The sequence below is a fragment of the Trueperella bonasi genome, from assembly GCF_030811535.1.
GTDB classification, from domain to species: Bacteria; Actinomycetota; Actinomycetes; order Actinomycetales; family Actinomycetaceae; genus Trueperella; species Trueperella bonasi.
In genome coordinates, this window is sequence record NZ_JAUSQX010000001.1 from 1,785,283 (window position 1) to 1,841,063 (window position 55,781).

Here is a 55,781-nt window from a genome sequence, read left to right on the forward strand (position 1 = left end):
GACTGCTGTAGCCGAAGGGCTCCACTTATGTTCGTGGAAATTCTCACCAGTTGTTTGTTCGATGCGTGGCTGGACAAGTTGAAGGATAAGCATGCCCAGCGTCGTATTTCGTATGCTCTAGCGAGGTGCGAAGCCATGGGAGAATGATCGGAGATATTAAACCGCTTGGCGGCAAAATAGTGAACTGAGATTTGATTTCCGTCCCGGTTACCGGATTTATTTCACATAAGTGGGGACTGTTACCGTTTTTCTGCTCGCTGGAGGAGATAAGAGTAGCCAAAGTAAGGACATTCGAGTTGCCCGTGAACTGGCTAAGGAGTTGTGCAAGGAAAGAGAATGAGTGACGTAACGTTTTCTAAATTCGATGCAAGTAAATACTTGGACAGTGAAGAGGCGGTAAATGACTACCTAGCAATAGCTCTCGAAGACGGTGATCCCAAAACGATCCAAGTTGTACTGCGCGATATTGCGCGAGCACGTGGGATGAGCCAGCTCGCGAAAGAAACTGGGCTTAACCGTGAATCTCTCTACAAGACCTTATCTAGGGGTGGTAATCCGTCATTTGCCACCATCACGAAAATCATGAACGCGCTGGAGATTAAATTTACTCTTGCATCCGAAACTCCGGGAGTAATGCGCCTCTAGATCTAGTCGGTTTTCTATAGGTGAGTCGCCAACCACGTCAGTGCCTCCGAGGTTCCCGCGTGTACCTTCACGTTCGCGAGCTCGTCGCCTTTCGTGGCCCCACGGTTGATAATTACGATCGGGATCTGCCACTTATGTGCGCGGCGCACGAGCCGCAAAGCCGAACCAACCGGTAACGAGGATCCGGCGACGAGCAGCGCTTCGGCGTCGTCGATCAATTCCGTTGCCGCCACTAAGTCCTCCGGCCGCACGGAACCTCCGAAGAACACCACGTTTGTCCGCAAAATCCCGCCACAACGCTCGCAGTCAGCCACGCGGAAATCTTGGGTGTTGGCAACGGTGGCATCGGCGTCGGGAGCAATCGCATCCCCGCCCTCAAAATCGGGCATCCAGTTCGGATTCAGCGCCTCGAGCCGCCCGTGAAGCGCCTCCCGCGGGCTGACCTCGCCGCAACTCGTACACACGACCTCATCAAAGCGCCCATGTAAATCCACCGTGGTAGACCCCGCGCGGCTATGCAACCGATCCACATTCTGCGTAATCACGCCACTGACCACGCCAAGCTCCTCCATGAACGCCAGCGCCCGGTGGCCCGCATTCGGCTCGGCCCTGCTCGGCCCGCGCCAACCCACGTGATTGCGCGCCCAATAGTGCCTGCGCCAGCGTTCTTCGGCCATGAACTGCTGGATCGTCATCGGTTTGCGCTCGCGCGAACCGGGGGAGCGGTAATCCGGCAGTCCCGAATCCGTTGACAGACCGGCACCCGTTAGTGCCGCAATACGCCTGTGTTGGAGAGCGGCGAGGGCGGGTTGGAGAGCGGCTTCGAGGTCGGCCGGGTCGGGGAGCGCGGCACTCGCCGGTGGGACTTCGACGTTCTTGACGCGTAGATTTGGCGCTTGCGAGCTGGGGAAATAATCGTTGATATCGTGCGCCATGCGTCTAGTCTACTTCGCCTGTGGAAAACGACGACGACGGGGTTGCGTTTCGGCCTAGGATCTAGGCATGGATACCCGTCGATTTCCGAAACTCCGCCGGATTGTCATCGCCGTGCCAAGCTTCTTGGCGCTTGCGCTGTGCGTTGGCCTGCTCGTTTCGTGTAATAGTGGTTCGGATCCCGAGCCGAGCGCGAGTTCCTCGAATGTGCCGGACGATTCGGGATTGAATGAGCCGACCGACGACTACACGATCCCTCCGCGGCCCGAAAACGTGCCCAAGCCTGAGGAACCCGAACTCACCGCCATCGACATCGACAATGCCTACGAGCTTGCACGTTACTATCTTGATCTTTACCCGTATGTGAAAGCCACTGGCGACACCACGGAATGGGAGAAGTACGCGCACCCGGAGTGTGAGTACTGCCAGACGGTTGTGGATTCTGCGGTTGTCGCGAACGAAGCGGGCGCTTGGTCTGACTTCAATTTAGGAGTTGTTGAGGAAGCGACTTTCCTTTCCACAGGAGGCTTAGATTTCCGAGTGGATTTCCTGGTAGATCGTGACGAAATTGTGTACTACGGGCCCGAAGAAGAAGTTCGAACGGATGCTGGACAGCACACTGTGGTTATAGGACTCAAGGAAGTAGATGGTGAGCTTAAAGTACGATCATTTGATATCTTGGTGCCCGAGGTCTTCGGAGTTGAAGACCTTTGATAGTTTCGGTCCTCATGACGATCATTCTGGCTATCAGCCAGCATGACGATGAAATGAATACCAGCTGGGAAACCTCTGTTAGCGGAGCCTCGGTGACAGTTGGAGCTGAACATAGAGGTGCGGAGCGATCACGTGCACCGGCTCCGCAAGTCAATAGCGGCGGATCTCGTGCGCCGTCTACGAGCAACATCCGCCCAGCGCCGCTCGCACCAGTCGCGTATCCACCAGCGCTTTCCACCCGAACGCCCAGCCAAGACATTTGCGATCTGTATTTCAATGAGCGCGCGGGTGGGCTTTACGGTAACCATCGGGTTTTCACTCCATCCGATGCTCTGATTGCGCATTGTTTCGGCGATCGGTCTTCGCCTGATGAGGCAGCGGCACCAGCGGCCCCAACCCCGGCAGAGCTCGGCACCTATATTCGCGATAACTCGCAGACCATCATCAACGCGGGCACTCTCACCTTCGAACCGATGTCCGGCGACGTTTTGATCAACAAAGACGTCTACCTATCCTCAAGCGCCCGCCCATACTCGGCCACCCTCAACCTGCTAAATACGCCCGTCGAAGTGCAGCTTACACCCACCTCCTACACGTGGGATCTCGGCAACGGCACGGCCTTCACCACGTTCACACCCGGCGGCCCATACCCACACGGCGAAGCCCGCGGTCAATACTCGCAACCGGGCATCTACGCGCCCTCCGTACACATCCGCTGGCACGTCACCATCAAAATCGGCGGCAGCCCAAACTGGTACACCGTGCCCGGAAACGCCTACACCACCACCTTCGGCCCGCCACTAACCGCCGTTGAAGCAGAAGCCGTACTCACCACCAACCGTTAGCTAGGTACGCGCCAGCCATCCACGTTCCAGCTGTCCACGTACTAACTAACCACCCGGCGTCGGATCAGATAAAATAAACGCGTTTGTTAACGCAATGAAAGGCGCCACCCATGGCCACCGAAGAAGATCCAGAAACTCGCGATCATCCCAGCAAGCCGAGCAAAATGGACCACTTCACCCCCGAAGAACGCGAACAAATCAAACGCTCACAACGCCGCATCATGGCCGGCGGCCTCGTTTTCGGCATCCTCCTCGCCATCCTCGGATTCTTCGCCGCCCAAAACCTCACCTCAAACGACGACAGCCAGCCCCCAGCAACACCCCCAGCAATAGAAAAGATCACACATGTTCGGACGTAAAAAACTACCCACCCACCTCTCCAACGAAAACGGCAAGATGCCCATTGCAGCCACACCAGCCGAACCCGAAGGCACCTGGCTCGCAGGCTGGGAAGGGCACTTCGCCGTCGTACCAGAAACGGGGGAGCGGCAAACCTACACCTGGGCCGACTTCGAAGCCGCCACCTGGAACGACGACACGGACACGCTCACCCTCACCTTCGTCGACCCCCGCCACGAACCCATGAGCTTCACCATCCCACGCGAAGCCGACCCCACCGCCATCACCATGATCCACGAACGCATCGAACGCTCCATCGTCCACCGCCAAGTCGAAGAGCTACCCTCCGGCGCTATCGCCCGCGGGCAAGTCCGCCGCAATGCGGACGAAACCCTGTTCACCCAAATCATCGTCGACGCCAACATCACCGACGCCGACCGCGAAGCCCTCGACACCCTCGAAAACCAGCTACGCGAGAGCGTCGGGCTCGACTAGCGCAAGCCACCCGACAAGCCACCTGTGGAACCACCCACACTGCCCGAAAAACCGGCCCGCAAAATTCGCTTTTGCAGATCTGTTTGCTAAAGTGATCAAGTCGCAATCCCGCGTAGCTCAATGGCAGAGCATTCGACTGTTAATCGAAGGGTTGTTGGTTCGAGTCCAACCGCGGGAGCCACTAGCCCTAGCGCTCTTCGCAAGAAAAACTCGCCGATTTTCAAGGTACGCATTTCCAAGGCGTTTAGCTGACCGCGTTCGGTAATCTGAGCTTATGAAGAAAACTCTCACCCCCGTCGTCGCTACCTTGGCCTTGACCGGAGCTTTGACCTTGGCCGGATGCGTAGATCACGCCGAAACCTCGCCGTCGCCGAGTGGTACCGCACCGACGGGCACCGAACCGACGGGCACGGGACCAACTGGTACAGCACCGACGCACACCAGCCCCACGCAGCAAGCCGCGGGTAGCGAAACGTGCGTGGGTAAATTCGGCTGGGGCGCAGGGTCGGTGCACCCGGATTACTACTACGCGTGGTCTGCCACCGTGAACGCCGATCACACGCTCGATTTCACCTATTCCACAGAGTACTTCGGGGTAGCAGACCCGCTGGTCGAAGAAAAAGGCATTAAAATCTCGGCCGACGAGCACGCCGCACTGTGCGAAGCGATCACGAACCTTGAAGAACCCGACATGAAGAAAGATGGCGGGCAGCCCTTTTGGTGGGATCTCACCGCCGGCGGCCGCCAGTTCAAAGGCTCGACTGACGAAAGCAGCGATTACTGGTACGCCGAGAAACTGGCGGTACAACTCATCGGCCAGGACATGTTCGACGACGTGCGTAAACAGCACGAAACTTTAATTGAACAAGAAGGAAATTAGCGCCGGCGCCACAGACACTCACGTTGGGATCAGGGTATGAAAAAGATTTTCGCACTCACCACCGCCGCCGCTTTAGCTTTTGGCCCGTCCGCATGCTCGTCAGATTCCGCAGAAACTACCGAAACGTCAGGATCGTCGGAGGCTACTAAGGAAACGGGAACGGCCGAAACCGCTGAAACATCAGAAGCATCCGAACCGTCAGCTGAGTCCGATGCCCCCGATGTTAGCGGCAAAACCTGCACGGGCCTCCTCTTCCTTGAGGCGCGCCAGAACCCGTAGACACCTACTTTCATTGGGCAGTGAGCATCGACATTCTGGATTACTTGAATTTTCACTACACCGTTGACGGCTCACTATACGAAAATCACTTAACAAAAGCAGAATTTATTGACATCACGCCCGAACAACGCGCCGAGCTCTGCCAGGCAGTCATGAAACTCGAAGACAACGGGGCCACAAACGCGGACGGCGAAGTATTCTCGTGGACGTTGAGTACCGACGACGGCGGCATGGGAGGCTCCACCGACGACGCCGACGCCTACCGCGAAGTCGTCGAGCTTGCCGAACAGCTAGTGGGGCCCGAGCTCTTTGAGGAGACGCGTCGAAAGCACGAAGAGCTTATTCAGTAGCGAAGGTTTGGCGCGTGGGCGAGAAAATGAACCACGTGTATCCGATTCTGCCGATTCCGGAGGCGGTCAAAGCGCACAAGCAGGTTGCTGAAATCATTCGTGACTAGTCACAGTCCAACTTGCCCGAATGCCAAAGTGCTGGGGCAAACCACTCACAGATGCGAAGGCTTTTGTCCGGGCCGCCCACAGATGCGAGGAGTTGTGCCTAAACGCGAGGGGTAGTTCCCCTCGCAGGTGGGTAGGACCCCTCGCGTTTGGGATGAGGTCCCAGACGAGCACAGTGTGAGAGCAGTGCGGGCTAGAGCCAGATGGGCAGAACCCCTCGCGTTTGCGGAATAAGGGCAACCACCCCACAGCCAACCGGCTTTGGCCACACGCCCATCGAGTGAAACAATAGGCCCATGGCTAAACGAGACATCCGCATAATCGGCGACCCCGTCCTGCGCACACCCTGCGATCCGATCAAAGAAATCACGCCCGGCGTGCGCCAACTGGTCCAAGATCTTCTTGACACCGTCGACGAACCCGGCCGCGCCGGCCTTGCCGCCAACCAAATCGGGGTCTCCTTGCGCGCTTTCTCGTGGAATATCGAGGGCAACATGGGCTACATCCTCAACCCCGTGATCACCGATATGTCCACGGATGAATTTCAAAACGACGACGAGGGCTGCCTCTCCGTTCCCGACCTGTGGTTTCCCTGCAAACGCGCGGTTTACGCACGCGCCGAAGGAACTGACCTCGATGGCAAGCCCGTCGTCGTGGAAGGTGACGGCATTTGGGGCCAGCTCGTCCAACACGAAGTTGACCACCTCGATGGCTACCTCTACATCGACCGCCTCGAACGTTCACTTAAAAAAGAAGCCTTCCGCCAACTCAGGGAAAAACAAGCATGAAACCGATCCTCCTGCTCGCCGGCGCATCCGGATTCATTGGCACGCGCCTGATCGAAGCGTCAGTGTCGGCAGGTTACGACGTGCGGCGGCTCGTACGCAGCGACGACGCCGAGCCGGTCGCCTGGGTGGAGAACTTCCTGTGGGACCCGGCTCGCGGCCAAATCGACGAGGCCGCCCTTGACGGCGCTCACGCCGTGATCTGCCTGAACGGCGCGGGCCTGTTCAGCAAGCCCTGGACGGATTCCTACAAGCAGATCCTGTGGGATTCGCGGATCGACTCCGTCCGCACAATCACCGACGCGCTCATCGCCCGCGACGACCGGCCCCACGTGTTCATCAGCGGCTCGGCGATCGGCTACTACGGGCCAGATAACGGAGATACCGTGCTCACGGAAGACAGCCCCAATGGCGGAGGCTTCCTCGGCGAACTTTGCGAAGCGTGGGAAGGCGAGGCCAATCGGGCGGCCGATGCCGGCATCAGAACCGTCACCGCACGCACCGGGCTCGTAATGGGCGCAAGCGGCGGAATGCTCGGCATCCTGCAACACCTGTACCGCATTGGGTTCGGCACACAATTGGGGGATGGCACGAACTGGATGGCCACGATCGCGCGCGATGATTACGTGCGTGCGCTGCTTTATATTCTGCTGACGGATAGCATCGAAGGCCCGGTCAACATGACCAGCCCGGACCCGGTGCCGAATAAAATCTGGCACCGCGCACTGGCCGAGCACGTCAACCGGCCCGCTTTCCTGCGCGCCCCCGAATTTGCGATGCGCCTGGCGCTTCAAGACTTCGCGGATGAAGCTGTGCTTGCCTCCCAGCGGGTCATGCCGCAAAAGCTTCTCGAACACGGATACACGTTTATTGCGCCCACGGTTCCCGCTATTTTCAATCACGAGGTCCCCATGGCGTGACTTTCGCCCGCCCGTGTGGCATTCTTGAGATATCGGACCTTCCCGGGTGTTACGGGGAATTTCACCCAATAGGAGGTCACGGTGAACAACAAAGCCACACGAGGCGTCATATTTATTCATTCGGTAACACCGGCCGTTCAACCACACGTTGAATGGGCGGTAACAAGCGTGCTTGGCTATCCCGCCCATTTTGAGTGGACGAAGCAACCAGCCGCACCCACCATGAACCGCGGCGAAATTTCTTGGACAGGCGAGGCCGGCACCGGCGCGCAGATCGCATCCGCGCTCGGCGGCTGGGAACACTTGCGCTTCGAAGTCACGGAAGAACCCACCAGCACCACCGACGGCGGCCGCTGGTCATGCACCCCCGGGCTCGGAATTTTCTACGCGCAAACCGACCAGCTCGGCAACGTCGTCGTACCCGAGAATCGGATCCGCGCGGCGATCGAAGATTCGAACGGGGATGCCCAAGAACTTCGGCGCCTGCTCGACGTGGCGTTAGGCCAAGCCTGGGACGACGAACTTGAAGCGTTCCGCTACGCCGGCGCGGGGGCTCCCGTGCGCTGGCTACACCGCGTGGGTTAAATCTGCCGGGCCAAAGGGCAACGTCAAGACTTAAACAGGTCCGCTAAATCCTCCAGCGCGGATTGCAAATCCTCCGGCTCCTCCGCGCCCGGTTCGCCCTGCGCCGCACTTGCTTCGCCCTGCGCCATGCCCGCATCGGTGGCGTGCCCGTTCGTACCTTTCGCCTCAGCTGGCGTGTCGGCCTCGCCACCAGTCGATTCCAGAAATTCCAGCGGCACATCAGAAAGCGCATGCTCCAACAAACTGGCCACTGTGGTGGAAGCCGTGATATCGGCGTCGTTGATCTCTACCTTCGCCATTTTCTCCAAACCCGCAGCTAGCGCCCAAATCGACACCGCATCAAGCCCGAGATCGTCAACCAAGTGCGCCTGCGGAACGATCTCTTTTTCCGGAATTTCGGGCGCAATCTGGGCAAGAAGCACGCGGGCGCGGGCAAGTGCAAGATCGTGGCGGTCGGCCATTTCACTCCTAGAATAGGTTTCCAAGCCATGCAGGAAAACTGAATCGGTTAGGATCAGGTTATGGCATTTATAGAACTCATGCGGCAACTGTTCGATGCGTCTCACCACGGCGAGGACACCCCGCACATCCAGCGAGCTGTTCAACTGCGCGACACGCTTTCGGACGATCCGAATGATATCGCGGCGTTTGAGGAGCTCGCCTCGATTATCAAGAATGCCGAAACCGATCGTAATCCGGCCGACCCGCTCACCGGTGAGAGGGTGACCCCGGATACCGACGAGCCTGCCACCGACCCCGAGTTGGTGCTGTATGCGCTCGCCGAGGAGATCGGTTCGGATTCGCGGGCGTGGTATCCGCTCGTCCAGCTCGCCCGCCTTTCGGGAACCAACGACGCCGAATCGGCGCGGCGTTTCCTTGAGACCGCGGCGGATCGCGACGAAACGGGGCTCGCGCTTGCAGAAGGGGTGAAGCTGCTGCGAGAAACAGGGCAACACGAAGCGGCAATTCAGCTCGGGCTTGGCCGCTGGCAACCCGAGACGCAGATTGTCGCAGTGGGCGAGGAGCTTGCGAACGCGGCGCTCGAAGCGAAAAAGATTGACGAGGCCCGCGGATACGTGGAGATCCTCAAGGAAGCCGGCGCGCCGGAGGACGTCATCGATGACCTCTCCCTGGCAATCGCCACCACGGACGAGGCAAATTAATGGCAACCTTCGTTGAAATCCACCCGGACAATCCGCAAACGCGGCTCGTGCGAAAAGTGGTGGACCGCCTGCGCGCGGGCGAAGTGATCGCACTTCCCACCGATTCCGGATACGCGATCGCGTGCACGCTTGCAAACAAAGACGGCTTGGAGAGGATCCGAACCATCCGCCAAGTGGGGGAGAAGCACCATTTCACGTTGCTGTGCCACGATTTTGCGCAGCTGGGATCGCTGGTCATTGTGAATAATGCGTTCTTCCGGCTGATCAAATCGCTCACGCCCGGGCCCTACACGTTCATTATGAAAGGCACTAAGGAAGTGCCGCGCATGATGCTCAACCCGAAGAAAGCCACCGTGGGAGCGCGGATTCCCGAGCACAATATCACCCAGGCGATCGTGGGCGAACTGGGCGAGCCGCTCATGTCGTCCACGCTGATCTTGCCGGGCGAAGAGGAGCCGATGTCGGAAGGCTGGGTTGTGAACGAACGGCTCGGTAACGCGCTGGACGTGGTTGTTGACGGGCCTGTTGGCGTTGATGGCCCGACCACCGTGATCGACCTATCGAGCGGAGAGGCGATGATCGAGAGAGTCGGTGCGGGCGATATCTCGATGTTTGATGTGTAATGCTTAAAGCAGTTCTTTTTGATTTGGACGGCACGCTGGCCAATTCCGGCCCGATCATCACAAGCATGATTTCGCAGACCATGCGCGAGCTGGCCGGCGTGGATCAGCCCGACGCCGCCTACCGGCGATACGTGGGCCCGCCGCTGAATGAGAGTTTTGCCCACATGGGCGTAGCCGAGGCGGAGATTGAAAGCTACATCGATCACTACCGGGCGGCCTATGCACAAGTTCACCACATGACGCCTGCCTTCGACGGAATGGAAGAGCTTTTGGCCGCCGTTCGTGAACGTGGGCTTGCGGTTGGGCTTGCGACGTCGAAACTGCAGGCACTCGCCGAAGAGGTGGTCGGCAACCTTGGGCTCACCGACTACTTTGATACGCTGTGCGGCTGCCACCCGGAGGAAGTGCACCTGGGTAAAGCGGCCGTCGTGGCAACGGCTTTGGATCAGCTGGCGCAGGCCGGGCACCTGGGCGAAGGCGCGGGCGAGCCGAGCGTAGGTGAACCGAGTGCAGGTGAGCCGAGCTCTGGCGTTCAGTGGCGCGACGACGTCGTGATGGTGGGCGACCGCATCTACGATATCGAAGGCGCACAGCAATATGGCGTACGGACGATCCTCGTGACCTGGGGCGATACTTGGCCCGACGAGGTGGCGCTCGCATGGAAAACTGCGGCCACCCCCGCCGAGCTGCTCGACATCCTTGGCAATCTGTCCAACTCGTAAGGTGAGCGCCAAAGGTTAGCGCCACCTGCGAGGACTCTTGCCCAGCAACTAAACGATGCAATGACCACCTGAACCTACGCCCCCTCGCAGGTCACCAAAACCCCTCACGTTTGCGGATTAAAGATTGCTGAACTGCGACTGATACAGGTCATGGTAGGCACCCCGGTGGGCAAGCAGAGTCTCATGCGTGCCTTGTTCCACGACGTCGCCATCGACCATCACGATGATCAGATCGGCGTCACGAATCGTGGAGAGCCGGTGTGCGATCACGAACGACGTGCGGCCCTCGCGCAACTCACCCATCGCGCGCTGCACCAACATTTCGGTGCGTGTATCAACCGACGACGTCGCCTCATCCAAAATCAGCACGGCCGGATCCGATAGATATGCTCGTGCGATCGTCAGCAGCTGCTTGCCGCCGGCAGAGATATTGCCGCCCTCGTCGTCGATCATCGTGTGATAACCATCGGGAAGCTGACGGATCAGCCGATCGACGCCCGTCGCTTTTGCTGCCGCGACCACCTCGTCAAAGGTCGCTCCCTCTTTGCCAAGCGCAATGTTTTCCTCGATCGTGCCCTCGAACAACCACGTGTCCTGCAAAACCATGCCGATCTGCGAACGCAGTGAATCCTTGGAAAAATCGCGAGTGGAAACGCCATCGAGGGCGATGCGCCCGCCGTCGATCTCATAGAAACGCATGAGTAGATTGACCAGGGTGGTTTTACCGGCGCCGGTTGGCCCGACAATCGCGATCTGATCCCCGCGCCGCACGTTTAAGTTCAACCCGTTAATCACCGGGATGCCTTCTTCGTAGGCGAACTCGACGTTTTCGAACGTGATCGTGCCGCTGCGGTCAGTTTCCGAAATCAGGTTCTCATAGTTCGCGCTCGCATCCGGGGCCATTTCAGGCGCATCCAAAAACTCGAAGATCCGCTCGGCAGACGCCGCCGAAGACTGCAGCAAACTCGCCATCGAGGCAAGCGTGGAAACCGGCTGGTTCAGCTGGCGCGAATACTGAATGAATGCCTGCATGCCGCCAATCGTGAGCTGCCCGTTAATCACCTGCAGGCCGCCCATCACAGCCACAATCACGAACCCGAGATTGGAGACAAAACCCATGGTCGGCTGCGAAAGCTGCGAAATGAACTGACCCTTATAGCCCGCCACAAAAAGCTCGTGATTGGCCTCGTCGAAAATCTCCTCGAAATCCTCCTCCAGGCCGTAGGCCGTGACAACATCCAGGCCCGTAAATGACTCTTCCACGATTGAGGAAACCTCGCCAGTTTTCGCCCACTGCGTGCGAAACTGCGGGCGCGACTTACGTAAAATCACGACGACGGCCGCGATCCCGAGCGGGGTGACGGCCAGGGTGGCAAGCGAAAGTGAGGGCGAGATCCAGACCATCAGCGCTACCGTGCCGATCACGGTGTACACCGAGATAACCACTTGATTAAAGGCCTGCATCAGCGTTTGAGTAACATTATCGATGTCGTTAGTAACGCGCGAAAGGATATCGCCGCGCGGTTGGCGATCCAGCCAAGATAGAGCCAGTTGGTCGATCTTGTTTTGTGCTGAGCGGCGCAGGCGGTAACCCAGATTTTGGACCAGCTGGCGGATAAAAATTCCAGCCACAAAATTTGTGATCGCCGCAATTGCATACAAGCCGATCACCACGCCAAGCACCCGTGCCAGATCGCCGAAGTCAGCGCCGTCGGCGCGTATGCCATCCACAATCACGTTCGTCGCATCGCCCAAGAACTTCGGGCCAAGCGCCGCGCCAACCGCCGAGACCAGCATGAGGAACAGAGCAAGAAAGACGCGTAGGCGATCCTCGGAAAGCCGGTTCCATAACTGGCGAAGGGCAGCGCGGGCATCACGTGCCTCAGTGGCGGCTTGGCTTTGGTTCATCCGGCTCATCGTGCCTCCTCCACACTCACCTGCGAAGCCACGATCTCCTGATAGGTCACGCAAGTGTGGAGAAGATCCTCGTGGCGGCCACGGCCAACGATCCGGCCGGCGTCGAGCACATGGATCTCGTCCGCCTGCTGAATCGTGGAAATACGCTGGGCCACGATGAATATCGCAATATCGCCGACGAAGGCGCGCAAACCCACGCGCAGCCGCGCGTCGGTGACGTAATCCAAGGCGGAGAAGGAGTCGTCAAAGATCAGCAGGTCGGCCTGGCGGTGGCCGGTGGCGTCAGGCAAGCAGCGGTAAATTGCCCGGGCGATCGTTAGCCGCTGACGCTGGCCACCGGAGAAGTTCTTGCCCCCCGCCTCCACGTCAGAATCGATGCCGTTCTCGAGCTTCTCGACGAAGTTCCATGCCTGTGCGGCTTGCAGAGCTCGCTTGACGCGCTCGGGATCTATCGGTGCATTCGGCTTGGGTGAACCCGAAACATTCGAGGCTATCGTTCCGGAAAAGAGGAAGGCGCGCTGAGGAACAAGCGCGATCCGTGAACGCAGTTCTTTGGGATCCAGCTCGGTGACGGGAATGCCACCGGCACGAACCTGCCCGCCCGATGCGTCAATCAGCCGGGGGAGTAGCCGAACAACGGAAGACTTGCCTGCGCCGGTCGATCCGATCAGAGCCGTAACCTTTCCCGGCTCGAAACGCATGTCAATATCGCTGAGAACCGGCTCTTCGGCACCCGGATACTGCAAACATGCGCGATCCAACTCGAAGTCGATGGGACCGGCGGGCAGCGGTATAGGCGAAGTTGGCGCGGAAATCGAGGGATCGACGTCGTAAATCTCCTGCAAGCGCTTAGCGGAAACCTCGCCGCGCGGAAGGAACATGACCATCATGCCCGCCATAATCACTGCCATCATGATCATCATCAGGTAGGTGATATAGGCGGTGAGCGCTCCGACTTCCATCGCGCCACCGACGATCAGGTGGCCAGCAAACCAGACCACACCAGCAGATGCCGCGCCAATAATCAGATTCGCCGCCGGCATCATAAACGCCCACAAAAGGCCGATCTCAAGCCACACCCTCCGGAGCTTTTTGTTCGCCACATCGAATTTTTCGCGAGCTGCGCGCTGGCGGACGAACGCGCGGATCACTCGAACGCCAGTTAACTGTTCACGCAGAAGGGTGTTGATGCGGTCGATGCGCTTTTGTTGCATTTGATAGCGGGGGAGGAGCGCCCGCATAACCAACAAAATGAGGGCGGCAAGCACGGGCACCACGATGACGAGCAGTAGCGATAACTGGGCATTTTGCTGGATCGCCATGAAAACGCCCCCGAAACCCATGAGCGGCGCCGTGACCATGATCGTGAAGGTTAAGAGGGTGACGGTCTGAACCTGAGTGACGTCGTTGGTTGTGCGAGTGATGAGCGTTGGGGCGCCGAACTGGCGCTGATCGGAGGTTGAAAAGGATTGGACCTGGCGGAATGTGCGGGCACGTAGCTCTCGGCCAAATTCCATGGCCGTTTTCGAGCCGAGGTAAATTGCGCCAACCATCGCGAAGATCTGCACGATTGCGATAGCAAGCATCATGGCGCCAAGCCGCCATATCACCTGGGTGTTTTCGGGGAGCACGCCGTCGTCAATAATCTGGGCGTTGATTGCCGGAAGAACGAGACTAAGGAGGACTTGGAGGGTTTGAAGGATGATAATCCCGCCCAATGCGGCTTTCTTCCGTTTAAGGAAGTGCCAGCCCAGCCGTAAAATAGTCAACTAAACCCTCCGTCACACGTGTAGCTCGCCTAGTCTACGCCTAGGTGGGTGTGTACGTGACATTTGCGGGACGATTCCGGACCGATCTTAGGAAAAATCGGAGAAAAGGGCCCGAGAGATCCCTCAAATGTCCGCTGGTTGTTTACTTGATAAATCAACTAGGATCGCGACATGAGTATTAGCTATGCTAATGTGGTTCCAGCCGGTGACGATGTGCGCAATCTGTACAATTCAGTTGGTTGGAGCGCATACACTAACGACCTTCCTTCGTTGATGAGTGGCCTCGAGAACTCGACACGTGTGGTCACCGCGTGGGATGATGAACAACTCGTTGGTTTGGCGCGCGTCATCTCTGACCGAGCTACCATTGCCTACCTCCAGGACATTCTCGTGGATCCGGAATATCAGCGCAGGGGTGTTGGCCGCGAGTTGCTTCATCAAGCGCTTGAACCATTCAACGTCCGTCAAACTGTGCTACTCACCGATGCCGAACCTGGCCAGCGAGCGTTTTACGAATCGGTTGGCTTTACGGAGGTTCGTGATGTTGAACCCGACGGGCTTCGTGCCTTCGTTTTGCTGGCAAGTTAAGAACAAGGGAAAGTGGGCCACCAAGATAGTGATTTCGTTGCGTAATCGCGCGCGGACGACGATATTGAATGTGAGCCTGTGAATCTGGGCTTAAGGGTCCAGCTATCATTTCGATATGACTCTTTTAGCCGACCTTGACCGCGTGGCAATCGCCGATGCTGCGCGAAAGACGGCGTCATGGAGCTGAGCGTCTTTGGGTCAGCTTTGACGGGCGCGCATAACGAGTCCAGTGACTTTGACTTTCTCGTCGATTTTTCCCAAACCGTAATGATATTTTCGCGGACTATGTATCAGTCCGAGATGAGCATATGACTATAACGCGTCGCAATGTCGACCTCGTTGTGAAGCGCGCGATTCAGAATCCATACTTCCGTAAGGAAGCACTAGCTCAGGCGGAGCGACTGTATGTTGCCGAGGTCTAAAGCGCAGGTCCGTCGTATCTTCCCGGATTCTGTCTATGGAGGATCCAGTTATGCCCACGAGTTTCCACTTCCGCGTGCCCTTCGAACGGCCTCGATGAGCTGACGTTCCATGGCGGATCAGACGCAAAATGCGTTATTGAGGAGAAGAACGGCTTTGGGATTCAGTTCGTTGTCGGGACTGGGGTCGTAATTTTCGAAGTGGGCGGCAAGTTCGTTCGCGTGGGTTAGAACGTCATCTTTGGTCAAGCCTTTTTGAAATCTGACGCGGTAAGCACCGGTTCATCCATGATGAAAAATTCCCTTGTTAAGCGTCTTGAGTTTATACCTTGAGTTCTGTTGAATTAGATTCATGGTTAAGCTTATCCACGTTCAAGGGAGAAGCGCTATGCCTCTTAAGCCATCGTCCATGATGACGCACGGACTTACCGAACCACAGCATCTCGAGCAATGGATCATAGCTAATATCGAGGTTATCGACGACTCCCTTAAAATTGTTACCACTCAATACAACAAATGGGAATCTGAAGAGGAGAGAGCTCAAGACCGTCTTGACATCCTCGCTATTTCGACGAGCGGGGAACTCGTCGTTATTGAGCTAAAGCGCAGTCAAGACAAGAAAGTACTATTGCAAGGGCTTAATTATGCAGCGATGACGTCGACCTTTACAAAGGAAAAGCTCGCAGAAGCGCATGCGGATTGGCAGAACAAAACTCGATTTTCAGACGAAAGTCAATCCAACACGACCAGTCCTGATGAAGCTCTCAAAGAACTCGAGGATCACGTTGAAGAGGAATGGACGGAAGAACTGTTCAAACTTCCGCGCATTATTCTTGTCGCCGAAACGTTTCCGGCACAAGTTTTGACAACCGCAATGTGGCTCGCTGATGTGGCACCAGATATCGTTATTGAATGTCATGAATACACCATTTTCGAAGCGTTCGCCGAACCTGGAACCAACAGCCTGCCTAGCCCTCAAATGTTTGAGAGAACAAACGCGCATCAACCTCTTGTTGCGGCTTTCCGCAGGCTATATCCTGTGGTGGACCCAGAAAGGCACCGGCTTCGCGCTACCGGCTCAGAATCGGTCGGGAATGCGCGGCGAGAGATTGATGACCGAAAACGCAGAGCTAAATCTGTCCAAATCATTAGCGACAATGAGCTGATTCCGCTGGGGGCATCAATTGAGTTGGACCTCTCCGTGCGGCTTAAGCCTGAGATGTCCGAGAAAGTGAAAAAATGGCTTGAAACCAAGCCGGAACGAAACAAATTTACTTGGAAGCAAAACACCAACAAGCCATTATATTGGGAATGGGAACCCGAGAACGAGTGGACTCCAACAAGTCTCCGTAACGCTGTATTCGAGCAGGCAGGCGTTGAGCCGCCGTCGGGTTCCGCGCTCGACATGTGGAAATATGACGGAACAACTCTTTACTGGGTGGCTGAAAATTTTTTGTCTCATGGTTCAGACGCGGGGGCGTAGTATGTTCAACGCTGGTGTCGTTATTCTTCAGTATTTCTAATATGTTGAATGTGTTGCTGAATTGTTATTTTAGCGAGTGAGCTATTGGATATCGTGAAACCTCATGCCTCGACACAGTCCAAGACAAATGCGAGATTCCGGTGACTTCCGTTAGCTCGCCGTTTGCGCGGGCATTATACTGAACCGCGGCAACCGTCGTCGTTCAAAGGAACCCACGCATGGCGAACACAATTTAAACCACACACGTCGGCTCTCTGCCGCGCCCTGCAGAACTCATCAAGGACAACATCGCCCTGCAAAAGGGAGAGATGGGCCGAGCGGAGTTCGACGAGCATCTCCAAGAACACATCGACGGCGTGGTTTCGCGCCAGTTCGATGCGGGTATCGACATCGTCAACGACGGCGAATTCGGCAAGCCCGTCACCGAAGAAATTGAGCCGACTGCGTGGGTGTACTACGCGTGGCACCGTTTCGACGGTCTTGGATTTGCCGAGCACGAGAACGGCATTATGCCCAACCCCAATGAGGTACCCGGGAAATACGACGAACCGGAGCTCACCACTTATGCCAACCGTCGCGACTATTCGGCTTTCAAAGACGCCATACTTAGCTGATCCTTATCATGCGGGCATCATGGCTGCACTCGACAATCCCACCGCGCCGGCGATCATTAAGGAAGTCACCTACACCGGCCAAGATGCGGTGAAGGCCGACGTCGAAGAGCTGGCTAAGGCTCTGAAACGTGCAGGTGCGCGTCTCGCTGAGGAGTACATGGGCCTGTAATTTTACAACGGCCCGCCGCCGGGCATAAAAATGGGGGTGCCCGCAGGCACCCCCATTTGCACTAGTCAGCCAACTGGCTCGCAGTCGCTACACGGCAGGCTCATTCGGATTGGCAACGCCATCCTCGCCCTGTTCGCGATCCAGAAGGCCATACTTCGCAATCGCCTCGCCAACCTTCGAACGGTCGATCTCACCGCGATCAGCCAAAGCCTGCAAGGCACGCACAACCATCGACGCGGAATCGATCCTGAAGTAGCGGCGTGCGGAAGCGCGCGTATCCGCGATACCCCAGCCATTGGCACCGAGCACGTAGTAGTCGGTCGGAACCCATGGGCGGATCGCGTCCTGGACCTGCTTTTCAAAGTCCGAAGTCGCAATCACAGGGCCGGCTTCACCTTCGAGCTTCTGCGTCAAGTAAGTCTTACGCGGCTCCTTATCCGGGTTGAGGTAGTTGAACTCGTCAACCTCGAGCCCGTCCTTACGTAGCTCATGCCACGAGGTCACCGACCACACGCCAGCGGAAACGCCCCAGTCATCACGCAACATCTCGCGAGCCTCGCGTGCCCACGGCACACCAACACCGGAAGCAAACAGCTGAACCGTCGGGCCATCACCCTCCGGATGCTCTACTCGGTAGATGCCCTTCAAGATGCCATCCACATCCACGTTCTCCGGCTCGGCCGGCTGGTGGATCGGCTCGTTGTAGATCGTGATGTAGTACATGACGTTCTGGTCACGCCCATCCGAACCATCGCCGTACATCCGCACAATGCCATCGCGGATAATATGGCGAAGTTCGTACGCATAGGCCGGATCGTACTGCACAATCGCCGGGTTCGTCGAGGCAAGCACGTGGCTGTGACCGTCCATGTGCTGTAGGCCTTCACCCGTCAGCGTGGTGCGCCCCGCCGTCGCGCCCATAATGAACCCACGCGCTAACTGATCACCCGCATGCCAGAACTGATCGCCCGTACGCTGGAATCCGAACATCGAGTAGAAAATGTAGACCGGAACCATCGGCAAACCGTGCGTCGCATACGAAGTTCCGACGGCGGTGAACGCAGCGTTCGAACCCGCCTCGGTAATACCCGTGTGCATGATCTGGCCCTTCTCCGACTCCTTGTAGTTCAGGAGAAGATCCGAATCCACCGCCGTGTAATTCTGGCCGTGAACATTGAAAATCTTGGCCGTCGGGAAAATCGAATCAAGACCAAAGGTACGCGCCTCATCAGGAATAATCGGCACAATGCGGTAGCCAAAGTCCTTATCGCGCAACAGATCCTTGAGCAGGCGCACGAACGCCATCGTGGTCGCGACCTTCTGCTTGCCGGAGCCACCCTTAAGCACATCCCAATTCTTCTCAGCCGGCAAGGCCACGCCCTGCTCAACGACGCGTCGCTCGGGCAGGTAACCGCCGAGCTTACGCCGCTGCTCGTGCATGTACTCAAGCGCCGGATTCTTCGGCGACGGCTTAAAGTAAGGAGCCTCATACGGATCTTCAAGCTGGTCATCAGAAATGTCCAACTCGAGCGTATCGCGGAGCAGCTTCAAATCATCCGAATTCAGTTTCTTCATCTGATGGGTTGAATTGCGGCCGGCAAAATTTGAACCAAGCGCATAACCCTTAATCGTGTGGGCAATAATCACAGTGGGCTGGCCCTTGTGCTCGGTTGCAGCCTTGTAAGCCGCATACACCTTGCGGTAATCGTGGCCACCACGCTTCAGGCTCCAAATCTTCTCATCCGACCAATCGGCAACCATCGCCTTGGTGCGCGGATCGCGGCCGAAGAAGTGCTCGCGCACGTATGCGCCGTCGTTAGCCTTGAACGTCTGGTAATCACCATCGACCGTCTCGTTCATCAGGTTCACAAGAGCGCGATCCTTATCGGCCTGTAACAGCTCATCCCATTCGCGGCCCCACACGACCTTGATCACATTCCAGCCGGCACCCTTGAACGAGGCCTCCAGCTCTTGAATGATCTTGCCGTTACCGCGAACCGGACCATCCAAACGCTGCAGGTTCGCGTTGATCACGAACGTCAGGTTGTCCAGATTCTGGCCGGCCGCAAGATGCAAAACGCCGCGCGACTCAACCTCGTCCATCTCGCCGTCGCCAATAAACGCCCACACGCGCTGTTGCGAGGTATCCTTCAAACCACGCTCGTGCAGGTAGCGGTTGTACCACGCCTGGTAGATCGCCGAAATTGGGCCAAGACCAAGCGAAACCGTCGGGAACTCCCAAAAATCAGGCATCTGACGCGGATGCGGATACGAGGGCAGACCACGCCCACCCGAGCGGCGCGAAGCCTGCTGACGGAATGAATCAAGATCTGCCTCGGTCAAGCGACCCTCAAGGAAAGCACGCGCATAGTTACCGGGGGAGGAGTGCCCCTGGAACAGCACTTGATCGCCACCGCCCGGCGCATTCTTGCCCCGAAAGAAATGATTGAAACCAACCTCGTACAACGTGGCCTGCGCGGCATACGAAGAAATATGACCGCCCACCGCAATATCCGGATCCTGCTGACGAGTCACCATCACCGCTGCATTCCAGCGGGTCCACCGGCGAATCTCTTTCTCGAGATTCTCATCGCCCGGATAGTAGGGCTCATCGTCGATGCCGATTGTGTTCACATAGGGCGTGACGATATTCGGCGGGATCGTAATCCCGCGCCGCCGAGCATGATTTTGCATCGCCTGAAGAAGATAACGAGTGCGTGGAGCACCCTGGCTTTCGATGAGACCTTCAATCGATTCAATCCATTCCTCGGTTTCTTCCGGGTTGATGTCAGGAACCTGGCTAAGCAAGCCGTTGATAAGCGGCCTAATTGGCTGTTGACTCACGATTACTCCTCTGTAAGTTCGTCTGCGCGATGGTTGCACATCACGCGATGGTATCTAGATTACCGGTTTAGGCCCTAAGACCCCACTGGTATTTAGCAAGCGAGATGGGATAACTCTCACGAAGCGTAATTTAGGCCGCTTAAGCCCCGGCATCTCGCGCCGTACCGCGAAGTTACGTATTATCGTGAAAGTAGCCAAAACCGGCTGCTATATGATCACGCGAAAGGTGGCGGATGTGTCCCGGCAAACGGGTAAAGATTTCGGCTTCGAAACTGGCCAACTGATACAGGAGTTTGGTTACGACGACGACGTCGATATGGAACTGCGCTCGCAGATAGAACAAATCACGGGCGAGCAGCTCGAAGACGAGGATTACCGAGGCGCCGCCGATGGGGCGATTGCGTGGTGGCGGAGCGACGATGGCGATACCGATGATCTCGCTGATTTCCTCGTGGACTGCCGGGCGGGATTCTCGGATGACGAGGCCTATATTTGGCTGATGGTTCCAGATCCGCGCCAGGAGTTCGCCGTCCCCATGGAAGATGTTAATGAGGCAGCGAGCACTGCTGGCCTCGTGGTAACCACCACCCGTTTTCTGCCAATTGGATGGACGGCCTTTCAGGTCATGAGCTAACGGCTACCCTCGGCTAGGTGCTTTGGGTGCTTGCTGAGTGTGGTCCAGCGCCCATTACACTCCGTAAATTTTCCATCTGAGCATTTCGCGGTTATGATATTCCGCGGACCCTTAGCTCAGTTGGTAGAGCAACGCGTTTACACCGCGTGTGTCATCGGTTCGAGTCCGGTAGGGTCCACTCTTTTGCTCTCACCCTCGAGAATCCCTCAATTCCGTAAAATCTCCCAGTTTTGCGTTGGTGTATCAGGCAAGGCGTGAAAAAACTATGACAATTAGGCCCTCACATCGACGCTCGCATGAAAATCCCGGGATTTTGCAGGAGAAATTCACGCTAATCCTGATGCCTTCGGACAAACCAGTCAGAAACTAGGCTAGGTGTTCGGGCCTTAGCGAGAAAGCACAGTCCCGATCGCCATCCCAACCGCAGCGCTGAGCAAACATCCGGCGAGCATCGCAAGCGAGTAGGTTCCGCCATTCAAAGCCTCATCAGTTCGTCCAATCTTCATCGCATCGAGCGAGGCAGTTGAAAACGTTGTGAATCCACCGCAAAAGCCCGCACCCAAAGCATGGTAGATAAGCGGCTCTTCGGCCGAGCCGCCGGAATGAAAGATCGCCACAATTACCCCGAGCGCGAAAGACCCGAGCACGTTCACAACCATCGTGCCCCACGGCTTGGGGGTTGCCCGGTCAACGCCATAGCGCGCAGCGGCGCCAATTCCGCCACCGATTGCAACAGCAATAACATCCATCATCATCGCTCACCACCAATAGTCCTGACCAAATGCAGGCCAAAGGCGGCGGCTACGATTCCCACAACGACGGTCAACACCGCGTAGGCGAGCCCGGTCAAAATAGAATCCGACATCAGCGACAGCGCGTCCACGGCAAACGCGCTGTAGGTGGTGAAGCCGCCGAGCACGCCGGTGCCAACGAACAGCCGTACCCGCCCCGCGGTTGTCGCCGCAATTATTCCCAACAGAAAAGCGCCCGCAATATTGATCAGGAAAGTAACAGCCGGCGGATTATTTGATCCCGCAACCAACACGAAGCGCACGCTTGCACCGAGCGCACCACCAAGCGCCACCAGTAAACCATTCATACACTCAAGCCTAATCGCGCAAGCGCCCACAGCTCCGGTAGGCTTGGCCTATGAGCACTGTTGCCGACGTCGTCCGCGTTTTGAATGAACATTTTCCGCCTTCCCTTGCCGAGGATTGGGACCGGGTAGGGCTCGTGGCCGGTGATCCAGCCGATGAGGTTACCAAGGTTGGTTTCGCGGTTGATCCATGCGAAGCGGTGGTCGATGAAGCGCTTGAGCGCGGTGCACAGATGCTCATTACACACCATCCGTTATATTTACGCGGCACGTCCACCGTTGCTGCGGACACACCTAAAGGCGCGTGGATCCACAAGCTCATTCGCGGGGGAGTAGCGCTCTTCGCAGCTCACACCAACGCCGATTCGGCAGCCAACGGTTCGGCAGTGGCACTTGCTGAATTGCTCGGCCTCACCAACACCCGTCCGATCGCGCCGAACGACGACGATCCTAGGCTTGGTCTTGGCCGCGTCGGTGAACTTGAATTCACGATGACGGTGCGCGAGGTCGCCGAACGTTTGAAGGCTATGCTTCCCGAAACGCCGGCCGGCATCACGATCGGGGGAGACCCCAACAAAATAGTCAAAACCGTTGCCGTCTCACCGGGATCCGGCGATTCTTTCCTCGCCGCCGCAAATGCGTCGGGTGCAGACGTCTATATCACGGCAGACCTGCGCCACCACCCGGCAACCGACCACCTGTGGGCGGGCGGCTGCGCGCTCATCGGCGCAACGCATTTTGCGTCTGAGTGGCCGGTACTGCCAAAGCTGCGCGACGCCGTCGCCGGTGACCTCGGCCTTGAAACTTATATTTCCACGGTCATTACCGATCCGTGGGTCGAACGAATTTAGGGGGGGGGACCAAATGGCACGCGCACCTCGTGAGGATCAACTGCAACTGCTCGATGTTGCCGAATTTGACGCCCAGCTTGCCCGTCTGCGCGCGGACAACGAACAGCATCCGCTGCGGGCCGAAGTGGGCGAATACATGAATTTGGTTGCCGCCAAAGCCTTCGAGCTTACGAACGCCAAAACCGCGCTCGAAAAAGCCAATAAAGCATTGGAGGAAACCTCCGAACGGGCCGATGAGATTTCGCAGACTATTAAGGAAAAGCAGACACGGCTCAACGCTGGCACAGGCATGGACTCGCGTGAACTGATGACCCTGCAAAGTGAAATTGAAACGAACCAGCAAATGCTGGACGGCGTTTTTGAAGAAGAATTCGAGAACCTTGAAGAGGTCGAACGCTGGGAAGAAGAAGTGGCCGGCCTTGAGGCAGAGCAAAAGCTCCTCAACGAGAAAATTGTAACCGGACGCTCGGATCTCGAGGCAGCGATCGAGGAGATCGAGCGCGAAGCCGGCGATATTCGTGCCCAGCGCGACGCGCTTTATGAGCCGCTCGCGCCAACGCTCAAGAAGGAATACGAGCGTGCTCTCGGGCGCGGCGGCCTTTCCGTCATCGCACTCCACCGGAACGGTGAAACGTCCGGAGGCGTCCAGCTTTCACCCATCGAGGTGAACTACATCAAGAACGCCGATCCCGAAGAGATCCACATTTCCGACGACTACCAGTGCATCGTTGTACTCCTCGATGCCTGAGTTCTGTCGGATCTGTGCACGGCAAGCTCTCGGAGCGCTTTAGCCAAGATCTTCCACGAGTGTCAGCCGCGCCGGTTTGCGCCCCTCACTCGGATCGAGTTCGACGCCGGTAACCTCACCGGAGTCGATCAGCACTTCCGCGAATTCCAGCAGTTCTCCGGCGTCGCGGGGCGGATTCGGCTCGCGCACAAGAGCGCCGGCAAGCAGACCGCGATAGTACTTGGCAGAGTGCGAAACCACGGAACGTTTTCCGGCCTTGATCCGCGCCGCGCCCACGGTCACGTGATCTGCCGACGACGCCGGCATCCACACCTGGTATTCCGAGGACCGGCAATCCACCACGAGCTCGTTCTCTCCGCCGGGAACGCCCTCCAGCTCCTTCTTCCAAGTGCTACCCACATTGCCGAGCCTCGGCAGTTTCGTGTTCATCGACAGCCGGTAGTTCGGAATCAGATCGGAAGGCCCCGTATACCCAAATACGCCCGAAAAAATCCGTACCGCCCGATCAGCCCTCGCCGCAGCCGCCTCATCAAGCTCACCAAAACGCGCCGCCTCAAACAGCACGCCGGTATAAACCTCAAAGGCCGGAGCACACGGTTGCTCATAAAAATCAATCTGTGCGCGGATCTCCGGCTCAATCGACGTGCCCACCTTAAGAATCTTCAGCGCATCTGCGCTTGCCGAAACCTCTTGCAACTCGGCGATAATTTGCTCGCGCAAGCCGCTATGCTCCGAACCGGTAAGCGAGGCGAGGTCGAGCTCGGGCCCGGATTCCGGCGTCGTTTTCCCTGCCGAAGGCGGCAACAAAATGAGCATAAATATCCTTTCACGAGGCTGGGCGGGTGCAGGTACAATCGTATCTTGCAGTTGGCCGGGCGGCCGCGTGGCAGCACGAGGAACGTCCGGGCTCCACAGGGAAACGGTGGTGGGTAACGCCCACTCGGAGTGATCCGCAGGCCAGTGCCACAGAAAGCAAACCGCCGGCACATGCCGGTAAGGGTGAAAGGGTGAGGTAAGAGCTCACCGCGGGCCAGGTGACTGGGCCGGCACGGTAAACCCCACCGGGAGCAAAACCGAGCAGCGCGCCAAGAGATCCCGCTCGCGCGCGGGTTGGTTGCTTGAGCCCACCGGTAACGATGGGCCTAGATGGATGGTCGCCACCGCGTTTGCGGCACAGAACCCGGCGTATAGGCCAACTGCACCGGCCCGCTTGGCACACTTGCCAGGCGGGCCTTTCGATTCGCCCAGACGCGAGGAGTTTTGGTCAAACACGAGGGTTATTTCCCCTCGCACATGGGTAAAGGTCCTCGCGTTTGGCTTATGGGGCCTAGGCCAGCATCTGCTTGGCATACAGCGCCGAGCCCACGATCCCCGCCGAATTGAGCAGATCTGCTGGCACGATCGGCGCATTCGTATCAATCAACGGCAAGAATTTCTTGTGCTTCTTCGACACCCCGCCGCCCACAATGAATAGATCGGGGGAGAACAGCATGTCGATGTGGCTAAACACCTTTTGCAGCCGCTGCGCCCACTCTTCAAAGCTCAGTCCCTCGCGTTCAAATACCGACGACGCCGCAAAATGCTCGGCTTCCATACCGTTATCCAACAGCAGGTGGCCGAGCTCAGAATTCGGAACAAGTACGCCATCGGATACGAGGGCCGAGCCAATCCCCGTGCCCAGCGTCAGCATAATGATCGTGCCCTTTTGCCCATTCGCAGCGCCGTAATACACTTCGGCATAACCGGCGGCGTCGGCGTCGTTCATCACGGTTACCGGGCGTTTGAGCTGCCGCGAAATGATGCGCGCCGGGAACTGGCCCTCCCACTCTTTGGATAGGTTCGCCATGAACGGCACCTGCCCGCGCACAATCGGCGCCGGGAACGACACGCCCACCGGCACCTCTTCGGGAAGATCGAAATGGTCAACGATCTTCCGAATGATCTTCGCAATCTCTTTTGGCTCCGCGTCTTCCGGGGTTGGCACGCGATAGCGCTCGTCAAGGAATTGCCCAGTCTTGAGATCAACCGGTGCGCCCTTGATGCCAGAGCCACCGACGTCCACTCCGATCGCCACTTTGCGATATTTCTTTTTCACTGTGCCTGCCTTTTCACTGTGCCACCTTTAGCTTTGCGGGATTGCCGGCGTCGTCTGCCCCTTGGAGGGAAGCGTAAGGATCTCCGCGCCGTCGTCGGTCACGACGATCGTATGCTCAAATTGCGCTGTGCGGCCGCGATCCTTGGTGAGCACGGTCCAATCGTCGTCCCACTGCCACCAATCGATCTCGCCGAGCGTAAGCATAGGCTCAATCGTGAACACCATGCCCGGCTCGATCAGCTCGTTATATCGTGGCGCCGCATCAAAATGCGGGATGATCAGCCCCGAATGGAATGCTTCGCCCACTCCGTGCCCGGTGAAATCCTCAACCACGCCATAGTTGAAACGCTTGGCATAGCTTTCAATTACCCGGCCGATCACGTTGATTTCCCGACCCGGTTTTACCGCTTTAATGCCGCGCATCATCGCGGTATAGGTGCGTTCACACAGGAGTTTCGATTCCTCATCGACTTCGCCCACGTAGAACATTGCATTGGTGTCGCCGTGCACGCCGTCGATATAGGCCGTGACGTCGATGTTCACGATATCGCCCTCTTCGAGCGGCCGGTCGTCCGGAATCCCGTGGCAAATCACCTCGTTAATCGACGTGCAAATAGATTTCGGAAAGCCCATATAACCAAGGCACGAGGGGTAGGCCCCTTGAGCCACAATGTAGTCGTGGGCGATCCGGTCCAGTTCGTCAGTGGTGATTCCAGGTTTGATGGCCGCCCCCGCGAGGTAGAGCGCATCGGCCGCGATTGTTCCCGCTCGGCGAATTTTCTCGATAGTTTCCGGAGACTTCACCTCGGAAGCGGTCACCACCTCGGGCCCGTCGTGAAACATGTATTCCGGGCGTTCGATGTGATCCGGAACGGCCAACCTGGGCGAAACTGTGCCTTGCTGTAAATTTCCGAGTGGAGCGCGATCTGCTTGCATAGCGATAAGCTTAGCAAGAGTGCTCCTGCCGTCTAGTAGCGGTCGAGCAGGGCGGGCCACGGCTGCAGAAGAAGGAAGAAATGTATTGGTACAACATGAAAACGGGCGAGGTGGCCGAATCCAGTGAGCCACCTTTCGATGCCTCGGTAAGAATGGGCCCCTACACCAGCGAACTTGCGGCGAAAAATGCGTATCTGGCGGCTGCCGTTCGCAACGTGGAAGCTGATATCGAGGAAGAGGAATGGCAGGCTGCCCAAGAAGACGATTTCGATCGCGAGCAACGCGAATGGGAAGAAGCCTGGAATAACGACGACTGGGATGATCAATCCCCGAGCAAGGAGTAACTGTGCGACTCGTTCTTGTCCGCCACGGGCAAACTTACAAAAACGCCTCCCACACCATCGATACGGTGCATCCCGGCGCGGTACTTACGGAAGAGGGCTGGACGCAAGCGAACGACGTCGTCGCCCAACTACTCGAGTATGAGCCGGGAACCATCTGGGCCTCCAACCTCACGCGCACACAGCAAACCGCCACCCCGCTCGCCACGCGCCTCGGTTTGGACGTCAACGTTCACGAGGGTTTCCGCGAAATCGAGGCCGGCGATTTTGAGGGTTGTACGGAGGAAGAGGATTACCGCGCCTATTCTGAGGTAATTTTTGGTTGGGCGCGCGGCGAGATGGACGTCCCGATGCCCGGCACCGAAGTGACCGGAGCGAGCGTGCTTGAGCGTTTCGACGACGCCGTACGCGCAGCCGAGCAAGAAGGTGCCAGTTGCGCGGTGGTTTTTGCGCACGGTGCGGTGATCTCGTATTGGGTTGGCATGCGTGGAGGAGTGATGGTGGACAAAGCGGACTTCGTGCCACTGGTCAACACGGGCGTCGTCGTGTTCGACGGCTCGCTAGACGAGGGTTACCAGCTCAAATCCTGGATGCATATCGAGTTCGATCCTGATGATGGTTAAGACCAAAGCACATAATTAACTATATTTGAGTGTAAATCCTCAATATTCCTGTTACATTTGTTAATACCCGCCTTGGGTGTCCAATTCAATGAGGAATGAGGAAAATGACCACTTTAAATCACGACGGTCCGCTCGTCATCGCGCTGGACTCATCTACGACGTCAACGAAGGCAATTGTCGTTGACACTTCTGGCAATATCGGCCACATTGCAAAACGCAACATTCAACTCCATACCCCGGCGATGGACTTTTATGAGCACACGCCTGAAGCGTGGTGGGAAACATCTCGAGACACGATTTCGGAGGTCATCTCCAAACTTAGCTCCCAAGAACGTAAACGAATTGCTGCCTTTGGACTAACGCACCAGCGAGAGACCTTTGCACCCTTTGATGAAAACGGTAAATCGATCCGCAATGGAATTCTCTGGCTGGATTCCCGCGCTGCTGACCAAATCTCAAAATATGGAAACGCCCATGTGCACGAACTTTCTGGCAAACCCGCAGGCGTCACGCCGGGTATCTACAAGATGGCTTGGGTGAAAGAAAACGAGCCCGAATCATTTGAAAAGGCACACAAGATCGTCGATGTTCTTGCGTATATTACATACAATCTCACCGGTCGTTGGGCATCCTCCGAAGCAGCTGCAGATTCGCTCGGCTTACTCAACATTACCGAACGCGATTACGCAGATGAGCTTCTCGAGATCGCAGGCGTGCGTAGAGAACAGATGGCAGATCTTGTACCACCCACCGAAGAGATCGCACCACTCAAAGACGAACTTGCCGACGAATGGGGCCTCAAGAGGGGAATTCCGATCGTTGCAGGCTTGGGCGATGGGCAAGCTGCAGGTATTGGTGCCGCAGCCGTCACCCCTGAAATCGGTTACTTGAACCTCGGCACAGCAGTCAATGCCGGAGTCGAATCACCACATTACAAATTCGACCCCGTTTTCCGAACCCACGTTTCCGGAATTCCCGGAAACTATGTGTACGAGGTTTTACAATCTTCAGGATCTTACCTAGCCGGATGGTTCCGTGAATCACTCGGTGATCCGAAGCTTTTAGGCGAACCAGATCCAGCCCTTGAACACGATGCTGCGCAGATTCCGCCCGGTTCAGAGGGTCTAATCACACTGCCGTATTGGAACGCTGTTCAATCCCCACACTGGGATGCTTTGGCGCGCGGCGCAGTCGTTGGGTGGCGCGGGACTCACTCCCGAGCTCACATGTACCGTTCGATTCTAGAATCCATCGGTTTTGAAATGAGGCACAACCTCGACTCACTCGAAGCTGGAACTGGTGTAAAACTCCAAGGGCTACGTGGAATGGGTGGTGGAACCCGTTCACCGCTATGGCGCCAAATTATGGCAGATGCAACTGGTCTTCCGATAACCATCGCGCTACAAGACGAGGTCTCCGCCTTGGGTGCCGCAGTCTTGGCTATGGCACACACAGGTGCCTTCGGATCCAACGACGTCGCCACCGCAGCAAACGAGATGGCACAACTGGGTGAAACCATCGAGCCCAATATGGAACTTCACGAACAGTACCGAGAGGTTGCCGCGATACAGTGCAAACTCTATCCGCAGCTCAAAGAGATATTCGGGGAACTACACGAGCTCAGTTCACGTTATCCCTCGACCCGTCCACAATCACCCAAGGAAGAAGTGTGATCTTAAGATGACGAAAGTAACCGTACTCGGAGCCGGAGCTATGGGGTCCGCGATTTGTAATCCGCTCGTCAAAGCGGGCTGGGATGTGCACTTATGGGGCACATGGCTCGACGACCACCTTATTGACGCGATCGATGCTGGCGAGCCACATCCGCGCACAGGTGCGATCATCTCCCCGCAGGTGACCACGTATCGTAGCGCTGATCTTGAAAAGGCACTCGAAGGTGCACACGTGGTGATTCTCGCGGTCGCATCCGTGGGCGTACCCAAGATAACCGAAATGGCGCTCAATGGTATGTCTGCGGCAGAGTCTGTGTGGTTAACTTCGAAGGGGTTCAATCCTGATTCCGAAGGTACGATCGAACTTTTGCCCACCACGCTGCGCAGGATTGCTAGCAACGCAGGTAAGTCATTGCCGCACATCGTCGCGGTGGCTGGTCCTGTTAAGGCAAACGAATGCGCAAATGGCGAGCCAACGGCCACCATTTTCGGGTGTCGAGATCTTTCCGTGGCGCAAAAGTACGCCCAGCAGGCCTCAACCGAGCACTACCGAATTGAAGTAACCGACGATGAAGCGGGTGTCGAAATCTGTGCACCAATGAAAAACGTATACGCAATATCGCTAGGTATTGCTGACGGTTTGGAAGAAGCATCAGGAAATCCGCACCACAACCTCAAGGCTGCAACGTTTACCCAAGCGGTTAAAGAAATGTCCGTGCTCGGGCAGGCAATGGGTGCCAAACCCGAAACTGCCTTCGGACTCGCGGGCGTTGGCGACCTTGAAGTAACCGGGCTATCTGGCCGCAATAAGGTGTACGGGTTGCGCCTTGGACGAGGTGAAGCGCCAGATGATGCGCTTGCAGAAATGGAGCGAATGGAACAAACTGTTGAAGGTGTTCCTGCTGCACGTTACGCAAAGGAGCTGGTGAAGCAACTCGAAATCACCGAGGAACAGGTACCACTGTTTTTTGCTATCGATAGAATCCTTGCAGGTGGGATAGAAGATGTGAAGGAAGAAATAGCTCAAGCTGTTCTTCCGCGACCTTAGGAGGCACAGTGGTTTCCCCTGCGGATAGACGTCAACAAATTGTGGCAACCCTCGTTAAATACGGTGAAAACACAGTTGAGGAGCTTGCACGAGAGCTGGACGTCTCATCGATGACGATTTATCGGGACGTGGCCGAACTGGAAGCTGCAAGCTTAGTCACACGGCGCAGGGGAATGATACGAGCGGCGGACTCTTCACTCGTAGAGTCCGCCGCCGCCATCCGAATTTCAAGCAACGAGGAGGTCAAAGATACGCTCGCTGCCGGCGTCGTCCAATATCTGCGGCCTGGGTTATCAGTTTGCCTCGACGATTCGACAACCAATTTGTCACTTCTTACGCATTTAGAAAATATGCAGCCGATAACCGTCATTACGAATGCGGAGTTCATCGCCAAAGAGGTCCGCGCTCAACGGGATACCGAGCTCATTCTCACTGGCGGCACGTACGAAACCTGGGCTGATGCCTATTCCGGTTTGATCACGGAATCAACGATTGCATCTGTGCGTGCGGACGTGTGCGTGATGTCAGCGACGGCCGTGGATCTCCATCACCACTACCACCCCTCGCAGTCCATCTCCCGCGTCAAGCGTGCCATGCTCGCATCATCACGCTTTAGTATTCTCGCGATTGACGCTTCCAAGCTAGAGCGATCAGCACTGTTCAAGGTCGGAGACCTCAAAGAATTCGATGTGATTGTTGCGGACTCCAGACTGCCAGACGACTACATCGCTCAGTTACAAGAGAACGGACACCATGTCGACCTTGCTTGAGCCCCGGCGAGTCCGTTAGCGCCCGCGCATAGCCCTGCGATCAGGGCGGGCGTTGAACGGATCGATACCCTTCGGGATCGGCAGGGCGTTTGTTGGAATCGCTTTCATGCGAGCCGAAACCGCCGCGACCTCGTCATGGCTCATAACCTTCGGCAAGCGTTTAATGTGTTTTTCGAGCTTCATCAGCGGAATCTGATCGTCGTCGTTTCCAGCCTTCACAACCTGGATCGGTGCCGACGGCGCAACACGCTTAATCGCCTTCCGCTCGTCGTTAAGAAGCCGGTTCACCCGCCCGGTGGGACCTTCGGTGATCAGCACGATCCCCGGGCGCCCAATTGCCCGATACACCATATCCTGTGTGCGTGCATTAAAACGTACCGGCTCCTGTTCGATCACCCAGCCGCGCTTAATATTCGACAGCACCGCACCCACGGCGCCGGGCATCCCATCGATCTGCGCAAACGAGGCACGTTTGACCAGCTGAACAAGCACGATTAACGCTAGCGTGATACCCATCATCAGGCCAATAAGAACCCAAATGATCCACTGTTTCGTGGTGGCGCCACCGATAACACCAATCGCGATACCAAGTAGGAAGGCACAAAGAATCGCCCACGGCGCCCACGAATACGTTTCCTTAGACACCCGATAGGCATCGCCGAGATAGCTATACCACCGCTTTTTCTTGGGCTTGTTCTTCTTGTCCCTGGCCATCGCACTTCCTCGTCTAGTTCATCCACGCTCGAGTTTAGTAGATGAAGGTTACTAGCTCAAAGAATGCGCCTAGCGCGCGGCGAATGCCCGCTGATCGGCTCGGCCCGCTGTGGCAGCAACGACGGCGATTCCCAGCCCGCACAGCGCGGCGGCAAAGAATCCGAAGTCAATATTCGATTCGAGAATGTTCCCGATCAGTGCACTGGCAGCAGCAACGCCCAACACGTTCGCAGAGACGATAGCCGTGTTTGCCACGCCGTCGCCACCCTTGGGCGCCCACTTACCCGCAAGTGTAAAGATCGACACGCCAATTGGGCCAATGAAAATACCGGCGAAAAACACCAGGGCGGCCAGCGTGATGCCGGACGTCGCCAGCGAACAAGCCGCTGCACCAATGAGCAGCCCGAGCCCACCAACAAAAATACGCGCTACGAACGTGAACCGAGCGGGCAACGCGACGGCGATCAGAGCCGTGATCGCAGCGCCCAATCCCATGAATGCGTAAATCAACCCGCCTAGGCCCTCTAGGCCGTTGCTTTCCGCGAAGGCAGTGACGGTGGTTTGCATCGCGCCAAAGAACATTCCCATGAACACCATGGAAAGTAATGGGGTACGAGTATGGCGAAGAATCGTGCCAAACGACGGGCTGGGCGAGCCGTCGTCGTTGATTGACGGGCCGCGTGCGTGCTTGGAGAGCGCGAAGGGAATCACGCACGTGCCAACAATGATGGCCGCAAGAATCATAGGAGCAGCGGGGGAGAGGGCCGCGGCGATAATGCCAACGGCTGCGGGGCCGAGCACGAAAACCAGTTCGTCATTAACAGTCTCCCACGACATCGCTGCTGGAAGCTGCTTGCGCGAAGCTATGGGATACCAGCGCACACGGGCTAGCGGGCCGATCGGGCACGTGGTGATACCAACGGCTGCGGCGTTGGCCACAAGTGATGCGGTAGCTGGTTGGCGTGGTGCCAGCCAGACAAGTAAAAGAATGAAGAAAACATTGAGCGGCGCGATGAGCAGCAACGGCGTGCGCTGGCCAAAACGATCTGTCAGCCTGCCGATCAACACGTTGCCGATACCGTTGGCGATTGCGAATCCTGCCGAACAGTAGGCGGCTACTGCCACCGAGCCGGTCGATGCAACGATGAGTGTGAGCACTCCGATGATGATCATTGCGGTTGGCAGGCGCCCGAAGAAGGAAATGACGAGGTAGGGATAGCCCACCAACTGAGGCAATTCGCGGTATCCCGAAAACGCCGAGCTAAAACTACTCAATGTCATCCATTCTCTTGTGCAACATGCCAATCTTAGTCCGCTCGAGCGTGTCTAGCCGAGTTAGCGCTGTGGATAAAGATCACGGTAGAGCGAGCCGTGTGGTGAGCTAGGGGCATGTACGTGCGCGAACTTTCTCGATGGTTAGCTGTGTGTGCCTTGTTTGCCACACTCATTGGTGCCGGTTTCGGGCTTGCCCAAACGACGACGGATTGGCTCGCCTACGCTCAAACGCGCGTGGATTCGCGCAATGCGGCGATGACGAGCGGGACGTGGGAAGAACTTGCAGCTTTGACAGTTCCGGATTCACCCGCGCGGCGAGCCGATGAGGAACTGTGGACGTGGCTCGAGACGGAGGGTGCGAGTGTGGACACGATTGTTACTCAGGTTCATAGTGCCGAGCTGATCGACCGCCACGGGCCCGTGCTTGAAGTACGGTCGGTACAGGTTGGAGCGCACGTCTCGACCAGTGAGAGCAACAATTCGGCTACCCCGATTTGCCGCCGATGGCACATGCGTGACGGACTTTTGCTCGATATTCTGCCGTGCCCTGTGCCGTAAGCGCTGCAGCGGCCCCTAGATGGAAATCTAGGGGCCGCTGCAGCGCTTACGTTAGAGCTCTGTTCTTCTAGAGCACGTCTGGGAAGTCACCCTCTTCGAGGCGGATCTTCACATCGCGCAAGTAACGCGAGGCATCTGCGCCGTCGACGATCCGGTGATCGTACGAGATCGACAGGATGCACTTGTTGCGAATAGCAATCACATCGTTGCCGTCCTGATCCTTGATCACACCCGGTGCCTTGTAGATCATGCCCGTGCCAAGAATGGCCACGTTTGGCTGGTTAATGATCGGCGTATCAGCGATCGCACCGGCAGAACCGGTGTTCGTGATCGTGAACGTCGAACCACCAAGCTCATCGGGCTTGATCTTGCCGTCACGCGTACGTGCCGCCAGATCAACGATTGCCTTCGAAATACCCGCGATGTTCAGATCGCCAGCATTCTTAATCACCGGAACGAACAGGCCGCGATCGGTATCTACCGCGATGCCGATGTTTTCAACATCGTGGTAGACGATCTCGTTGTCTTCAACGGAGGAATTGATGATCGGGTGGGCCTTGAGCGCCTCGGTTGCGGCCTGGACGAAGAACGGCAAGAACGTGAGGTTTACGCCTTCGCGTGCAGCAAATCCTGCCTTCGCCTTCGCACGCAAGTTCCAAATCCGGGTGACATCCACCTCCATAAACGTGGTCAGCTGAGCCGATGTCTCGAGCGATTCCACCATGTGCTTGGCGATCGCACGGCGAACACCCGTCATCTTCTGACGGGTACCGCGCAGCGAAGCAACTTCCTTCGCCTTCTCGGCAATCTGCGCCTTCGCCGTACCCTGCGAAGCAGGAGCTGCTGGAGCCTGCGCTGCCGGCTGAGCAGGTGCGGCCTGCGCCTGCTTTGCAGCCTCAGCTGCGGCCTCAACATCTTGGCGGCGGATTCGCCCACCGACGCCCGAGCCCTCAACTGAATCAAGGTCAACACCAAGATCCTTTGCAAGCTTACGAATAATCGGGGTCACGTAAGCAGACTTGCCGCCCTCCGGAGCTGCTGACTTCGGTGCTTCGGGAGCTGCCTGCTCCTGAGCGGGTTTAGCTGGCGCAGGCTCAGCCTTCGGCTCTTCAGCCTGTGGCGCAGGAGCCGCGGGTTCTTCAGCCTTTGGCTCTTCTGCCGGTTCGCTCGCCGGTGCTTCGCCGCCGATGATGGCGAGAACGGTGCCAACGGCAACGGTCTCATCCTCGCCGACCTTAATTTCGGAAATCACGCCAGCAGCGGGGGCGGGAACCTCGGTATCAACCTTGTCAGTTGACACTTCAAGAATTGGTTCATCTTCCTCAACCTCGTCGCCGACTTCCTTCAGCCAGGTGGTCACGGTACCTTCATCTACCGATTCACCAAGCGCGGGCATCTTCACTTCGACGCCGCTACCGCCGCGACTTGCAGGCGTGCTCTCCTGCTCGGACGCTTCGGGCTGAGCTGCGGGTTCGGCCTCGGGCTCTGCTTCCTGATCTGCCAGTGAGTCGCCAGATCCACCGGCATTCGAGCCGTCTCCGATGTAACCAAGAATCGCACCGACTTCAACGGTCTCATCTTCGCCAACCTCGATCGATTCGAGTACGCCGGAAGCGGGGGAGGGAACTTCGGTGTCAACCTTGTCAGTTGACACTTCGAGGATGGGCTCGTCGATCTCGACTTCGTCGCCAACTTCTTTCAGCCACGTGGTGACGGTGCCCTCTTCAACGGATTCGCCCAGTGCGGGCATTTTAATGGGTTCAGACATAACTCAACGTCTCCTTAGTTGTTATGAAGCGGCGTGCCAGCAAGTGCAAGGATCGCCTCGCCAACGGCCTCGTTTTGCGTCGGATGGGCATGGACCAGATTCGCGAAGTCTTCCGGCACCGATTCCCAAGCAACCATGAGCATACCCTCACCAACCTGCTCGCCCATGCGAGCACCAATGGCGTGGAAGCCAACGATCGGTCCGTCCTTTTCACGCACGAGCTTAACGAAGCCCTGTGCGCCAAGCATCTGCGATTTTCCATTGCCCGCAAGGTTAAACATTGCTGTTTCAACGTTATCCTTACCGAACTTTTCTTCAGCCTTCTGCTGGCTCAGGCCAACCGAGGCAATCTCCGGATTCGAGAACGTCACCTTAGGAATCAGATCCTCGTCGATTTCCCGCGGGTTCATACCGGCAATTTCTTCGGCCACGAATGTGCCCTGCAAGTAGCCACGATGCGCAAGCTGGACCCCCGGAACGATGTCGCCAACCGCGTAAATGTTTCCAACACCGGTATGGAGGCGCTCGTTGGTAATCACGAATTCGCGATCGATCTTGATGCCTTGCTCTTCGTAACCTAGATTTGCCGTCGCAGCACCTCGGCCAATAGCGATCAGCAAGTATTCGGCATCGTACTGTTTGCCGTCTTGGGTGAAGACGTGCACGCCGTCGTCATCTTCCTCAACCCGGTCAAACATCATGTTCGTCTTGAAATTGATCTTTCGGCGCCGGAACTGACGCTCAAGCATCTTCGACACGTCCAGATCCTCATTCGGCACAAGATTCTTCATGCCTTCGATGATGGTGACCTCGGCGCCAAGCGACTTCCACACGGAAGCAAACTCGCACCCAATCACGCCACCACCAAGAACGATCACCGAACCCGGCACCTTATCCAGCTGGAGTGCTTTTTCGGAGGTGATCACGCGATCGGTGATCTTCTGGCCGATCGTCTTCGAATACGAACCCGTAGCAAGCACAATGTTCTTACCCTTGACCTGCTGGCCATTGACCTCGACGGTATCTTGCGCAACAAGGCGCCCGTAACCTTCATAAACATCGATCTTCCGCGATGCAATCAGGCCCGATAGCCCCTTGTGCATCTGAGCAACGACCCCGTCTTTGTAGCTGTTCAGCGCGCCCATATCGACGCCCTCAAACGAGCCCAGAATGCCAATCTTTTCCGAATCGCGCATCTCATCTGCAACCTCGGCGGCATGCAGGAGGGCCTTCGTTGGGATACAACCGCGATGCAAACACGTGCCGCCCAACTTATCGCCCTCAATGAGCGCAACCTTCATTCCGATCTGTGCCGAACGGAGTGCTGCCGCATACCCGCCAGAGCCCGCACCGAGAACGACTACGTCGTATTCCTGTGAATCAGTCACTTACCTCTCCCTCGAGATTTCGATGTGCTGGACGTTCCAGTTCCCTACAAGTGTAAGTATTCCACTTTGGCCCCCAATTTTCACGGCTGTCTGCCAACTCGTCCAATGGCTGAAATATCAAGGCCGTGAACGATACACTTTGGAAATGGGTTTATTCTCTCGGAAAAATAAAGGTGGCCCGCTTTCGCAGCGGCGCGCGCGAACAATCACGCTTAGTCATTTGCGCGAATTTGCAAGCACACGCGAAGGCGTGGCCGCCTACTACGAGCGAGAAACCTCGCGCGCGCCGAGCGCCATCGTGTTGGTAGCGATCGACGGGGAGTGGACCAGACGCAAAGTCCCCAGCTTCTCAGACGCACAAAACGTGGCCCAAGAGCTGGGGATCTCGCTGTTTGACGTGGCCGCTACCGGCTATCCTCGCGCCATGCGGGAATGGTCAGCGAGGAATCCGGGTTCGCAGACCCGCTAGGCACGGCCGATGCCAGCCAGCGCGCTTTTAATTCGTGGCTTCAAGCGCGCCAAGCATCGTGCGTAACATAACGCCCGTTGCTCCCTTAGGCGTGGCGCCGTAAGGCTTTGAACGGTTGAACGACGGCCCGGCGATGTCCAAGTGCACCCAGTTCGGCGCGTCCACAAATTCCTTCAAAAACAGGCCGGCGGTCAGCATTCCACCGAAGCGGCTACCGGAGTTTTGCAGATCGGCGACGTCGGAATCCAAAGATTCGCGCAGGTGCTGCGGCAACGGCATGTGCCACGCATCCTCACCCACCTTCTTCGCAATACCAGCAATCTCCTTGGCGTACTCGCAAGTGCCCATCACGCCGGTTGTACGCTCACCGAGTGCAACCATCTGCGCGCCGGTAAGAGTGGCGATATCGATAACCTTCTCCGGCTTTTCTTCGCACGCCAACAGCAAGCCGTCAGCCAGGACGAGCCGGCCTTCGGCGTCAGTGTTGTTGATTTCCACCGAGGTGCCGTTGCGGTAGACGATCACATCGTCCGGATGCCCAGCCTTACCTGACACCATGTTCTCTGCCAAGCACAGCCAACCAACAACCTTCTTCTTGAGGCCCAGGCGAGCGGCGGCGATCAAAGTGTTGAGCACGGTTGCGGCGCCCGCCATGTCGGTCTTCATCTCCGTCATCGCATTCGACGGCTTGAGCGAGTAACCGCCGGTATCGAACGTAATGCCCTTACCGACAAGCGCGATCGTCTCACCTTCGGCGCCTTCGGGATTCCACTCGATGCGGACCAAGCGCGGGCCATTGGCAGAGCCACGGCCAACCTGCAGATGGCCGTAAGCGCCGATCTCCTCAAGTTCTTTTTCCCGATACACCTTGACGTCAAGCCCAGCAGCAGACGCCTCGTCCTCAGCGATCTGCGCAAGAGTTTCTGGAACCAAATCGTTAGGTGCAAGGTTCACAAGATCACGAGTGCGATTAATTTGCTCCGCGATCACCTGGCCTCGATTCAACGCCTGCTCGTCGTCAGATGCCAAAATTAGCGTGCCAAGCGGTGCCTTCTTCGGCTCCTTGTACTCGGCAAACACATAGGCGCCGGTCAACGCACCTTCGGCGGCCTCGGCGACGTCGTCTACCTCACTTGCGAGCACGACTTCGCCAACTCCGGCAGCGGCACGCGCAAGATCGCCAACGGCGGCCCGCGTCGTCGTTTTCTCATCACGCAACACTGCGAATACGGCAAACTTCGGATCGGCGGGATTTACCAGGCGAACAACGCCTGTTTTGGGCGCATCGAGCGTAGCAAGCGCCGATTCAACGCCCTTGACGAACTCCGAATCAGTCACGAGGGTGTCAATGGAATAGGAATCGTCGTCTTTCCGCGCAAAAACTGCGAGGTTACGGCTGAGGTCTTGAGTAAATTCTGTGCTATTAATTTCAGTCATGTGCACAGTATAGAGCCGCTACCAGTTAAGGAGCGATTCCGCACAGTAGGCCGGGAACTAATACTAGCGTGGCGTGGTAACGTTTAGACTCTTGAACGTCGGAAGGAGTTGTCAGTGAGCGAAACCACATTGAGCGACACCCGCTCTCGTGCGCGTGGATGGCCGTTAGCGCTCATTGCTGCTTTATGCATCGGCGCGCTCGTCATCACGTGGCGGGCGGTTGTCGACGCAACTGACGCCTTCACTTCCGGCAATTACGGCGTTGGTGTGACGTCGGTGCTGGCCGCTGCCGCGTGGACTCTCGGATGCGTTGGTATCGTTCACAACGGCAGGCGCATGCGAATGGTTGCATTCGCGGCGTGGATCATCAACCTTTTTGGTGTGATCGTTGGGCTTATTGCACCCGACCTGTTCTCTCGGGAAAACCCGTGGTCTAACGGGGGAGCGACCTACTTTTACTTACCCACCCTCGGCGCGATGGTAGCGATGGTGTGGCTCGTATGGTCAAGGCCCGCCGCTGTAGCCGCCCGCCAGTTAGAAGAATCGCGCGAGTAACTCGATCAGTAACCGCTACTTTTCGGCCTTTTTGGCTGCGCGCTTGGCACGGCGGGCTTCCTTCAAATCTGTCCGGCTACCACCCTCGGGATATTCGCCTCTTTCGACCTGCGCGGAAGGCAGGCGCCAACGCCGCAAATAAAACGCGCGCCCAACCATTTGCAACATGAGCCCCTTGGGCGCCTCACCAAAGCGATAGGCAACCAGATCCTTCGCCTGCTTACCCGTGATGAACGCAACGAGAGCCATGAGGAAGAAAACCGCGTACATCACCCAAATGATCGGAATAATGACCTCGGGCCAGCGCGGCTGCAATAGCATGAGCGGCAAAATCAAAAGTGCAACGGGCATGAAGAACGCCGAAACTGGCCCTTTCGCATCCACGTAATCGCGGGCAAAAGCGCGCTCTGGCCCCCGATGCTGAACGGGCATTTCCCTCTGGTTACCCGTGCGCATGGCCTCCTGTTGCTTTTGATAAAGCTCGTTAGAACGCGCACGCTGTTCGGCTTTGAGTTGCCGCTTTTCCTCGCGTGTCATCGACTTTGCATCTGAGACTAGGGGCCGGCGCCGCGCTGCTTCGACATCGCGCCTACGCGGAGTGGGTGCACCCTTGGATGGGGTATACCCTTTGGGAGTCTTAGGTTTGGCCTGCTGATTTTCCGCTGGCGCAGATTCTTCCGGCTTCTTCTTCGATCCGAACACGCTATTCCTTTTAACTTAACGGCAATGCGCATCCCAGTGTAGTTGTTTCACGCCACAAAACCCGAGTCATTTCGGGTTAACCGTGCCACCCGGCGCTAGGCTACAGGTATGACTTATCAAGACGTAACGACATTCGTGGACGACCACATGGAACAGTCCACCCAAGATCTCATTGACCTCGTTTCGATACCCTCAGTTTCGGCCGATTCCTTCGATCAGGCGCACCTGCAAGAATCCGCGCGCTGGATCGCTCAGCGAGCTGAGGCACTCGGCCTGGACACCCAGATCATCGAACTGACTACTCCGGACGGAAAAAAGGGTCGCCCCGCCGTGCTGGCAACTCGGCAGCCCGCACCCGGTAAGCCAACGGTCATGCTCTACGCTCACCACGATGTTCAGCCTCCCGGAGATTCAGACCTGTGGGATTCCGCACCCTTCGAAGCCGTCGAACGTGATGGCCGCCTCTTTGGGCGCGGCACCGCTGACGATAAGGCAGGCGTGATTGCCCACCTGGCCGCAATCGCCGCCGCGCGCCCCGGTGTCGGAATCACCCTATTCATCGAGGGTGAAGAAGAGATCGGCTCGCCCACCTTCGTCGACTTCCTTCAGGCACACAAGGCCGAACTTGAAGCCGACGTGATCGTCGTCGCCGATTCAAGCAACTGGCAGGTCGGTTCGCCCGCGCTGACAACCTCGCTACGAGGCGTTACCCAAGTGACCGTGACGGTAAGCGGGCTCGATCACGCGCTGCACTCTGGAATGTACGGTGGTCCTGTCCTTGATTCCGTCACACTTGCCTCACGTCTGATTGCAACCTTGCATGACGAGCGCGGCAACGTGGCTGTGGAAGGACTTCTATCCCGCGACGACACCGTCGTCGACTATTCGGAAGAGCAGTTCCGCAAAGACGCCGGGGTGCTCGAAGGTGTTGAACTTGCTGGGCAGGGGTCGATTACCTCGCGAATGTGGACCAAACCGGCAATCTCTGTGACGGCCATGGACGTCACGCCCGTCGAGCTTGTTTCCAACACCCTCATCCCATCCACGACATTCGTTCTTTCCCTGCGAGTTGCTCCCGGTCAAGACGCCGGAGATGCGGCGGACAAGCTGGTTGCTCATCTCAAGGCCAATGCACCCTTCGGCGCACAGGTGGATGTCACAATTGATGAGCGCGGGCCTTCATTCGAAGCTGGCGAGCCCACCGAAAGCTTCAAACTCATGCAATGGGCCCTCGAACAAGCATGGGGCACACCCTCCGTGGACATTGGTGTAGGTGGATCGATTCCCTTCATCGCCGACCTATCGGAAGTCTTCCCACAAGCCCAAATCCTTGTGACGGGCATCGAAGATCCCGACACCCGCGCGCACTCAGAAAACGAATCTTTACACCTGGGAGACTGGCGCAACGCGATCGTCGCTGAAGCACTTTTGCTCACGCGCCTAGGCGAATAATGAAAGTCGCGCTGGTGTGTTCCGCGCTGCCGGGCATGGGGCCGCGCGACGTCACAAAACGGGTTGCCAGCCGGTGGCGCGCGGCGCGGCCGGCCGACGACGTCGTCGAAGTTGCTACGTCCGAAGGGGAAACCATTGCCCACCTCGGAACTGGCCTTGACGACGTCGTGCGGCTGCGCCACCCGCAAGCCAAGCCGACAAGTAGCGACGCCGATCTACCACGCCGCATCCGATGGACGTGGGAAGGCGGGGCCTTTATCGATCTAGCTGACGCGATGACCTGGGCCGGTGACGGCGAGCCGATCGGCCCCACCGATTTCCTAGGCCGGGACATCCTCGACGTAAAACGTCAAGGCACTAAGCGGTTTCACATCCATCTGCCGCAACTGATCACACGCAGTGACCTTGGTTTGGGAATGCTGGGCGAACTGGCAGGAACACCGATCGACGTGTGTGAAAAACCGCGTGCCCTCAGCGCCGAGCTGGCCAAAGCACAAGATGCGCTAGGAATGCTATCGATCACGCTCACCTATCCAGCGGGCATGCCCTTACTTGGGGTCAACGGGATGGCACGAATGTGGGATCAGGCAGGAATGGACGGGCGAACGGCACAAAACTTCGAACGGCACATCGGCGGATGGGTCCACGAACTCAACCAAGCTTCGCAGAATTCACCGAGACGATCGCTACTTGGGGATGACGGTGCCGACGCGCGAGCACCCTCGGCTGGTCCGGGCGGCGGACTTGGCTTCATGCTCGGACTTTTAGGTGCGCGCCAACTACTGATCGGCGACCACCTTGTCGGGCACTCAATACCCAACGACGCCGATCTTATCGTCTACGTGTGCGCGGCGATGGGCATGGACCTGCCCAGTGGACTGCACGCCGCAACCCGGCATGCCGAACAGTTCGGCATACCAGTGGTACTTCTCACCGACAGCGCTGGAATGCGAAAAGGTGAGCTCCCACGGCTAGGGCTGCACGGAAGTTACGAATTAAGGCCCGAGCGTGCTTTCGCAGAAGAACCCGAGGAAATCGCCGCGATCGCAAGGATTCCCGGGCTGTTGGATGAGTCGATTTCCCGAATAGCAACCACCTGGGGCTGGGATTACTGAAATACCCGGGAACAAAATGAGTCCCGAATTCGTTGATATGTTGCGCCACAAGCTAACCGTGGCGCGGCAAATATGGAGACCGGCCGGTCAAAGCGATAACCTATTACCAGTTATCCACTAGGAGGTAAGTATGAGCGATACGCTCGACACCACACCGCAAACCCATGGCGTGAACCTGACCGAGGTTGCCGCCAACAAGGTTAAATCCCTTCTCGAACAGGAAGGCCGTGACGATCTGCGCCTACGGATCGCAGTCCAGCCCGGTGGCTGCTCCGGCCTGATGTACCAACTTTATTTCGATGAGCGCCTATTTGACGACGACTACGTGCGCGACTTTGACGGGGTTGAGGTTCTCGTGGATGCGAAATCAGCCCCATACCTTGATGGCGCAACTATAGATTTCGCCGACTCGATCGAACGCCAGGGATTTACGATTGATAATCCGCAGGCGGTAGGCACCTGTGCCTGCGGAGAGTCCTTCCACTGATTTCGCAGTGTATTCCTCACCGCGAAGGTGCGGAATACGTTTGTTTGAGGAGAAAAATTTTGACCAGGAAACTCGCTGTTTTGCCTGCCTTAGCGCTGATCTTTTCACTTGTTGCATGCAGCTCTGATGAGGACCCTGAACCGAATGCCGAACCGAGCCCAACTGCCACGGAGAAAGTGATTGAATACGGCACCGACATGCCTGAACTCGACACTTCGGGGGAGAATCCGACCCTCGCATTCCCAGGGCCAAATCCGGTAGAAGGTTTGCAAGTAGAGGTCCTCGAGGAGGGGAGCGGACGCGAGATCGAATCGCAGGACGTCGTGGTTGCCCACTACGTTGGGCAAGTATGGGGAAGCAATGTACCGTTTGACTCGTCGTTCAAACGTGGCGAACCGTCGTCGTTTTCGCTCCAAGGCGTGATCCGGGGCTGGACCGAGGGACTGACCGGGCTCAAAGCCGGCACTAAAGTGATCATTTCTGTGCCGCCCGAATACGGATATGGGGAAGGCGGGCAGCCGGCAGCCGGGATCGGTGGAACCGACACGATTGCCTTCTATGTTGAGGTAGTTACCGCCTTTGGCGTGAATCAGGCTGGGGACGCGGCCGCTACGATCCAAGTTGAGCCAGATGACCTTCCGATTGAGATTGACGGTGAACTGGGCGAGCCGATCGAAATTTCTGTCCGTGACGATGCCGAAGAACCCGAAGGTGAACCCGTAGTAACCGTGATTGCACGCGGCAGTGGCGATCCCCTTGGCGGTGAGGGAACTACACTTTACCACCAGTACTCGATGTCGCTGTGGGATAACTCCATGCAGGAAATCACCTACGGCCAACACGGCCCACAACAGCTCAAGATCGGTGGGGGAAGTTTCTTCGACGCTCTCGAGGGTGTTCCCGTTGGATCTCGCGTGCTAGTTGAAGTTCCTGCCAACGACGGCGGTGAGGGCGAGAACGTTGCTCCCGCCTATGCTGTAGTTATCGATGTTATCGATCAAGTGCCTGCCAACTAGATTCAGCAAAGCATTGAGCCAGGCGGAGGGCCTCCGCCTGGCTCTTTCGATAGCTAGTTGTTAGCTAGCCACAAGAGAATTGGCTTGCTTCGCAGCCTCGAGACGCTTTGCGACATCTTCCCAGTTGAAGAGGTTCCACGCAGCCTTAACGTAATCAGCCTTGACGTTGAGATAGTCAAGGTAGAATGCGTGCTCCCACATGTCGAGCATAAGCACTGGAATCGAACCCACTGGAACGTTCGACTGCTGGTCGAAAAGCTGGTAGATCGTCAGCTTGCCTGCAATTTGGTCGTAGGCAAGTACCGCCCAGCCGGAGCCCTGAATGCCCGTAGCTGCAGCGGTAAAGTGAGCTTTGAACTTATCGAATGAACCGAAAGCATCCTCGATCGCGGCAAGTAGCTCGCCCTCGGGTTCGCCGCCGCCGTTTGGAGAGAGATTCTTCCAAAACACGGTGTGGTTGGTGTGTCCGCCAACATTGAAGGCCAGATCCTTCGAGAACTGGTTAATCTTGGAAAAATCGCCTTCTTCGCGAGCTTTTTGAAGGTTTTCTAGAGCGGTGTTCGCTCCCTGAACGTAAGTGTTGTGGTGCTTGCTGTGATGCAGCTCCATGATCTTGCCAGAAATATGCGGCTCAAGTGCGCCGTAATCGTAATCAAGTTCGGGTAAAACGTATGTCATGTCAGCCTCCATACTTTGCGATCGCTCTGATCGCAATTGTTTGCATTTTCAATTATCTCAATATTGCGGGCGTGTTCGAGCCGGAGTGTCTAAACTGCGCGGATAGCGTAACTGGCGCGGTATAAGACTCAATTCAGGTTTTGCCACGCAGGTCGGTACTATTGGAAAAGACCTAACAGGTAACGTGGAGGACACTATGGTTAACGAGGCTCAGGAGCCAACATCGAACAGCGCCGTTGAAAAACCTTTCGAGCTGCTGGTCTATTCGGATAATCGTGACACGCGCAACGAGGTTATGCAGGCTGTGGGCCGCAGGGTTGCAAAAGGACTTCCGCGCATTAATTGGACTGAGGCAGCCACGTGGGAAGGTGCGTATCTCAAGATCGAGGAAAATCATTTCGACATGCTGATACTCGACGGTGAGGCAGCAAAACTTGGCGGTATTGGCCTTGGAAAAATGGTTCGAGACGAACTGGACCCGGACATGCCCTACGTCATTTTGACGGGCCGCCCGCAAGATGAATGGCTGGCGCGAGTGGCGAGGCCCAATGCAATTCTTGAACATCCGATCGATCCTCGCACTCTCTCAGCTGCTGTGGCTGAGGTCCTGACCGAGAAAACAAACGCCTAATGTCTACCTACACGTGGCCGGAAATGACCACGAAAGTTATCAACCGCATCGACCTTTCCGCTGAAGAGACGGCATGGGCGATGGATCGGGTGATGTCCGGCGCAACCTCTCCCGTTTCCCTTGCGGGCTTCCTTACAGCGCTAGCCACTAAAGGGGAGACGACGGAGGAGCTACTCGGCTTGGCCGATTCAATGCAGTCGCATGCTTCGCCCGTTAATCTCACGACCGACTCCCTCGACATCGTGGGAACGGGTGGCGATCGGCTACGTACGGTCAACATTTCGACGACGGCCTCGATCATTATCGCCGCCTCTGGCATCAAAGTTGTCAAGCACGGTAACCGTGCCTCCTCATCCAAATCGGGATCGGCTGACTGTTTGGAGGCTCTGGGCGTAGATCTCAATCTTCCGGTTGATTCGGTGGAGAAGATTTTTCACGAAATTGGAATAACATTCCTTTTCGCAAATCTGTTCCATCCATCAATGAAATATGCGGCAACTGCCCGGCGTGAACTCGGTGTGGCTACCGCCTTCAATGTTCTTGGTCCGCTTACCAACCCCGCCAAACCCGAAGCCGGCGCAATTGGCGTATCGAATAAACGTCATGCACCGATCGTTGCCGGAGTGCTTGCCAGGCGTGATAATCGCGCGCTTGTCTTCAGGGGCACGAACGGGCTAGACGAACTATCGACCGTTTGTATGAACGAAGTGTGGGAAGTACGCAACGGCCAGATTGACTTTTACGAGCTGGATGCGACGGCCGATCTTGGGTTACCCCAAGCTAGTATCGATGATCTGCGTGGCCAGGAAGCGCCTTATAATGCGAAGGTAGCACGCAGGGTGATCGACGGCGAGCCGGGACCGGTGCGCGATTCGGTTAACCTCAACGCTGCGGGTGCAATAGCTGCAGACGGCAAGCTCGAGGGGGTTCGGCCCGAAGACGGCACGTTCGTTGAGCGAATGCAAAACGCTTTGAAAATTGCGGAGCACACGATCGATTCCGGCGGCGCGGCGAAGCTTTTGGATCGTTGGATCGAGCTTTCAAACCGCGAATCTCGCTAATCTGCGGATCATGCGAGGTACAGATGCATGTCTGTAGCCGCAGGGTCAGGCAAAAATATTCTCGAATCTAGTCCAGCCCGATGTCGAAGGCTGCCTCGAGATCGGCGCGCGAGAACTCTTGGAACGCCAAATACGTTTTGATTTCTTTAACGCCTTCAACTTTTGCGATGTGATCTGGAATCACGGTTGCAAGATCTTCGTGTTCAGGAACGGTGACAATCGCAATGAGATCGACGTCGCCCGTAACCGAATACACTCGATGAACGCTTTTGACGCCAGCAATAGCATCTGCCACTTCGGGAATCTTATCGACTTCGGCGTCAACCATGACGATGGCGGTAATCATTTGAACTCCTGACTGATGGAAGATTTACCCCATCTTATCGCTTGGGAAGGCAAATCGAATAGCCGCCATGCAGCGATCGTACAAGTAGCTCGGGCTGTGTTGCTTTTAGTATGCGCACGCTATCGCGAAACATCCATTGCGACACTATTCGCACTTCATCATGGCTAACGTGCTGGCTGGCGAATTCGGGCTCTTCAAGAACCTCGTGTGTGAGATCGAGAAAATTGGCGAGCTCCTCGGGTGCCTCGCCATCGCGGGTAGTGGCACTCACGCGCAAAACCCCGTAATCAAATATGGCCACCTCCCAGCGCTGGCCCACCAAATTCGCTGCGATGATTCGCTGGTTGCCAACTAGTGAAAAGAATTCTTCAAAGTTTTTTGCGCCGCCAACGAGGCAATACAGGCGGTCACGTTCGCCAGCGGCCTGCTCGTAGCGCTGAGTTTTCGCAAGGGCTTTAATTTTTGCCAGGCTGGATTCTGCAATGGCTCGCACGCGCCCAGCCAACGCGTGTTTGACTTGCGATAGTTCTGTCCCTTGCGCGGCGCCCGTCAAACACGGCGCAGAACAACTGCCAAGCTCAAACAAGTGGCACGCAGCGTGCCCATCAGGTTCCTTGGCCAGTCGTTGCGAACACGAGCGAAGCCCCGAAACGGACTCGAGCAATTCAACGGCATTACGCGCTTGACGGTTGGAAGTAAATGGTCCGAGTGCGCGATCCATATCCGAACGCTTAATCTTTCGCGCAACTTTAAGCCGGGGATGAGGCTCATCAGTGAGCATGATCCACGGCCGCGTTTGCGTGCGCCGGGAACGGCGATTGTAGGGCGGATCAAGTTCGTCAATCAGCCGCACTTCTACCACGCTAGCTTCCAGGGTGGTTGCTGTCGGTAGGGCCTCCAGGGCGACGGCGAGATCGACCATCTCGGCAATGCGTTTGCGTTTTTCAGCGGCGGTAAAGTACTGGCGCACCCGCTTATAAACATTGACGGACGTTCCGACGTAGAGCACTTCACCACCCGGGCCGATAAACTTGTAGACCCCGGCGCCACGGGGAAGCCCATCTGCAAGGTGCGCCTTAGCCCTGCGGTGTTGGGGCACCGCATCCGTGGCCGTCATCAAATCCGCCAGGTGAGTCACGCCAATCCCGCCCAGCCGGCTAAGAATAGCGTGTAGCACATCAACCGTTGCACGGGCGTCATCAAGAGCCCGATGGGTCGGCTGAACTTCTGCACCACACAATCTGGCAAGAGTTGCTAGCTTATAGTTCGGCGTTTCATCGCGCGTAAAGGTTTTGCGAGCAAGCCGCACCGTGTCCACAATCTTGCGCTTGGGAAACTCAAGACCCAACTCGGCGCACGCACCACGCAAATGCCCGATGTCAAAATTCGCGTTGTGTGCGACCAGCACAAGATCTGGATCGTCACCAATGAATCGAAGGAAATTTGGCATTACTTCTGAAATGTCGGGAGCCAAAGCAACCATCGAATTCGTGATCCCCGTCAGCACGGTGATCTGCGGCGGAATAACCACCCCGGGGTTAACCAACGTTGTGAATTCATCAATGACGTCACCGCCACGCACTTTAACCGCGCCGAACTCAGTGATTGCGTTCAGCCCCGGTTTGCCTCCGGTGGTTTCTAAATCGACGACGACGAACGTTACGTCAAACAGCGATGGACCAAGCACATCGAAAGTCAGTTGCTCTTCGGTTGGCGCGGCGCTCCCTTCCCGGTGCATCCTCGCAGGTGTCAGATCAACGCTTTCTCCCACTTTCGCGGTGTTATTGAACTTCGTGCCAGTCAAACCTCTCATGCCCACAGCCTAAGCCGCGCCTCCGACACTAAACCCGCGTGCCGTCGTCGCCCGGCCGATGGCTCCACGGCGCGCTCGCGTAAACACCGGCGGCAGCCGAAACAAAACCTATTGTTCCAAGTACCATCCACAACCTGCTGTGAAGAATGATCACGTTTAACCAGCCGAGGATAAACACAACGATCACGGCGGCCGTGGTCAAGAAAAGCAGGCGAGCAACATCGGGTTGCGAGGCGGGGGAGACCGGCTCGACATCGGGCAGATCGGCGGGGTCGAATGGCTCATCTTCTTCGGCAGCTGGCGTCCAGGTACGAAAGCCCTGCTCAGCCGCCAGCTTCCTTTCCAGCTCAATCCATTCGGCGTCCCAATCCGCCCCGGAATCCTTATCGCGCATACCACCCAGCCTATCGCGCATCCGCTCCGGTTCAATTCGGCGATTTACTCTAGGTGGGAAACGTCAAGAAACGGTAAGCTAAGAGGCGTAGTCAACGAAGAGCGCGATGACGCGCCACTCATCGAAGGAAGATACGAATGACAATTCGCCGTGTTGCTTTACTCACTGCTGGAGGATTCGCCCCCTGTCTGTCGACGGCGGTAGGCGACCTCATCGAACGTTATACAAAAGAAGTTCCCGACGCCGAAATCATCGGCTACCAACACGGATACCACGGTCTACTGACCGGAAATTCCATCGTGTTCGACGCCGAGGCTCGCGAAAACGCTCATATTCTCACGCGATTTGGTGGCTCGCCGATTGGCAATTCGCGCGTGAAACTCACGAACTCGCAAAACCTCATCGAACGTGGCCTGGTCAAGCCTGGCCAAAATGCTCTAGAAGTTGCTGCCGAACAGCTTAAGGCTGATGGGGTCGACGTCCTGCACACGATTGGCGGCGATGACACGAACACGACCGCCGCCGATCTGGCCAAGTACCTGCACGACAACGGTTACGAACTAACCGTGGTTGGGCTTCCCAAGACGATCGATAACGACATCGTTCCCATCCGTCAGTCACTGGGCGCCTACACGGCAGCCGAACAGGCCTCGCTTTACGCGCAAAACATTATTGGCGAGCACCGGGCTAATCCGCGCATGCTCATCATTCACGAAATCATGGGCCGCAACTGCGGATACCTCGCGGCGCAAGCTACCCAGTACTACCGCGAGTGGCTAAACGAACAAGAGTGGGTACCGTCGGCCGGCTTAACCAAGGAACGTTGGGACGTCCACGCACTTTACCTGCCAGAAATCACCTTCGATCTGGATGTTGAGGCATCGCGTCTGCGCCGCATCATGGATGAGCAGGGTAACGTCAATATCTTCCTATCCGAAGGCGCCGGCGTTGCCGAAATTATTGAGGAGATCCTCGAGGCGGGCGGCGAGGTTGAGCGTGACGCATTCGGCCACGTCAAGCTCGACACGATTAACCCGGGCGAGTGGTTTGCCAACAAGTTCTCGAAGATTATCGGCGCCGAAAAGGTCATGGTGCAAAAATCCGGCTATTTCTCGCGGTCAGCAAAGTCGAATGAGACCGACCTTGAACTCATTCGCCAAATGACCGACTTCGCCGTCCAATCGGCGAAGGATGGGGTTTCCGGAGTCGTTGGCCACGACGAGGACCGCGGGGATGAGTTGCGAACCATCGAGTTTGAACGAATTGCTGGCCACAAGGCCTTCGACGTCGATCAGGACTGGTTCAAAGAGGTCATGGACGACATCGGGCAGCCGTGGGAGCCGCAACCTCAGGCCGAGTAATTTAAAACCGGGTGGGAGCGCCTCCAGGCGGGTGCTCCCACCCGCTATTGCCAAGCCGCCCAGCGTTTGGACGAGAATATGGCATGGGGCCGAATACCGCCTACAATCGACCTATGTTTAAAGACGCAGATGAAACAATCCTGGACGAGATTTCCGCGTGGAAGAACCTGCCGGCCAAACATCAGCCGCAATATCCCGATGCCGATTTTCTCCAGACCACAGTTGAGTATCTGCGCACGCTTCCACCGCTAATTTTCGCGGGTGAAGCCGATTCCCTCAAGTGCCAAATAGCACAAGCTTCGCGAGGAGAAGCCTTCGTGCTCCAAGGGGGAGACTGCGCGGAATCCTTCGCGGATGCCACAGCGGATCGGATCCGGGCGAAGATTCGCACAATCCTCCAAATGGCCGTGGTGCTTACCTATTCGGGGTCCTTGCCCGTTGTTAAGATCGGGCGAATGGCCGGCCAGTACGCAAAGCCCCGTTCATACCCAATGGAAACCCGCGACGGCGTGGATCTTCCCTCATACATGGGCGACGCCGTCAACGGCCACGAATTCACCGAAGCCATGAGGATTCCAGATCCACACAGGCTAGTGGAGGCATACCAGCATTCGGCCGCCACACTGAATCTGATTCGCGCGTTCACAAACGGTGGTTTTGCGGACATCGCCAAGGTGCACGAGTGGAATAAAGGCTTTTCGTCAAACCCTGCATATCGCCGGTACAACAAGCTCGCATCGGAGATTGATCGGGCAATGCAGTTTATGAAGGCTGCGGGTGCCTACTCCGAATCCTTGCGCACCGTAGACTTCTACTCTTCGCACGAAGCCCTGCTATTAGATTACGAAGATGCGATGACGCGGATTGATTCGCGTACAGGCCAGCCCTACAACACGGGTGCACACTTCTTGTGGATCGGTGAGCGCACCCGCGATGCCGATGGCGCACATGTGGAGATGCTTTCGCACGTGAAGAATCCGATCGGTGTGAAACTTGGGCCGAGCGTGACAAAAGATGACATCCTGGCGTTGATCGACAAGCTCAATCCCGAAGGGGAGGAAGGCCGCCTCACGCTGATCACCCGCCTTGGTGCTCAGAGGGTGGAAGAGCTCTTGCCGAATATCATCGAAACGGTTCGCCAAGATGGCCGCCCAGTGACCTGGATGTCTGATCCGATGCACGGCAACACGATCTCGGTTGGTAAATTCAAAACTCGCCGTCTCGACGACGTTTTAGACGAGGTACGCGGCTTTTTCCAGGTACACCGCGAACTTGGTACGGTGCCCGGTGGTTTGCACATTGAACTCACCGGTGATGACGTGACAGAGGTACTTGGCGGTTCTGAAGAGATCGTCGAGGAAGCCCTCGGTGATCGATATGAGACTCTCGTGGATCCGCGGTTGAATCACCAGCAGTCTCTTGAGCTGGCCTTCCTCGTATCAGAAATTTTGAGCGAAGATTTTTCGGCTTAAACGATCGTGATCGTCACTGTCGATCCGGGTTTGAGTAACTGCCCTGCCTCGGGGCTTTGCGCGCGCACCGTCCCGAAATACCCACCGAGGAAGCGGTCGTAGGAGACGACGAAACCGGCCTCTTCAAGGATTTCGGTGGCTTCGCCTTCTTGGAGGCCAAAAACGTCAGGCACCTCGATGGGTTCGGGCCCGAGCGAAATGGTTAGCGTGACCGTGTCGCCACGATAGAGAGTCTCGCCAGCCTGCGGCGATTGGTCCATGACGTGGCCTTCTGGCGTTGTCTCAGAGTGCGCTTCGGTGGTTGTAGCTTCAAGTTCGTATTCGCCAAGCCGCTCAATCGCCGTTGCCTCGTCCACACCCGTGAGGTCGGGTACGGAAATGGGTTCGCGACCAAGAGATACGGTCAGCGCCACTTCGGTGCTGTGCGGCACGGAGGCGCCGGCTTCGGGTTGCTGTGCGATCACGATCCCGGCGGGCACGGTTTCTGAATAGGTCTCCTCAACGGTTGCCCCCAGGCGTGCTTCGCTAAGCGCCTGTGTGGCGTCCTCGCTACTTTCGCCGACGACGTCGATGACTTCGACGTGTTCAACTCCCATAGAAACTAGGAGGGTTATCGGTTCGGAAGGGTGGACGCGCGCGCCCGCATCCGGGTCGGTGCCGATCACGAGACCTTCGCCGATTTCGTCGGAATACTCCTGTGTGCGCTCCACGGTGAAGGCTAGGTTGTTGAGTGCGGCTTCGGCGTCGTCGGCAGGTAGACCCGTGACCACGGGCACTTCTACACGTAAGCCGGGGCCCTCGGAAAAGTACCACCAAGTGCCGTAGGCGCCCGCGCCAATGAGCGCGAGCAGTAACGCCAGCAGTATTGGCCAAACACGACGGCGAGGCGGCGGGTGGTCTGCGACCTCGGTGTTGCGCCGACTGCCCCGCGAGCGGGAAGCCTGTGCGCGTGAGCTGGCAAGTTCGCGAGTTGGTGCGACCGGGATTGCGGCCGTCTGGCCAGGTTTAACAATGGCTGGCTGCGCATCGGTGGCCGGCTCGTCGCCGACGACAGGAAAAACCGGGATGCGGCGGATTAGCACCTCATCTGGTAGTGATTCAACGATATCGATGAGTGCGTCAAGTGCTGCCGAGGCATTTTTCGGGCGCTTGGACGGGTTTTTCGCAGTTAAGAGACCTATGAGTGAATCGAGAGCCGGAGGGATCCAGTCGGCAAGATCCGTGAGGCGCGGCATGGTTTCATTCACGTGTTTATACGCAACTGAGAGGGAGGAGTCCGCTTGGAAAGGTAAGGCGCCCGTGATTAATTCGTAGAGCATAATGCCAACGGAGTAGATGTCTGACGTTTGGCCTGTCGAGCCTTCTGAGACGAATTCGGGGGCAACATATCCAACAGTGCCCAGCATCGTATTCGTTTGCGTGGTGGTTGCATCAGAGGCGGCACGAGCCAAGCCGAAGTCTGTGAGTTTGGCTTGGAACTTTGGTTCGAGCGCAGTGGGATCCAGCGGCGCGGTCAGGAGCACGTTTTCTGGTTTGATATCTCGGTGAATGATTCCGGCTTCGTGCGCGGCTGCGAGTCCGGTAAGCAATTGGCGGACGAGCTCGAGGCTCACCCCGAGTGGGAACGAGCCGTGCGTGTTCAGTTCAGAGCGCAGGTCCGGCCCCGCCATGAGTTCCATGACCAAATAAGGGCTATCACCGGTGGGGGTGTTTGCAACGCCCTGATCGTGCACGGAAACAATATGTGGATTGGTCAAACTCGCCGCAGAGCGGGCTTCTGAAATGAACCGTTCTACGAAGTCCGGCTGTTCGGCCAGGTGGGGGTGGATGACCTTCAGAGCAACTTCGCGTTGCAAGCGCTCATCGGTTGCTCGATAGACGGTGGCCATACCACCGCGGGCAATTCGCGCGGATATCGCATATCTGCCATCGAGCTGGTTACCTAGGAGCGGATCAGGTGCTTTCACGCCTTCTACAATAGCGTGCAAAGCCGGCCAATCCATGGTGGACTGACCGGCTTCGCGTGTCGATGTTTAGAATCGGTTCATGGCCGACTTCACTTTGGCCACGTAAGTGACTGTATCGGAGCGCATTCCATACTTTCGTACACCGGCAAGGCCCTGATAGTAGCCGGCGATACCTTCGTCAAAGCTTGACGCAGAAGCTTGGAGTTGGCGGATGATCGCGACTCCGGCGACGATGTTGTCGTAGGGATCGAGCAGGTTGAGGTCCCGGCCGACCAGCTGTGATGCCCACACGCCAGATGATGGGATGACCTGCATCGTACCGATCGCATTGGCGGGGGATACTGCGGTTGCATCGAATCCGGATTCTACGTATGCGTGAGCCAGTGCCAGCTTTGGATCGACACCCATCTGGTTCGCCACTTGAATAATGCTCTGTTGGGTCTGTGCCCGTGAAGGAATGCCCGCGTTAAGGAGGGCGTGTTTGTTTTCGTTTGCTGCGGCTACCGTCTCGTCGGGATAGGTGTAGCCCGGGAAATTGTTTTTGACCAGCTGTGGCTTGGTCGAGGTAACGCTGGGGGACTGCGCAGCGGACGTTGCTGCTGCGCCAATCGAAAGTCTTTGGCCAACCCGAATACGGTTGGGGTTAGAGATCTTGTTGTCGCTAGCGAGTTTGGCAACGGTGGTGTTGTGTTGGCGGGCAATCTTACCGAGCGTGTCACCAGCCTTAACGGTATAGGTAGTCGACGACGTCGTAGGAGCAGCTTGCTTAGGTGCTGCCGCCGGCGCGGATTGGGCAGGCTTCGCTGGTTTGGCTGCCTGTGCTGGTGTGTCTGCCTGTGCCGTTCCGATCGTTAGCTTTTGACCGACGTGGATAAGGTTTGGATTTGCGATCTTGTTGTCACTAGCGAGTTTGGCAACGGTGGTGTTGTGTTGGCGGGCAATCTTACCGAGCGTGTCACCAGCCTTAACGGTATAGGTAGTCGACGACGTCGTTGGAGCAGCTTGCGTAGGCGTCGTGACCGGTGCCTGTGCGGGTTTCTTGGCCATGGAGGCTTGGACTGGTGAAGGAATTCTTAGCTTTTGGCCGGGAAAAATCAGGTTGGGATTGCGCAAATTGTTCTCGCGTGCAAGGGCGTCAACCGTTGTGCCTGTTCGGATGGCTATCGAGCTCAGCGTGTCACCAGCTTTGACCTGGTAATTCATGAGCTGTGAAGTGAAAACGGGTGTTTTCGGATTTGCGTGTTGCGTGGTTTGTGCAGCGCTTGCCGTGGGAACGAAAATAGAAGCCGCAGTCGCAGCGGCCAATGTGGCCCCCGAACGCTTGAGCCATGTGGCCATGGATCCTCCGAGTGTTGCTGGATTTACAAATGTGACAAATGTGCATCACGTTGTAAAAGTTCTCAATGTGTCAAGTGTGACAATAGCGAACTTAGTGGCGTGTTGCCAGTCAGAATCCAAAACAATGGTGTATTTTGAGCGCCTGCTCAAGGTGTCAGTGTTGGCGATCCTCCAAAGAAGCCATAACTGAGAGCAAAATTGGGGAACGTGGAAGCTGAGCAGCGGCCTCGTGCGCGCGGGATTCGTAGGAGGCAATCATTTCCTCGTGGGCCTCAAGTGCCCCCGACTCCTCAATAATCCGTTGAATCTCTTCCACGTTTATGTCTGCAAGATCACGGCCGAGCGCGTCGTCGATGGTGGCACGGTTCGCGGAATCTGCCATCCCTCGCGCCAAGGCGAGCAATACCGTGCGTTTGCCTTCTGCAATATCGCCCCCGGCGGGCTTGCCCGTGCTCTGCGGGTGACCAAAGATTCCGAGCTCGTCGTCTCGTAGCTGGAAGGCAATGCCCAGTGGGCGCCCGACTTCGGTAAGCAGCGCCAGATCGTCGTCGTTTGCTCCCGCCAGAGCCCCGCCAATAAGTAACGGTAGTTCAACCGAATAACGGGCAGATTTGTGCCGAAGCACAAGGAGCGAATCATTGATCGCACTGTGCTGATCGTTGTTGAGCTCGGTGAGTTCGGCCCGGAAATCAAGATATTGCCCAAATGCCGTTTCGGCAGTCATCGCGTGATATAAGGTGCTGGCCCGATCGAATGAGGCCCGATCGCGATGCTCAGCTTTGG

Annotated in this window: 59 protein-coding genes, 2 tRNA genes, 1 other RNA gene and 2 pseudogenes (1 of these 64 running past the window's edge); 41 read left to right on the top strand and 23 right to left on the bottom strand. The window is 57.0% G+C overall.

Annotated features, from left to right (window positions below; all coding sequences use genetic code 11):
- The first annotated feature begins 336 nt into the window (after positions 1-336).
- The gene (locus J2S70_RS08180; RefSeq protein ID WP_307683230.1) at positions 337-645 is read left to right on the top strand and encodes an addiction module antidote protein; all 309 of its coding nucleotides are present in this window, start codon (positions 337-339) and stop codon (positions 643-645) included.
- A gap of 14 nt (positions 646-659) precedes the next feature.
- Here the strand turns inward: J2S70_RS08180 and J2S70_RS08185 are convergent, their stop codons facing one another.
- Positions 660-1,580 (bottom strand): Sir2 family NAD-dependent protein deacetylase, encoded by a 921-nt coding sequence (locus J2S70_RS08185; RefSeq protein ID WP_307683231.1) that lies wholly within the window; start codon positions 1,578-1,580, stop codon positions 660-662.
- A gap of 67 nt (positions 1,581-1,647) precedes the next feature.
- On the opposite strand from J2S70_RS08185, the gene J2S70_RS08190 reads away from it, so the two are divergent.
- The 11 genes from J2S70_RS08190 (at position 1,648) to J2S70_RS08240 (ending at position 7,875) form a co-directional block, all read left to right on the top strand.
- Complete coding sequence (locus J2S70_RS08190; protein WP_307683232.1) at positions 1,648-2,292, top strand: DUF6318 family protein; 645 nt, start codon at positions 1,648-1,650, stop codon at positions 2,290-2,292.
- Between the two features lie 14 nt (positions 2,293-2,306).
- On the top strand, positions 2,307-3,137 hold the full coding sequence (locus tag J2S70_RS08195; protein WP_307683233.1) for a hypothetical protein: 831 nt from the start codon (positions 2,307-2,309) through the stop codon (positions 3,135-3,137).
- 110 nt (positions 3,138-3,247) lie between these two features.
- On the top strand, positions 3,248-3,496 hold the full coding sequence (locus J2S70_RS08200) for a hypothetical protein (protein WP_307683234.1): 249 nt from the start codon (positions 3,248-3,250) through the stop codon (positions 3,494-3,496).
- Positions 3,483-3,971: a hypothetical protein gene (locus tag J2S70_RS08205; RefSeq protein WP_307683235.1), complete on the top strand. Its 489-nt coding sequence runs from the start codon at positions 3,483-3,485 to the stop codon at positions 3,969-3,971. Before J2S70_RS08200 ends, J2S70_RS08205 begins: the two co-directional genes overlap by 14 nt.
- Positions 3,972-4,077: 106 nt before the next feature.
- A tRNA-Asn gene (locus J2S70_RS08210) sits at positions 4,078-4,152 on the top strand.
- Positions 4,153-4,245: 93 nt separating this feature from the next.
- The gene (locus J2S70_RS08215; protein ID WP_307683236.1) at positions 4,246-4,851 is read left to right on the top strand and encodes a hypothetical protein; all 606 of its coding nucleotides are present in this window, start codon (positions 4,246-4,248) and stop codon (positions 4,849-4,851) included.
- Between the two features lie 36 nt (positions 4,852-4,887).
- Positions 4,888-5,130: a hypothetical protein gene (locus J2S70_RS08220; protein WP_307683237.1), complete on the top strand. Its 243-nt coding sequence runs from the start codon at positions 4,888-4,890 to the stop codon at positions 5,128-5,130.
- Between the two features lie 20 nt (positions 5,131-5,150).
- Positions 5,151-5,480 (top strand): hypothetical protein, encoded by a 330-nt coding sequence (locus tag J2S70_RS08225; protein WP_307683238.1) that lies wholly within the window; start codon positions 5,151-5,153, stop codon positions 5,478-5,480.
- A gap of 401 nt (positions 5,481-5,881) precedes the next feature.
- Entirely contained in the window at positions 5,882-6,373 is a 492-nt protein-coding gene (locus tag J2S70_RS08230) for a peptide deformylase (RefSeq protein WP_307683239.1), read from the top strand.
- Complete coding sequence (locus J2S70_RS08235; RefSeq protein WP_307683240.1) at positions 6,370-7,290, top strand: TIGR01777 family oxidoreductase; 921 nt, start codon at positions 6,370-6,372, stop codon at positions 7,288-7,290. The genes J2S70_RS08230 and J2S70_RS08235 overlap by 4 nt, the downstream gene beginning before the upstream one ends.
- An 81-nt stretch (positions 7,291-7,371) precedes the next feature.
- A complete protein-coding gene (locus J2S70_RS08240) occupies positions 7,372-7,875 on the top strand; it encodes a DUF3145 domain-containing protein (RefSeq protein WP_307683241.1) in 504 nt (167 codons plus the stop codon).
- Between the two features lie 23 nt (positions 7,876-7,898).
- On the opposite strand, the gene J2S70_RS08245 is transcribed toward J2S70_RS08240, so the two are convergent.
- A complete protein-coding gene (locus J2S70_RS08245; RefSeq protein WP_307683242.1) occupies positions 7,899-8,336 on the bottom strand; it encodes an acyl carrier protein in 438 nt (145 codons plus the stop codon).
- 60 nt (positions 8,337-8,396) lie between these two features.
- Here J2S70_RS08245 and J2S70_RS08250 point away from each other — a divergent pair, with 60 nt between their 5' ends.
- From J2S70_RS08250 to J2S70_RS08260, 3 genes are read left to right on the top strand one after another with little or no spacing between them, the layout of a single operon-like run.
- On the top strand, positions 8,397-9,038 hold the full coding sequence (locus J2S70_RS08250) for a hypothetical protein (RefSeq protein WP_307683243.1): 642 nt from the start codon (positions 8,397-8,399) through the stop codon (positions 9,036-9,038).
- Complete coding sequence (locus J2S70_RS08255) at positions 9,038-9,661, top strand: L-threonylcarbamoyladenylate synthase (RefSeq protein ID WP_307683244.1); 624 nt, start codon at positions 9,038-9,040, stop codon at positions 9,659-9,661. Before J2S70_RS08250 ends, J2S70_RS08255 begins: the two co-directional genes overlap by 1 nt.
- On the top strand, positions 9,661-10,383 hold the full coding sequence (locus J2S70_RS08260) for an HAD family hydrolase (protein ID WP_307683245.1): 723 nt from the start codon (positions 9,661-9,663) through the stop codon (positions 10,381-10,383). Before J2S70_RS08255 ends, J2S70_RS08260 begins: the two co-directional genes overlap by 1 nt.
- 117 nt (positions 10,384-10,500) lie before the next feature.
- On the opposite strand, the gene J2S70_RS08265 is transcribed toward J2S70_RS08260, so the two are convergent.
- Entirely contained in the window at positions 10,501-12,300 is a 1,800-nt protein-coding gene (locus J2S70_RS08265; RefSeq protein ID WP_307683246.1) for an ABC transporter ATP-binding protein, read from the bottom strand.
- Positions 12,297-14,069 (bottom strand): ABC transporter ATP-binding protein, encoded by a 1,773-nt coding sequence (locus J2S70_RS08270; RefSeq protein ID WP_307683247.1) that lies wholly within the window; start codon positions 14,067-14,069, stop codon positions 12,297-12,299. Before J2S70_RS08270 ends, J2S70_RS08265 begins: the two co-directional genes overlap by 4 nt.
- A 171-nt stretch (positions 14,070-14,240) precedes the next feature.
- On the opposite strand from J2S70_RS08270, the gene J2S70_RS08275 reads away from it, so the two are divergent.
- The 5 genes and pseudogenes from J2S70_RS08275 (at position 14,241) to J2S70_RS08290 (ending at position 17,342) form a co-directional block, all read left to right on the top strand.
- Positions 14,241-14,657 (top strand): GNAT family N-acetyltransferase, encoded by a 417-nt coding sequence (locus tag J2S70_RS08275; protein WP_307683248.1) that lies wholly within the window; start codon positions 14,241-14,243, stop codon positions 14,655-14,657.
- Between the two features lie 162 nt (positions 14,658-14,819).
- Positions 14,820-14,969, top strand: a pseudogene (locus tag J2S70_RS08915) (nucleotidyltransferase domain-containing protein); the annotation flags it as partial.
- A 459-nt stretch (positions 14,970-15,428) separates the two neighbouring features.
- Positions 15,429-16,559 carry a PDDEXK family nuclease gene (locus J2S70_RS08280; protein ID WP_307683249.1) on the top strand — a complete coding sequence of 377 codons (1,131 nt, stop codon included), beginning with the start codon at positions 15,429-15,431 and terminating at the stop codon, positions 16,557-16,559.
- 248 nt (positions 16,560-16,807) lie between these two features.
- Positions 16,808-17,173 (top strand): annotated as a pseudogene (locus J2S70_RS08285) (epoxyalkane--coenzyme M transferase); the annotation flags it as partial.
- A gap of 19 nt (positions 17,174-17,192) precedes the next feature.
- Complete coding sequence (locus tag J2S70_RS08290; RefSeq protein ID WP_307683250.1) at positions 17,193-17,342, top strand: hypothetical protein; 150 nt, start codon at positions 17,193-17,195, stop codon at positions 17,340-17,342.
- A gap of 87 nt (positions 17,343-17,429) precedes the next feature.
- Here J2S70_RS08290 and aceE read toward each other — a convergent pair whose 3' ends face one another.
- On the bottom strand, positions 17,430-20,186 hold the full coding sequence (aceE, locus tag J2S70_RS08295) for a pyruvate dehydrogenase (acetyl-transferring), homodimeric type (protein WP_307683251.1): 2,757 nt from the start codon (positions 20,184-20,186) through the stop codon (positions 17,430-17,432).
- A 184-nt stretch (positions 20,187-20,370) separates the two neighbouring features.
- On the opposite strand from aceE, the gene J2S70_RS08300 reads away from it, so the two are divergent.
- Together J2S70_RS08300 and J2S70_RS08305 are read left to right on the top strand one after the other, a co-directional pair.
- On the top strand, positions 20,371-20,820 hold the full coding sequence (locus tag J2S70_RS08300; RefSeq protein ID WP_407702641.1) for a DUF3052 family protein: 450 nt from the start codon (positions 20,371-20,373) through the stop codon (positions 20,818-20,820).
- A gap of 105 nt (positions 20,821-20,925) precedes the next feature.
- Positions 20,926-20,998, top strand: a tRNA-Val gene (locus J2S70_RS08305).
- A gap of 208 nt (positions 20,999-21,206) precedes the next feature.
- Here J2S70_RS08305 and J2S70_RS08310 read toward each other — a convergent pair.
- Both J2S70_RS08310 and J2S70_RS08315 read right to left on the bottom strand, forming a co-directional pair.
- Positions 21,207-21,575, bottom strand: a complete 369-nt coding sequence (locus tag J2S70_RS08310; protein WP_307683252.1) for a fluoride efflux transporter FluC — start codon at positions 21,573-21,575, stop codon at positions 21,207-21,209.
- The gene (locus J2S70_RS08315) at positions 21,572-21,919 is read right to left on the bottom strand and encodes a fluoride efflux transporter FluC (RefSeq protein ID WP_307683253.1); all 348 of its coding nucleotides are present in this window, start codon (positions 21,917-21,919) and stop codon (positions 21,572-21,574) included. Before J2S70_RS08315 ends, J2S70_RS08310 begins: the two co-directional genes overlap by 4 nt.
- 50 nt (positions 21,920-21,969) lie before the next feature.
- On the opposite strand from J2S70_RS08315, the gene J2S70_RS08320 reads away from it, so the two are divergent.
- Both J2S70_RS08320 and J2S70_RS08325 read left to right on the top strand, forming a co-directional pair.
- On the top strand, positions 21,970-22,767 hold the full coding sequence (locus J2S70_RS08320) for a Nif3-like dinuclear metal center hexameric protein (RefSeq protein ID WP_307683254.1): 798 nt from the start codon (positions 21,970-21,972) through the stop codon (positions 22,765-22,767).
- A 13-nt stretch (positions 22,768-22,780) separates the two neighbouring features.
- A complete protein-coding gene (locus J2S70_RS08325; protein ID WP_307683255.1) occupies positions 22,781-23,515 on the top strand; it encodes a zinc ribbon domain-containing protein in 735 nt (244 codons plus the stop codon).
- 39 nt (positions 23,516-23,554) lie between these two features.
- Here J2S70_RS08325 and J2S70_RS08330 read toward each other — a convergent pair whose 3' ends face one another.
- On the bottom strand, positions 23,555-24,331 hold the full coding sequence (locus J2S70_RS08330; RefSeq protein WP_307683256.1) for a YaaA family protein: 777 nt from the start codon (positions 24,329-24,331) through the stop codon (positions 23,555-23,557).
- Positions 24,332-24,378: 47 nt separating this feature from the next.
- On the opposite strand from J2S70_RS08330, the gene rnpB reads away from it, so the two are divergent.
- Positions 24,379-24,719, top strand: an RNA gene (gene rnpB / locus J2S70_RS08335) — RNase P RNA component class A.
- Positions 24,720-24,842: 123 nt separating this feature from the next.
- Here rnpB and ppgK read toward each other — a convergent pair.
- Both ppgK and map read right to left on the bottom strand, forming a co-directional pair.
- Complete coding sequence (gene ppgK, locus J2S70_RS08340) at positions 24,843-25,610, bottom strand: polyphosphate--glucose phosphotransferase (RefSeq protein WP_307683257.1); 768 nt, start codon at positions 25,608-25,610, stop codon at positions 24,843-24,845.
- A gap of 27 nt (positions 25,611-25,637) precedes the next feature.
- Positions 25,638-26,546: a type I methionyl aminopeptidase gene (gene map / locus J2S70_RS08345; RefSeq protein ID WP_307683258.1), complete on the bottom strand. Its 909-nt coding sequence runs from the start codon at positions 26,544-26,546 to the stop codon at positions 25,638-25,640.
- An 80-nt stretch (positions 26,547-26,626) separates the two neighbouring features.
- On the opposite strand from map, the gene J2S70_RS08350 reads away from it, so the two are divergent.
- The 5 genes from J2S70_RS08350 to J2S70_RS08370 all read left to right on the top strand — a co-directional run bounded on the left by J2S70_RS08350 (position 26,627) and on the right by J2S70_RS08370 (position 31,001).
- Positions 26,627-26,890: a hypothetical protein gene (locus J2S70_RS08350; protein WP_307683259.1), complete on the top strand. Its 264-nt coding sequence runs from the start codon at positions 26,627-26,629 to the stop codon at positions 26,888-26,890.
- A gap of 2 nt (positions 26,891-26,892) precedes the next feature.
- Complete coding sequence (locus J2S70_RS08355) at positions 26,893-27,510, top strand: histidine phosphatase family protein (protein ID WP_307683260.1); 618 nt, start codon at positions 26,893-26,895, stop codon at positions 27,508-27,510.
- A 104-nt stretch (positions 27,511-27,614) separates the two neighbouring features.
- Positions 27,615-29,183, top strand: a complete 1,569-nt coding sequence (locus J2S70_RS08360; protein WP_307683261.1) for a xylulokinase — start codon at positions 27,615-27,617, stop codon at positions 29,181-29,183.
- A gap of 7 nt (positions 29,184-29,190) precedes the next feature.
- Positions 29,191-30,231: an NAD(P)H-dependent glycerol-3-phosphate dehydrogenase gene (locus J2S70_RS08365; RefSeq protein WP_307683262.1), complete on the top strand. Its 1,041-nt coding sequence runs from the start codon at positions 29,191-29,193 to the stop codon at positions 30,229-30,231.
- Positions 30,232-30,239: 8 nt separating this feature from the next.
- A complete protein-coding gene (locus J2S70_RS08370) occupies positions 30,240-31,001 on the top strand; it encodes a DeoR/GlpR family DNA-binding transcription regulator (protein ID WP_307683263.1) in 762 nt (253 codons plus the stop codon).
- 15 nt (positions 31,002-31,016) lie between these two features.
- On the opposite strand, the gene J2S70_RS08375 is transcribed toward J2S70_RS08370, so the two are convergent.
- Both J2S70_RS08375 and J2S70_RS08380 read right to left on the bottom strand, forming a co-directional pair.
- Entirely contained in the window at positions 31,017-31,715 is a 699-nt protein-coding gene (locus J2S70_RS08375; RefSeq protein ID WP_307683264.1) for a DUF4191 domain-containing protein, read from the bottom strand.
- A 69-nt stretch (positions 31,716-31,784) separates the two neighbouring features.
- Positions 31,785-32,990: an MFS transporter gene (locus J2S70_RS08380; RefSeq protein WP_307683265.1), complete on the bottom strand. Its 1,206-nt coding sequence runs from the start codon at positions 32,988-32,990 to the stop codon at positions 31,785-31,787.
- A gap of 120 nt (positions 32,991-33,110) precedes the next feature.
- On the opposite strand from J2S70_RS08380, the gene J2S70_RS08385 reads away from it, so the two are divergent.
- Positions 33,111-33,548 carry a hypothetical protein gene (locus J2S70_RS08385; RefSeq protein ID WP_307683266.1) on the top strand — a complete coding sequence of 146 codons (438 nt, stop codon included), beginning with the start codon at positions 33,111-33,113 and terminating at the stop codon, positions 33,546-33,548.
- A 67-nt stretch (positions 33,549-33,615) separates the two neighbouring features.
- On the opposite strand, the gene sucB is transcribed toward J2S70_RS08385, so the two are convergent.
- Together sucB and lpdA are read right to left on the bottom strand one after the other, a co-directional pair.
- Positions 33,616-35,316 (bottom strand): 2-oxoglutarate dehydrogenase, E2 component, dihydrolipoamide succinyltransferase, encoded by a 1,701-nt coding sequence (gene sucB / locus J2S70_RS08390; RefSeq protein WP_307683267.1) that lies wholly within the window; start codon positions 35,314-35,316, stop codon positions 33,616-33,618.
- A gap of 14 nt (positions 35,317-35,330) precedes the next feature.
- A complete protein-coding gene (gene lpdA / locus J2S70_RS08395) occupies positions 35,331-36,704 on the bottom strand; it encodes a dihydrolipoyl dehydrogenase (protein ID WP_307683268.1) in 1,374 nt (457 codons plus the stop codon).
- Positions 36,705-36,849: 145 nt separating this feature from the next.
- Between lpdA and J2S70_RS08400 the strand changes: the two genes are divergently transcribed.
- Positions 36,850-37,173, top strand: coding sequence for an oxidoreductase (locus J2S70_RS08400; protein WP_307683269.1), 324 nt, complete (start codon positions 36,850-36,852; stop codon positions 37,171-37,173).
- A 27-nt stretch (positions 37,174-37,200) separates the two neighbouring features.
- Here J2S70_RS08400 and J2S70_RS08405 read toward each other — a convergent pair whose 3' ends face one another.
- A complete protein-coding gene (locus tag J2S70_RS08405) occupies positions 37,201-38,610 on the bottom strand; it encodes a leucyl aminopeptidase (protein ID WP_307683270.1) in 1,410 nt (469 codons plus the stop codon).
- Positions 38,611-38,724: 114 nt separating this feature from the next.
- On the opposite strand from J2S70_RS08405, the gene J2S70_RS08410 reads away from it, so the two are divergent.
- Positions 38,725-39,165: a hypothetical protein gene (locus tag J2S70_RS08410; RefSeq protein ID WP_307683271.1), complete on the top strand. Its 441-nt coding sequence runs from the start codon at positions 38,725-38,727 to the stop codon at positions 39,163-39,165.
- 15 nt (positions 39,166-39,180) lie between these two features.
- Here the strand turns inward: J2S70_RS08410 and J2S70_RS08415 are convergent, their stop codons facing one another.
- A complete protein-coding gene (locus tag J2S70_RS08415) occupies positions 39,181-39,867 on the bottom strand; it encodes a DUF3043 domain-containing protein (protein WP_307683272.1) in 687 nt (228 codons plus the stop codon).
- A gap of 108 nt (positions 39,868-39,975) precedes the next feature.
- Between J2S70_RS08415 and J2S70_RS08420 the strand changes: the two genes are divergently transcribed.
- From J2S70_RS08420 to J2S70_RS08435, 4 genes are all read left to right on the top strand, one after another.
- Entirely contained in the window at positions 39,976-41,319 is a 1,344-nt protein-coding gene (locus J2S70_RS08420) for a dipeptidase (protein ID WP_307683273.1), read from the top strand.
- Positions 41,319-42,434, top strand: a complete 1,116-nt coding sequence (locus J2S70_RS08425) for a glycerate kinase (RefSeq protein WP_307683274.1) — start codon at positions 41,319-41,321, stop codon at positions 42,432-42,434. Before J2S70_RS08420 ends, J2S70_RS08425 begins: the two co-directional genes overlap by 1 nt.
- Before the next feature lie 130 nt (positions 42,435-42,564).
- The gene (locus J2S70_RS08430; protein WP_307683275.1) at positions 42,565-42,921 is read left to right on the top strand and encodes a HesB/IscA family protein; all 357 of its coding nucleotides are present in this window, start codon (positions 42,565-42,567) and stop codon (positions 42,919-42,921) included.
- Positions 42,922-42,980: 59 nt separating this feature from the next.
- Entirely contained in the window at positions 42,981-43,937 is a 957-nt protein-coding gene (locus tag J2S70_RS08435) for an FKBP-type peptidyl-prolyl cis-trans isomerase (protein ID WP_307683276.1), read from the top strand.
- A gap of 60 nt (positions 43,938-43,997) precedes the next feature.
- On the opposite strand, the gene J2S70_RS08440 is transcribed toward J2S70_RS08435, so the two are convergent.
- Entirely contained in the window at positions 43,998-44,615 is a 618-nt protein-coding gene (locus J2S70_RS08440) for a superoxide dismutase (RefSeq protein ID WP_307683277.1), read from the bottom strand.
- A gap of 196 nt (positions 44,616-44,811) precedes the next feature.
- Here J2S70_RS08440 and J2S70_RS08445 point away from each other — a divergent pair, with 196 nt between their 5' ends.
- Together J2S70_RS08445 and trpD are read left to right on the top strand one after the other, a co-directional pair.
- Positions 44,812-45,246, top strand: a complete 435-nt coding sequence (locus J2S70_RS08445) for a DNA-binding transcriptional response regulator (RefSeq protein ID WP_307683278.1) — start codon at positions 44,812-44,814, stop codon at positions 45,244-45,246.
- The gene (trpD, locus tag J2S70_RS08450; protein ID WP_307683279.1) at positions 45,246-46,307 is read left to right on the top strand and encodes an anthranilate phosphoribosyltransferase; all 1,062 of its coding nucleotides are present in this window, start codon (positions 45,246-45,248) and stop codon (positions 46,305-46,307) included. Before J2S70_RS08445 ends, trpD begins: the two co-directional genes overlap by 1 nt.
- Before the next feature lie 67 nt (positions 46,308-46,374).
- Here trpD and J2S70_RS08455 read toward each other — a convergent pair whose 3' ends face one another.
- The 3 genes from J2S70_RS08455 to J2S70_RS08465 are packed head-to-tail and all read right to left on the bottom strand — an operon-like array spanning position 46,375 to position 48,860.
- Positions 46,375-46,653, bottom strand: coding sequence for an Lrp/AsnC family transcriptional regulator (locus tag J2S70_RS08455; protein WP_307683280.1), 279 nt, complete (start codon positions 46,651-46,653; stop codon positions 46,375-46,377).
- A gap of 34 nt (positions 46,654-46,687) precedes the next feature.
- Entirely contained in the window at positions 46,688-48,466 is a 1,779-nt protein-coding gene (locus J2S70_RS08460) for a DEDD exonuclease domain-containing protein (RefSeq protein WP_307683281.1), read from the bottom strand.
- 28 nt (positions 48,467-48,494) lie between these two features.
- Complete coding sequence (locus J2S70_RS08465) at positions 48,495-48,860, bottom strand: hypothetical protein (protein ID WP_307683282.1); 366 nt, start codon at positions 48,858-48,860, stop codon at positions 48,495-48,497.
- 137 nt (positions 48,861-48,997) lie between these two features.
- Here J2S70_RS08465 and J2S70_RS08470 point away from each other — a divergent pair, with 137 nt between their 5' ends.
- Both J2S70_RS08470 and J2S70_RS08475 read left to right on the top strand, forming a co-directional pair.
- Positions 48,998-50,221, top strand: a complete 1,224-nt coding sequence (locus J2S70_RS08470; protein WP_307683283.1) for a pyrophosphate--fructose-6-phosphate 1-phosphotransferase — start codon at positions 48,998-49,000, stop codon at positions 50,219-50,221.
- Between the two features lie 113 nt (positions 50,222-50,334).
- Positions 50,335-51,693, top strand: coding sequence for a class II 3-deoxy-7-phosphoheptulonate synthase (locus J2S70_RS08475; RefSeq protein WP_307683284.1), 1,359 nt, complete (start codon positions 50,335-50,337; stop codon positions 51,691-51,693).
- Here J2S70_RS08475 and pknB read toward each other — a convergent pair.
- The 3 genes from pknB to J2S70_RS08490 form a co-directional block, all read right to left on the bottom strand.
- Positions 51,690-53,660 carry a Stk1 family PASTA domain-containing Ser/Thr kinase gene (pknB, locus tag J2S70_RS08480; RefSeq protein ID WP_307683285.1) on the bottom strand — a complete coding sequence of 657 codons (1,971 nt, stop codon included), beginning with the start codon at positions 53,658-53,660 and terminating at the stop codon, positions 51,690-51,692. The genes J2S70_RS08475 and pknB overlap by 4 nt on opposite strands.
- A 66-nt stretch (positions 53,661-53,726) precedes the next feature.
- Complete coding sequence (locus tag J2S70_RS08485; RefSeq protein WP_307683286.1) at positions 53,727-54,998, bottom strand: lytic transglycosylase domain-containing protein; 1,272 nt, start codon at positions 54,996-54,998, stop codon at positions 53,727-53,729.
- A 154-nt stretch (positions 54,999-55,152) separates the two neighbouring features.
- Positions 55,153-55,781: the 3' portion of a polyprenyl synthetase family protein gene (locus J2S70_RS08490; protein WP_307683287.1), read on the bottom strand. It continues 421 nt past the right edge of the window; the window shows 629 of its 1,050 coding nt (coding positions 422-1,050); the start codon falls outside the window, past its right edge; its stop codon occupies positions 55,153-55,155.

Excerpts from the sequence above, each read along its gene's own strand:
- trpD (WP_307683279.1), top strand. The coding sequence starts at position 45,246 with ATGTCTACCTACACGTGGCCGGAAATGACCACGAAAGTTATCAACCGC.
- J2S70_RS08320 (WP_307683254.1), top strand. The coding sequence starts at position 21,970 with ATGAGCACTGTTGCCGACGTCGTCCGCGTTTTGAATGAACATTTTCCG.
- J2S70_RS08220 (WP_307683237.1), top strand. The coding sequence starts at position 4,888 with ATGAAAAAGATTTTCGCACTCACCACCGCCGCCGCTTTAGCTTTTGGC.
- J2S70_RS08325 (WP_307683255.1), top strand. The coding sequence starts at position 22,781 with ATGGCACGCGCACCTCGTGAGGATCAACTGCAACTGCTCGATGTTGCC.
- J2S70_RS08405 (WP_307683270.1), bottom strand. The coding sequence starts at position 38,610 with ATGACTGAAATTAATAGCACAGAATTTACTCAAGACCTCAGCCGTAAC.
- J2S70_RS08215 (WP_307683236.1), top strand. The coding sequence starts at position 4,246 with ATGAAGAAAACTCTCACCCCCGTCGTCGCTACCTTGGCCTTGACCGGA.
- J2S70_RS08180 (WP_307683230.1), top strand. The coding sequence starts at position 337 with ATGAGTGACGTAACGTTTTCTAAATTCGATGCAAGTAAATACTTGGAC.
- J2S70_RS08235 (WP_307683240.1), top strand. The coding sequence starts at position 6,370 with ATGAAACCGATCCTCCTGCTCGCCGGCGCATCCGGATTCATTGGCACG.
- J2S70_RS08205 (WP_307683235.1), top strand. The coding sequence starts at position 3,483 with ATGTTCGGACGTAAAAAACTACCCACCCACCTCTCCAACGAAAACGGC.
- J2S70_RS08260 (WP_307683245.1), top strand. The coding sequence starts at position 9,661 with ATGCTTAAAGCAGTTCTTTTTGATTTGGACGGCACGCTGGCCAATTCC.
- J2S70_RS08365 (WP_307683262.1), top strand. The coding sequence starts at position 29,191 with ATGACGAAAGTAACCGTACTCGGAGCCGGAGCTATGGGGTCCGCGATT.
- J2S70_RS08330 (WP_307683256.1), bottom strand. The coding sequence starts at position 24,331 with ATGCTCATTTTGTTGCCGCCTTCGGCAGGGAAAACGACGCCGGAATCC.
- J2S70_RS08290 (WP_307683250.1), top strand. The coding sequence starts at position 17,193 with ATGGCTGCACTCGACAATCCCACCGCGCCGGCGATCATTAAGGAAGTC.
- J2S70_RS08185 (WP_307683231.1), bottom strand. The coding sequence starts at position 1,580 with ATGGCGCACGATATCAACGATTATTTCCCCAGCTCGCAAGCGCCAAAT.
- J2S70_RS08310 (WP_307683252.1), bottom strand. The coding sequence starts at position 21,575 with ATGATGATGGATGTTATTGCTGTTGCAATCGGTGGCGGAATTGGCGCC.
- J2S70_RS08425 (WP_307683274.1), top strand. The coding sequence starts at position 41,319 with ATGAAAGTCGCGCTGGTGTGTTCCGCGCTGCCGGGCATGGGGCCGCGC.
- J2S70_RS08255 (WP_307683244.1), top strand. The coding sequence starts at position 9,038 with ATGGCAACCTTCGTTGAAATCCACCCGGACAATCCGCAAACGCGGCTC.
- J2S70_RS08250 (WP_307683243.1), top strand. The coding sequence starts at position 8,397 with ATGGCATTTATAGAACTCATGCGGCAACTGTTCGATGCGTCTCACCAC.
- J2S70_RS08230 (WP_307683239.1), top strand. The coding sequence starts at position 5,882 with ATGGCTAAACGAGACATCCGCATAATCGGCGACCCCGTCCTGCGCACA.
- J2S70_RS08465 (WP_307683282.1), bottom strand. The coding sequence starts at position 48,860 with ATGCGCGATAAGGATTCCGGGGCGGATTGGGACGCCGAATGGATTGAG.
- J2S70_RS08275 (WP_307683248.1), top strand. The coding sequence starts at position 14,241 with ATGAGTATTAGCTATGCTAATGTGGTTCCAGCCGGTGACGATGTGCGC.
- J2S70_RS08440 (WP_307683277.1), bottom strand. The coding sequence starts at position 44,615 with ATGACATACGTTTTACCCGAACTTGATTACGATTACGGCGCACTTGAG.
- J2S70_RS08315 (WP_307683253.1), bottom strand. The coding sequence starts at position 21,919 with ATGAATGGTTTACTGGTGGCGCTTGGTGGTGCGCTCGGTGCAAGCGTG.
- J2S70_RS08460 (WP_307683281.1), bottom strand. The coding sequence starts at position 48,466 with ATGAGAGGTTTGACTGGCACGAAGTTCAATAACACCGCGAAAGTGGGA.
- map (WP_307683258.1), bottom strand. The coding sequence starts at position 26,546 with ATGCAAGCAGATCGCGCTCCACTCGGAAATTTACAGCAAGGCACAGTT.
- J2S70_RS08265 (WP_307683246.1), bottom strand. The coding sequence starts at position 12,300 with ATGAGCCGGATGAACCAAAGCCAAGCCGCCACTGAGGCACGTGATGCC.
- J2S70_RS08445 (WP_307683278.1), top strand. The coding sequence starts at position 44,812 with ATGGTTAACGAGGCTCAGGAGCCAACATCGAACAGCGCCGTTGAAAAA.
- J2S70_RS08350 (WP_307683259.1), top strand. The coding sequence starts at position 26,627 with ATGTATTGGTACAACATGAAAACGGGCGAGGTGGCCGAATCCAGTGAG.
- J2S70_RS08245 (WP_307683242.1), bottom strand. The coding sequence starts at position 8,336 with ATGGCCGACCGCCACGATCTTGCACTTGCCCGCGCCCGCGTGCTTCTT.
- J2S70_RS08200 (WP_307683234.1), top strand. The coding sequence starts at position 3,248 with ATGGCCACCGAAGAAGATCCAGAAACTCGCGATCATCCCAGCAAGCCG.
- J2S70_RS08475 (WP_307683284.1), top strand. The coding sequence starts at position 50,335 with ATGTTTAAAGACGCAGATGAAACAATCCTGGACGAGATTTCCGCGTGG.
- J2S70_RS08455 (WP_307683280.1), bottom strand. The coding sequence starts at position 46,653 with ATGATTACCGCCATCGTCATGGTTGACGCCGAAGTCGATAAGATTCCC.
- J2S70_RS08485 (WP_307683286.1), bottom strand. The coding sequence starts at position 54,998 with ATGGCCACATGGCTCAAGCGTTCGGGGGCCACATTGGCCGCTGCGACT.
- J2S70_RS08375 (WP_307683264.1), bottom strand. The coding sequence starts at position 31,715 with ATGGCCAGGGACAAGAAGAACAAGCCCAAGAAAAAGCGGTGGTATAGC.
- J2S70_RS08430 (WP_307683275.1), top strand. The coding sequence starts at position 42,565 with ATGAGCGATACGCTCGACACCACACCGCAAACCCATGGCGTGAACCTG.
- sucB (WP_307683267.1), bottom strand. The coding sequence starts at position 35,316 with ATGTCTGAACCCATTAAAATGCCCGCACTGGGCGAATCCGTTGAAGAG.
- J2S70_RS08280 (WP_307683249.1), top strand. The coding sequence starts at position 15,429 with ATGGTTAAGCTTATCCACGTTCAAGGGAGAAGCGCTATGCCTCTTAAG.
- J2S70_RS08420 (WP_307683273.1), top strand. The coding sequence starts at position 39,976 with ATGACTTATCAAGACGTAACGACATTCGTGGACGACCACATGGAACAG.
- J2S70_RS08360 (WP_307683261.1), top strand. The coding sequence starts at position 27,615 with ATGACCACTTTAAATCACGACGGTCCGCTCGTCATCGCGCTGGACTCA.
- J2S70_RS08190 (WP_307683232.1), top strand. The coding sequence starts at position 1,648 with ATGGATACCCGTCGATTTCCGAAACTCCGCCGGATTGTCATCGCCGTG.
- J2S70_RS08470 (WP_307683283.1), top strand. The coding sequence starts at position 48,998 with ATGACAATTCGCCGTGTTGCTTTACTCACTGCTGGAGGATTCGCCCCC.
- J2S70_RS08195 (WP_307683233.1), top strand. The coding sequence starts at position 2,307 with ATGACGATCATTCTGGCTATCAGCCAGCATGACGATGAAATGAATACC.
- J2S70_RS08400 (WP_307683269.1), top strand. The coding sequence starts at position 36,850 with ATGGGTTTATTCTCTCGGAAAAATAAAGGTGGCCCGCTTTCGCAGCGG.